54 protein-coding genes and 2 pseudogenes (2 of these 56 cut by a window edge) are annotated in these 57,037 nt (G+C 62.3%); 44 read left to right on the top strand and 12 right to left on the bottom strand.

Annotated elements, in window-relative coordinates:
- From VQ067_RS09520 to VQ067_RS09545, 6 genes are all read left to right on the top strand, one after another.
- On the top strand, positions 1-486 hold the 3' portion of the coding sequence (locus VQ067_RS09520) for a PHP domain-containing protein (RefSeq protein ID WP_003091487.1). It extends 402 nt beyond the left edge of the window; only the last 486 of its 888 coding nucleotides appear in the window; its start codon lies beyond the left edge, outside the window; it ends in the stop codon at positions 484-486.
- On the top strand, positions 483-1,112 hold the full coding sequence (locus tag VQ067_RS09525) for an L-threonylcarbamoyladenylate synthase (protein ID WP_003091486.1): 630 nt from the start codon (positions 483-485) through the stop codon (positions 1,110-1,112). Before VQ067_RS09520 ends, VQ067_RS09525 begins: the two co-directional genes overlap by 4 nt.
- A 172-nt stretch (positions 1,113-1,284) precedes the next feature.
- Positions 1,285-2,037, top strand: coding sequence for a segregation and condensation protein A (locus VQ067_RS09530; protein ID WP_074241337.1), 753 nt, complete (start codon positions 1,285-1,287; stop codon positions 2,035-2,037).
- Between the two features lie 145 nt (positions 2,038-2,182).
- Positions 2,183-3,181, top strand: coding sequence for an SMC-Scp complex subunit ScpB (scpB, locus tag VQ067_RS09535; RefSeq protein ID WP_033990920.1), 999 nt, complete (start codon positions 2,183-2,185; stop codon positions 3,179-3,181).
- A gap of 61 nt (positions 3,182-3,242) precedes the next feature.
- On the top strand, positions 3,243-3,773 hold the full coding sequence (locus tag VQ067_RS09540; RefSeq protein ID WP_003114836.1) for a hypothetical protein: 531 nt from the start codon (positions 3,243-3,245) through the stop codon (positions 3,771-3,773).
- A gap of 114 nt (positions 3,774-3,887) precedes the next feature.
- Positions 3,888-4,070, top strand: a complete 183-nt coding sequence (locus VQ067_RS09545) for a DUF1289 domain-containing protein (protein ID WP_003091481.1) — start codon at positions 3,888-3,890, stop codon at positions 4,068-4,070.
- Positions 4,071-4,076: 6 nt separating this feature from the next.
- Here the strand turns inward: VQ067_RS09545 and gap are convergent, their stop codons facing one another.
- Complete coding sequence (gene gap / locus VQ067_RS09550) at positions 4,077-5,081, bottom strand: type I glyceraldehyde-3-phosphate dehydrogenase (RefSeq protein WP_003111068.1); 1,005 nt, start codon at positions 5,079-5,081, stop codon at positions 4,077-4,079.
- Positions 5,082-5,210: 129 nt separating this feature from the next.
- On the opposite strand from gap, the gene edd reads away from it, so the two are divergent.
- The 11 genes from edd (at position 5,211) to VQ067_RS09605 (ending at position 17,667) form a co-directional block, all read left to right on the top strand.
- Positions 5,211-7,037 (top strand): phosphogluconate dehydratase, encoded by a 1,827-nt coding sequence (gene edd, locus VQ067_RS09555; protein WP_023111536.1) that lies wholly within the window; start codon positions 5,211-5,213, stop codon positions 7,035-7,037.
- Between the two features lie 102 nt (positions 7,038-7,139).
- A complete protein-coding gene (locus VQ067_RS09560) occupies positions 7,140-8,135 on the top strand; it encodes a glucokinase (RefSeq protein ID WP_003091477.1) in 996 nt (331 codons plus the stop codon).
- Between the two features lie 34 nt (positions 8,136-8,169).
- Positions 8,170-8,898: a two-component system response regulator GltR gene (gltR, locus tag VQ067_RS09565; protein WP_003091475.1), complete on the top strand. Its 729-nt coding sequence runs from the start codon at positions 8,170-8,172 to the stop codon at positions 8,896-8,898.
- Positions 8,899-8,921: 23 nt separating this feature from the next.
- On the top strand, positions 8,922-10,343 hold the full coding sequence (gene gtrS, locus VQ067_RS09570; protein ID WP_003130488.1) for a two-component system sensor histidine kinase GtrS: 1,422 nt from the start codon (positions 8,922-8,924) through the stop codon (positions 10,341-10,343).
- 72 nt (positions 10,344-10,415) lie between these two features.
- Complete coding sequence (locus VQ067_RS09575; protein WP_308462930.1) at positions 10,416-10,754, top strand: endonuclease domain-containing protein; 339 nt, start codon at positions 10,416-10,418, stop codon at positions 10,752-10,754.
- 113 nt (positions 10,755-10,867) lie between these two features.
- Positions 10,868-12,130 carry an ABC transporter substrate-binding protein gene (locus VQ067_RS09580; protein WP_003091472.1) on the top strand — a complete coding sequence of 421 codons (1,263 nt, stop codon included), beginning with the start codon at positions 10,868-10,870 and terminating at the stop codon, positions 12,128-12,130.
- Between the two features lie 100 nt (positions 12,131-12,230).
- Positions 12,231-13,163: a carbohydrate ABC transporter permease gene (locus VQ067_RS09585; RefSeq protein ID WP_003091471.1), complete on the top strand. Its 933-nt coding sequence runs from the start codon at positions 12,231-12,233 to the stop codon at positions 13,161-13,163.
- On the top strand, positions 13,156-14,001 hold the full coding sequence (locus VQ067_RS09590; RefSeq protein ID WP_003091470.1) for a carbohydrate ABC transporter permease: 846 nt from the start codon (positions 13,156-13,158) through the stop codon (positions 13,999-14,001). Before VQ067_RS09585 ends, VQ067_RS09590 begins: the two co-directional genes overlap by 8 nt.
- A gap of 32 nt (positions 14,002-14,033) precedes the next feature.
- A complete protein-coding gene (locus VQ067_RS09595) occupies positions 14,034-15,194 on the top strand; it encodes an ABC transporter ATP-binding protein (RefSeq protein WP_003114840.1) in 1,161 nt (386 codons plus the stop codon).
- Positions 15,195-15,237: 43 nt separating this feature from the next.
- Positions 15,238-16,602, top strand: a complete 1,365-nt coding sequence (gene oprB, locus VQ067_RS09600; RefSeq protein ID WP_003116413.1) for a carbohydrate porin OprB — start codon at positions 15,238-15,240, stop codon at positions 16,600-16,602.
- Positions 16,603-16,815: 213 nt separating this feature from the next.
- Entirely contained in the window at positions 16,816-17,667 is an 852-nt protein-coding gene (locus tag VQ067_RS09605; RefSeq protein WP_340080822.1) for a D-hexose-6-phosphate mutarotase, read from the top strand.
- An 8-nt stretch (positions 17,668-17,675) separates the two neighbouring features.
- Here the strand turns inward: VQ067_RS09605 and VQ067_RS09610 are convergent, their stop codons facing one another.
- Complete coding sequence (locus tag VQ067_RS09610) at positions 17,676-18,533, bottom strand: MurR/RpiR family transcriptional regulator (protein WP_003091466.1); 858 nt, start codon at positions 18,531-18,533, stop codon at positions 17,676-17,678.
- A gap of 186 nt (positions 18,534-18,719) precedes the next feature.
- On the opposite strand from VQ067_RS09610, the gene zwf reads away from it, so the two are divergent.
- From zwf to VQ067_RS09625, 3 genes are read left to right on the top strand one after another with little or no spacing between them, the layout of a single operon-like run.
- Positions 18,720-20,189, top strand: coding sequence for a glucose-6-phosphate dehydrogenase (gene zwf, locus VQ067_RS09615; protein WP_003091465.1), 1,470 nt, complete (start codon positions 18,720-18,722; stop codon positions 20,187-20,189).
- Positions 20,176-20,892 (top strand): 6-phosphogluconolactonase, encoded by a 717-nt coding sequence (gene pgl, locus VQ067_RS09620; RefSeq protein WP_003130495.1) that lies wholly within the window; start codon positions 20,176-20,178, stop codon positions 20,890-20,892. Before zwf ends, pgl begins: the two co-directional genes overlap by 14 nt.
- Positions 20,893-20,909: 17 nt before the next feature.
- Positions 20,910-21,572: a bifunctional 4-hydroxy-2-oxoglutarate aldolase/2-dehydro-3-deoxy-phosphogluconate aldolase gene (locus tag VQ067_RS09625; protein ID WP_003138452.1), complete on the top strand. Its 663-nt coding sequence runs from the start codon at positions 20,910-20,912 to the stop codon at positions 21,570-21,572.
- 89 nt (positions 21,573-21,661) lie between these two features.
- Here the strand turns inward: VQ067_RS09625 and VQ067_RS09630 are convergent, their stop codons facing one another.
- Positions 21,662-22,099, bottom strand: a complete 438-nt coding sequence (locus VQ067_RS09630) for an NUDIX hydrolase (protein ID WP_003107683.1) — start codon at positions 22,097-22,099, stop codon at positions 21,662-21,664.
- A 147-nt stretch (positions 22,100-22,246) separates the two neighbouring features.
- On the opposite strand from VQ067_RS09630, the gene rluB reads away from it, so the two are divergent.
- On the top strand, positions 22,247-23,407 hold the full coding sequence (gene rluB / locus VQ067_RS09635; RefSeq protein ID WP_003113439.1) for a 23S rRNA pseudouridine(2605) synthase RluB: 1,161 nt from the start codon (positions 22,247-22,249) through the stop codon (positions 23,405-23,407).
- A gap of 92 nt (positions 23,408-23,499) precedes the next feature.
- Positions 23,500-23,877, top strand: coding sequence for a hypothetical protein (locus VQ067_RS09640; RefSeq protein WP_003138455.1), 378 nt, complete (start codon positions 23,500-23,502; stop codon positions 23,875-23,877).
- 106 nt (positions 23,878-23,983) lie between these two features.
- Here VQ067_RS09640 and VQ067_RS09645 read toward each other — a convergent pair whose 3' ends face one another.
- The 8 genes from VQ067_RS09645 to VQ067_RS09680 all read right to left on the bottom strand — a co-directional run bounded on the left by VQ067_RS09645 (position 23,984) and on the right by VQ067_RS09680 (position 31,892).
- A complete protein-coding gene (locus VQ067_RS09645; RefSeq protein WP_003105929.1) occupies positions 23,984-24,907 on the bottom strand; it encodes a GGDEF domain-containing protein in 924 nt (307 codons plus the stop codon).
- A 228-nt stretch (positions 24,908-25,135) separates the two neighbouring features.
- Positions 25,136-26,350, bottom strand: a complete 1,215-nt coding sequence (gene gltS, locus VQ067_RS09650) for a sodium/glutamate symporter (protein WP_003105930.1) — start codon at positions 26,348-26,350, stop codon at positions 25,136-25,138.
- Positions 26,351-26,388: 38 nt separating this feature from the next.
- A complete protein-coding gene (gene hutG, locus VQ067_RS09655) occupies positions 26,389-27,324 on the bottom strand; it encodes a formimidoylglutamase (protein ID WP_003113438.1) in 936 nt (311 codons plus the stop codon).
- 15 nt (positions 27,325-27,339) lie between these two features.
- Positions 27,340-28,068 (bottom strand): IclR family transcriptional regulator, encoded by a 729-nt coding sequence (locus VQ067_RS09660; RefSeq protein ID WP_003113437.1) that lies wholly within the window; start codon positions 28,066-28,068, stop codon positions 27,340-27,342.
- A gap of 158 nt (positions 28,069-28,226) precedes the next feature.
- Positions 28,227-28,967, bottom strand: coding sequence for a YciK family oxidoreductase (locus tag VQ067_RS09665; protein WP_003113436.1), 741 nt, complete (start codon positions 28,965-28,967; stop codon positions 28,227-28,229).
- Between the two features lie 64 nt (positions 28,968-29,031).
- Positions 29,032-29,712: an N-acetylmuramic acid 6-phosphate phosphatase MupP gene (gene mupP, locus VQ067_RS09670; RefSeq protein ID WP_010895650.1), complete on the bottom strand. Its 681-nt coding sequence runs from the start codon at positions 29,710-29,712 to the stop codon at positions 29,032-29,034.
- A complete protein-coding gene (gene ubiG / locus VQ067_RS09675; RefSeq protein ID WP_003113434.1) occupies positions 29,709-30,407 on the bottom strand; it encodes a bifunctional 2-polyprenyl-6-hydroxyphenol methylase/3-demethylubiquinol 3-O-methyltransferase UbiG in 699 nt (232 codons plus the stop codon). The genes mupP and ubiG overlap by 4 nt, the downstream gene beginning before the upstream one ends.
- Before the next feature lie 150 nt (positions 30,408-30,557).
- On the bottom strand, positions 30,558-31,892 hold the full coding sequence (locus tag VQ067_RS09680) for a TRZ/ATZ family hydrolase (RefSeq protein ID WP_019395867.1): 1,335 nt from the start codon (positions 31,890-31,892) through the stop codon (positions 30,558-30,560).
- Positions 31,893-32,001: 109 nt separating this feature from the next.
- Between VQ067_RS09680 and mtnA the strand changes: the two genes are divergently transcribed.
- The 16 genes and pseudogenes from mtnA to VQ067_RS09760 form a co-directional block, all read left to right on the top strand.
- Positions 32,002-33,078, top strand: a complete 1,077-nt coding sequence (gene mtnA, locus VQ067_RS09685; RefSeq protein ID WP_003091449.1) for an S-methyl-5-thioribose-1-phosphate isomerase — start codon at positions 32,002-32,004, stop codon at positions 33,076-33,078.
- Positions 33,079-33,314: 236 nt separating this feature from the next.
- A complete protein-coding gene (gene gyrA / locus VQ067_RS09690) occupies positions 33,315-36,086 on the top strand; it encodes a DNA gyrase subunit A (protein WP_012613862.1) in 2,772 nt (923 codons plus the stop codon).
- Between the two features lie 87 nt (positions 36,087-36,173).
- On the top strand, positions 36,174-37,259 hold the full coding sequence (serC, locus tag VQ067_RS09695; protein WP_003111764.1) for a 3-phosphoserine/phosphohydroxythreonine transaminase: 1,086 nt from the start codon (positions 36,174-36,176) through the stop codon (positions 37,257-37,259).
- The gene (pheA, locus tag VQ067_RS09700; RefSeq protein WP_003091446.1) at positions 37,259-38,356 is read left to right on the top strand and encodes a prephenate dehydratase; all 1,098 of its coding nucleotides are present in this window, start codon (positions 37,259-37,261) and stop codon (positions 38,354-38,356) included. The genes serC and pheA overlap by 1 nt, the downstream gene beginning before the upstream one ends.
- Positions 38,357-38,424: 68 nt before the next feature.
- Entirely contained in the window at positions 38,425-39,534 is a 1,110-nt protein-coding gene (gene hisC, locus VQ067_RS09705; RefSeq protein ID WP_003130520.1) for a histidinol-phosphate transaminase, read from the top strand.
- Positions 39,527-41,767 (top strand): bifunctional prephenate dehydrogenase/3-phosphoshikimate 1-carboxyvinyltransferase, encoded by a 2,241-nt coding sequence (locus tag VQ067_RS09710; RefSeq protein WP_023091538.1) that lies wholly within the window; start codon positions 39,527-39,529, stop codon positions 41,765-41,767. Before hisC ends, VQ067_RS09710 begins: the two co-directional genes overlap by 8 nt.
- Positions 41,767-42,456 (top strand): (d)CMP kinase, encoded by a 690-nt coding sequence (cmk, locus tag VQ067_RS09715; protein WP_003091443.1) that lies wholly within the window; start codon positions 41,767-41,769, stop codon positions 42,454-42,456. Before VQ067_RS09710 ends, cmk begins: the two co-directional genes overlap by 1 nt.
- A gap of 267 nt (positions 42,457-42,723) precedes the next feature.
- Positions 42,724-44,403, top strand: coding sequence for a 30S ribosomal protein S1 (gene rpsA, locus VQ067_RS09720; RefSeq protein WP_033990450.1), 1,680 nt, complete (start codon positions 42,724-42,726; stop codon positions 44,401-44,403).
- A 136-nt stretch (positions 44,404-44,539) separates the two neighbouring features.
- Positions 44,540-44,824: an integration host factor subunit beta gene (gene ihfB / locus VQ067_RS09725; RefSeq protein ID WP_003091441.1), complete on the top strand. Its 285-nt coding sequence runs from the start codon at positions 44,540-44,542 to the stop codon at positions 44,822-44,824.
- Between the two features lie 40 nt (positions 44,825-44,864).
- Positions 44,865-45,107 carry a lipopolysaccharide assembly protein LapA domain-containing protein gene (locus VQ067_RS09730; protein ID WP_071534085.1) on the top strand — a complete coding sequence of 81 codons (243 nt, stop codon included), beginning with the start codon at positions 44,865-44,867 and terminating at the stop codon, positions 45,105-45,107.
- Between the two features lie 86 nt (positions 45,108-45,193).
- Positions 45,194-45,520: a Wzz/FepE/Etk N-terminal domain-containing protein gene (locus tag VQ067_RS09735; RefSeq protein WP_340080823.1), complete on the top strand. Its 327-nt coding sequence runs from the start codon at positions 45,194-45,196 to the stop codon at positions 45,518-45,520.
- A gap of 9 nt (positions 45,521-45,529) precedes the next feature.
- Positions 45,530-46,255 (top strand): hypothetical protein, encoded by a 726-nt coding sequence (locus tag VQ067_RS09740; RefSeq protein ID WP_232536769.1) that lies wholly within the window; start codon positions 45,530-45,532, stop codon positions 46,253-46,255.
- An 86-nt stretch (positions 46,256-46,341) separates the two neighbouring features.
- Positions 46,342-47,577, top strand: a complete 1,236-nt coding sequence (locus tag VQ067_RS09745; RefSeq protein WP_015502630.1) for an oligosaccharide flippase family protein — start codon at positions 46,342-46,344, stop codon at positions 47,575-47,577.
- Complete coding sequence (locus VQ067_RS09750) at positions 47,577-48,584, top strand: glycosyltransferase family 2 protein (RefSeq protein ID WP_340080824.1); 1,008 nt, start codon at positions 47,577-47,579, stop codon at positions 48,582-48,584. Before VQ067_RS09745 ends, VQ067_RS09750 begins: the two co-directional genes overlap by 1 nt.
- The gene (locus tag VQ067_RS09755; protein ID WP_023100414.1) at positions 48,581-49,816 is read left to right on the top strand and encodes a hypothetical protein; all 1,236 of its coding nucleotides are present in this window, start codon (positions 48,581-48,583) and stop codon (positions 49,814-49,816) included. The genes VQ067_RS09750 and VQ067_RS09755 overlap by 4 nt, the downstream gene beginning before the upstream one ends.
- Positions 49,809-49,952: pseudogene (locus tag VQ067_RS09760) on the top strand (polysaccharide biosynthesis protein); the annotation flags it as partial. The gene VQ067_RS09755 and the pseudogene VQ067_RS09760, both read left to right, overlap by 8 nt.
- Before the next feature lie 14 nt (positions 49,953-49,966).
- On the opposite strand, the gene VQ067_RS09765 reads toward VQ067_RS09760, so the two are convergent.
- Positions 49,967-51,123, bottom strand: a protein-coding gene (locus VQ067_RS09765) for an IS3 family transposase (protein ID WP_105446839.1) whose coding sequence is annotated in 2 segments (ribosomal slippage) — positions 49,967-50,865 and positions 50,865-51,123 — 1,158 coding nt in all. Because the reading frame shifts where the segments join, the coding sequence is not laid out codon by codon here.
- A gap of 57 nt (positions 51,124-51,180) precedes the next feature.
- Between VQ067_RS09765 and VQ067_RS09770 the strand changes: the two are divergent.
- From VQ067_RS09770 to VQ067_RS09795, 6 genes and pseudogenes are all read left to right on the top strand, one after another.
- Positions 51,181-52,092: pseudogene (locus tag VQ067_RS09770) on the top strand (polysaccharide biosynthesis protein); the annotation flags it as partial.
- A gap of 3 nt (positions 52,093-52,095) precedes the next feature.
- Positions 52,096-53,214: a UDP-2-acetamido-2,6-beta-L-arabino-hexul-4-ose reductase gene (gene wbjC / locus VQ067_RS09775; RefSeq protein ID WP_015502634.1), complete on the top strand. Its 1,119-nt coding sequence runs from the start codon at positions 52,096-52,098 to the stop codon at positions 53,212-53,214.
- A 17-nt stretch (positions 53,215-53,231) separates the two neighbouring features.
- Positions 53,232-54,362, top strand: coding sequence for a non-hydrolyzing UDP-N-acetylglucosamine 2-epimerase (wecB, locus tag VQ067_RS09780; RefSeq protein ID WP_023094582.1), 1,131 nt, complete (start codon positions 53,232-53,234; stop codon positions 54,360-54,362).
- Between the two features lie 17 nt (positions 54,363-54,379).
- Positions 54,380-55,582: a glycosyltransferase family 4 protein gene (locus VQ067_RS09785; protein WP_071534865.1), complete on the top strand. Its 1,203-nt coding sequence runs from the start codon at positions 54,380-54,382 to the stop codon at positions 55,580-55,582.
- On the top strand, positions 55,579-56,523 hold the full coding sequence (locus tag VQ067_RS09790) for an NAD-dependent epimerase/dehydratase family protein (protein ID WP_015502635.1): 945 nt from the start codon (positions 55,579-55,581) through the stop codon (positions 56,521-56,523). Before VQ067_RS09785 ends, VQ067_RS09790 begins: the two co-directional genes overlap by 4 nt.
- Before the next feature lie 100 nt (positions 56,524-56,623).
- Positions 56,624-57,037, top strand: the start of a protein-coding gene (locus VQ067_RS09795) for an MraY family glycosyltransferase (protein WP_023093916.1). 612 nt of this gene lie beyond the right edge of the window; only the first 414 of its 1,026 coding nucleotides appear in the window; it begins with the start codon at positions 56,624-56,626; its stop codon lies beyond the right edge, outside the window.

Consider the following 57,037-nt stretch of genomic DNA (forward strand, 5'->3'; position numbering starts at 1 on the left):
CCGGCGCGGCCGCATTTCGCCGAGTTCCTGGTCCAGGGCGGCTGGGTCAAGGATCGCGCCGACGCGTTCCGCAAGTGGCTGGGGGCCGGCAAGCTGGGAGACGTCAAGCAGCACTGGCCGACCCTGGAGGAAGTGGTCGGCTGCCTGCGCGAGGCGCGCGCCTGGATCAGCCTGGCGCACCCGTACCATTATGATTTCACCCGGACCAAGCGCCGGCGCCTGGTCGCCGACTTTCTCCAGGCCGGCGGACACGCCATCGAGGTGGTCAATGGCGTGCAGCCGGCCGAACAGGTCGGTACCCTGTCGATCCTGGCCCGCGAGTTCGGCCTGATGGTCACCGCCGGCAGCGATTTCCACGCGCCGGGCGACTGGTCCGAACTGGGCATGTACCGTGCGGTTCCAGAGGACCTGCCGGCCATGTGGCCGCGTTTCGCCAGGCATTTTCGCGATACCGAACGTCATTCCGAAGCCAAGGGGGCCGAATGAGCCAGTTCTTCCAGATCCATCCGGAAAATCCCCAGCCACGGCTGGTCAAGCAGGCGGTGGAAATCGTCCGCCAGGGTGGGGTGATCGTCTATCCCACCGACTCGTCCTATGCCCTGGGCTGCCGCATCGGCGAAAAGACCGCGGTGGATCGCATCCGCCGCATCCGCCAACTGGACGACAAGCACAACTTCACCCTGGTCTGCCGCGACCTTTCCGAGCTGGGGGTCTATGCCAAGGTCGACACCGGCCTGTTCCGCCTGCTCAAGGCGCACACCCCCGGTCCCTACACCTTCATCCTCAGCGCCACCCGCGAGGTGCCGCGCATGCTCCTGCACCCCAAGCGCCGCACCATCGGCCTGCGCGTGCCGAACTGTCCGATCGCCCGGGCGCTGCTGGAGGAACTGGGCGAACCGCTGATGAGCGTGAGCCTGATCATGCCCGGCAGCGGCGAGCCGCTGAACGATCCCTATGAAATGCGCCAGGTACTGGAACACCAGGTCGACCTGATCGTGGACGGGGGCTATGGCGGCGGCGAGGCCTCCACCGTGATCAGCCTGACCGACACCGATCCCGAAGTGATCCGCGTGGGTTGCGGCGATCCGGCGCCGTTCATGCAGCCGGCCTGAGCGCCGCCCGAATCCGCCCACCACGAGCCTACCGATGCAGGACGATAACCCGGTCAACGCCGCCCCCCCTCCAGCCGAACCCGCCGCCGAGCGGGTGCCGCTGCAACTGGCGCTGGTCTACGGCGAGGCGGTCACCGAGCTGCCGCAGGACCTCTATATCCCGCCGGACGCGCTGGAGGTCTTCCTCGAGGCCTTCGAGGGCCCGCTCGACCTGCTGCTGTACCTGATCCGCAAGCAGAACATCGATATCCTGGATATCCCGGTGGCGGAAATCACCCGCCAGTACATGGGCTATGTCGAGCTGATGAAGGCGGTGCGCCTGGAGCTGGCCGCCGAGTACCTGGTGATGGCGGCGATGCTGGCGGAGATCAAGTCGCGCATGTTGCTGCCGCGCTCGGCGGAAGCCGAGGAGGAAGAGGAAGATCCGCGGGCCGAGCTGATCCGCCGCCTGCAGGAGTACGAACGGTTCAAGAAGGCCGCCGAAGACCTCGACGAACTGCCCCGGGTCGGCCGCGACGTGCTGGTGCCGGCGGTGGCTGCTCCCGAGGCGCGGGCGCGCAAGCTGCTGCCGGAGCTGGCGCTGCAGGAGCTGATGCTGGTGATGGGCGAGATGCTGCGCCGCGCCGACCTGTTCGAGAGCCACCAGGTGACCCGCGAGGTACTGTCCACCCGCGAACGCATGAGCGAAGTGCTGGAGCGCCTGAAAGGCGGCGCCTTCGTGCCGTTCATCCAGTTGTTCACCCTGGAGGAGGGCAAGCTCGGCGTGGTGGTCACCTTCATGGCGATCCTCGAACTGGTCAAGGAGCAAATGGTGGAACTGGTGCAGAACGAGGCTTTCGGCGCCATCCATGTGCGCCTGCGGATAGCCCGCGAAGCGGAGGAAGGCGAAACCCTGGAGGAAGCCCTGGAAGGCGATTTCGAGTGATCGCGCCGCGCCGCTGGCCGTTCGTCCCCCCTGCGGACGGTCAGCTTTTCCGAGCTTCCGGCTTCGCTCCCTGCCGTGGCCTGTTAAGCTGCATGCCCGATTCCGCTATCTTTCCCTCTTCCTGGCTCCGGTATCCGTTGCGACGATGAACCTGTCCGATCCCCACGAACTCGCCACCCTGCTCGAAGGCATCCTCCTCGCGGCCGGCAAGCCGCTGTCGCTGGAGCGCCTGGCCGAGCTGTTCGACGAGGCCGAGCGGCCGGAACCGGGGCAGTTCCGCGACGCCCTGGCGATCCTGGCGCTGTCCTGCGCGGGGCGTTCTTTCGAGCTGAAGGAAGTCGCGTCCGGGTATCGCCTGCAGATTCGCGAGCGTTTCTCGCCGTGGGTCGGTCGCCTCTGGGAGGAGCGTCCGCAGCGCTATTCGCGCGCGCTGCTGGAAACCCTGGTGCTGATCGCCTACCGCCAGCCGATCACCCGTGGCGAGATCGAGGAGATCCGCGGCGTGGCGGTGAACACCCAGATCGTCAAGACGCTGATGGAGCGGGAGTGGATCCGCATCGTTGGCTACCGCGAGGTGCCGGGGCGCCCGGCGATGCTGGCGACCACCAAGGCGTTCCTCGATTATTTCAACCTGAAGAGCCTCGACGAGCTGCCGCCGCTGTCGGCGCTGCGCGAGATGGAGCCCGAGCCGGAACCGCCGGTCGAAGTGGCGTCCGCGGCGCAGCCACCGCGCGACGATCTCGACGAGGATGCGATTCCCGCCTCGATCCAGGCCCTGGCCGATCGCGCCATCGCCGAGGCCGGGGAAAGCCTCGAGGAGATCGAGGGCGAGGCCGGCGAGCCGGAGAAACCGCGCGAGGAAACCAGCTTCCGCAGCCTGCTGCTGGAACTGGACGAGATGGAGCAGGGCCTGAAGACCGACTTCGACGACCTGCTCGACCCTCCGGAGCCCTCGGAGCAGGGCGACGAGTCCGCCGAGCCAGCGGCTGGGCCGATTCCCGTGGTCGCGGAGCAAGCCGTCGAGCCTGCCGTCGCGGAGGCTGTCGCGGACGCCGATCCCGATGACGAAGAGCGCGCCCTGGCGGAGGCCATGCGCGAGGAGCGCGAGGCACTGGACGCCGACGACGACTGGCCGCGCCGCTGACCGTCGTTCCACCCTGTAGAATTCATCCGGCCGCTCCGTTTCATCGACCCTGGAACTCCCCATGAAAGAGACCCTGAACGAACTGATCACCCTCATCAGCACCGGCTGCATGGGCGCCGAGGAGATCCGGCGGATCGCCGACGAGGCGGCCCAGGCCTACGCCGATCCGGCAGGGTTCCTCGCCGCCAACCCGGACATCAACTACGACGACAGCTTCCCGATCCCGCTCGGCGAGTGGGTGGTGGTCGGTAGCCTGCCGGATATCGTGCTGTTCCAGGCCGATACCTATGCCGAGCTGTTCGCCCGGATCGTCGCCTCCTTCGGCAAGGACGTGGCGTTCAACATCAAGCCGAAGCAGTTGCTCAAGACCGAGCCGCTGGTCGCCCTCAACCGTATCCAGGTGCAACTGAGCAGCATGTATCCGGAAAAGGGCGGCTACGTGCTGGTGGATTTCAGCGAGCCGCTGGACGACGAGTTGCAGGCGGTGCTGGTCTATACCCAGGACCTGCCGCGGGTCATGGCGCTCTGCGTCGAGGCCGGCATCTATGCCGCGCCTGCCTACGAAAGCCTGCGCGACGCCGAGGCCGAGTGACCGCGGGCCGCTCGATCGGCCCGATAGTCATTCCCTCCTGGACGCCGGCCCACCGCCTGTCGTGAAGTGACGGGCGAGGACCGGTTGCGGTCCGCGCCGAAAAAGGGGGAACGCTTGAAAAGTCCTTGCATCAATATCTGTGAGTTCGATGCCGACGTGTGCCGCGGCTGCGGGCGTACGCGCCAGGAAATCCGTGCCTGGAAGCGCGCGGACAAGGCCGAGCAGCGACTGATCCTCGCCGAGGCCGACCTGCGCCTGCTGGCGTTGCAGGCGCGCGGTCGGCGCAAGTTCCGCTGAGGCGCGTCAGTCGCGGGCGGCGGCCAGCGCCAGGGCGCTGTCCAGCATGCGGTTGGAGAAGCCCCACTCGTTGTCGTACCAGGCCATCGCCTTGACCAGCCGGCCGCTGACCTTGGTGTGGTTGGCGTCGAAGATCGACGAGCGCGGGTCGTGGTTGAAATCCACCGACACCAGCGGCTGGGTGTTGTAACCGAGCACCGGAGAGCCCTCGCTGGCTTCGCGCAGCAGGCGGTTGACCTCGTCTACGCTGGTATCCCGGGCCACCTGCACGGTGAGATCGACCAGCGACACGTTGATCACCGGCACCCGCACCGCCAGCCCGGTAAGCTTGCCGGCGAGTTCCGGCAGGACCTGGCCGACCGCCTCGGCGGCGCCGGTCTTGGTGGGGATCATCGACTGGGTCGCCGAACGTGCGCGGTACAGGTCCGGGTGGTACACGTCGGAGAGGTTCTGGTCGTTGGTGTAGGCATGGATGGTGGTCATCAGGCCGTGCTCGATGCCCAGCTCGCGATGCAGCACCTGGGCCACCGGTGCCAGGCAGTTGGTGGTGCAGGAGGCGTTCGAGACGATCCGATGGGAGGCGCGCAGCACCTCGTGGTTGACGCCGTAGACCACGGTGGCGTCGACGTCCTTGCCGGGCGCCGAGATCAGCACCTTGCCGGCGCCGGCCTGCAGGTGGGCGGCGGCTTTGTCGCGGCTGGTGAAGAGCCCCGTGCACTCGAGCACGATGTCCACGCCGAGGCTCTTCCAGGGCAGTTCCGCCGGGTTGCGGATGGCGCTGACGGCGATGCGGTCGCCCATCACCCGCAGGCTTTCGGCATCGTGCTCGACCTCGCCGGGAAAGCGTCCATGGACGCTGTCGTACTGGAACAGGTGGGCGTTGACCGCGGCGTCGCCGAGGTCATTGATCGCCACTACCTGCAACTGTTCGCGGTAGTGGCCGGTATACAGGGCGCGAAGAACGTTTCGGCCGATGCGACCGAAGCCGTTGATGGCCAGGCGGATAGTCATAATGAGGTCGTCTCTTTTCTATTGTTGTGGTAAAAACCATTACATTTCGTCCAGAAAGAAAAGTAAACATCCTTCAACCGATGATTATGTTGTAAAAACAACAATTGATAGTCTGTAGGAGAATCTGCCATGCACCCTCGTGTGCTCGAAGTCACCCGCCGCATTCAGGCCCGTAGCGTGGCCACTCGCCAGCGCTACCTCGAGATGGTCAGGGCGGCGGCCAGCAAGGGGCCGCACCGCGGCACCCTGCCGTGCGGCAACCTCGCCCACGGGGTCGCGGCCTGTGGCGAAAGCGACAAGCAGACCCTGCGGCTGATGAACCAGGCCAACGTGGCCATCGTTTCCGCCTACAACGACATGCTCTCGGCGCACCAGCCGTTCGAGCGCTTTCCGGGGCTTATAAAACAGGCGCTGCACGAGATCGGTTCGGTCGGCCAGTTCGCCGGCGGCGTGCCGGCCATGTGCGATGGGGTGACCCAGGGCGAGCCGGGCATGGAACTGTCGCTGGCCAGCCGCGACGTGATCGCCATGTCCACCGCCATCGCGCTGTCTCACAACATGTTCGATGCGGCGCTGTGCCTGGGCGTCTGCGACAAGATCGTGCCGGGCCTGCTGATCGGCTCGCTGCGCTTCGGCCACCTGCCCACCGTGTTCGTCCCGGCCGGGCCGATGCCGACCGGCATCTCCAACAAGGAAAAGGCCGCGGTGCGCCAACTGTTCGCCGAGGGCAAGGCCACTCGCGAAGAGCTGCTGGCCTCGGAAATGGCCTCCTACCATGCACCCGGCACCTGCACCTTCTATGGCACCGCCAATACCAACCAGTTGCTGGTGGAGGTGATGGGCCTGCACTTGCCCGGTGCCTCCTTCGTCAACCCGAACACCCCGCTGCGCGACGAACTCACCCGCGAAGCGGCGCGCCAGGCCAGCCGGCTGACCCCTGAGAACGGCAACTACGTGCCGATGGCGGAGATCGTCGACGAGAAGGCCATCGTCAACTCGGTGGTGGCGCTGCTCGCCACCGGCGGCTCGACCAACCATACCCTGCACCTGCTGGCGATCGCCCAGGCGGCGGGCATCCAGTTGACCTGGCAGGACATGTCCGAGCTGTCCCATGTGGTGCCGACCCTGGCGCGCATCTATCCGAACGGCCAGGCCGACATCAACCACTTCCAGGCGGCCGGCGGCATGTCCTTCCTGATCCGCCAACTGCTCGACGGCGGGCTGCTTCACGAGGACGTACAGACCGTCGCCGGCCCCGGCCTGCGCCGCTACACCCGCGAGCCGTTCCTCGAGGATGGCCGGCTGGTCTGGCGCGAAGGGCCAGAACGGAGTCTCGACGAAGCCATCCTGCGTCCGCTGGACAAGCCGTTCTCCGCCGAAGGCGGCTTGCGCCTGATGGAGGGCAACCTCGGTCGCGGCGTGATGAAGGTCTCGGCGGTGGCGCCGGAACACCAGGTGGTCGAGGCGCCGGTACGGATCTTCCACGACCAGGCCAGCCTGGCCGCGGCCTTCAAGGCCGGCGAGCTGGAGCGCGACCTGGTCGCCGTGGTGCGTTTCCAGGGCCCGCGGGCGAACGGCATGCCGGAGCTGCACAAGCTCACGCCGTTCCTCGGGGTCTTGCAGGATCGTGGCTTCAAGGTGGCGCTGGTCACCGACGGGCGCATGTCCGGGGCGTCGGGCAAGGTGCCCGCGGCCATCCATGTGAGTCCGGAAGCCATCGCCGGCGGTCCCCTGGCGCGCCTGCGCGACGGCGACCGGGTACGGGTGGATGGGGTGAACGGCGAGTTGCGGGTGCTGGTCGACGACGCCGAATGGCAGGCGCGCAGCCTGGAGCCGGCGCCGCAGGACGGCAATCTCGGTTGCGGCCGCGAGCTGTTCGCCTTCATGCGCAACGCCATGAGCAGCGCGGAAGAGGGCGCCTGCAGCTTTACCGAGAGCCTCAACGGCTGGCGCTGATTCTGATAGGTCGATGTCCGCCGGCGCTTGGCTGGCGGCTGTCTCTCCGGCAACATCTGCCGACCGTCCCGCCCTGGCGCGGGGCATTGCGGTTCAATGACGATGAATAACGACAACAAGAGAAGCGCCGGCGGCCTCGGCCTGGTCGGCGATATCGGCGGCACCAATGCGCGTTTCGCGCTCTGGCGCGGGCAGCGCCTGGAATCCATCGAGGTGCTCGCCTGCGCCGACTACCCGCGGCCTGAACTGGCCGTGCGCGACTACCTGGCGCGGATCGGCGAATCGGTGGCGAACATCGACTCGGTCTGCCTGGCCTGCGCCGGTCCGGTCGGGGCGGCCGATTTCCGTTTCACCAACAACCACTGGGTGATCAATCGCGCCGCGTTCCGCGAGGAGCTGGGGCTGGATCACCTGCTGCTGGTCAACGACTTCAGCACCATGGCCTGGGCCGCCTCGCGGCTGGGCGCGGACGAGCTGGTGCAGGTCCGGGCCGGCAGCGCCCAGGCGGATCGCGCCCGGCTGATCATCGGTCCCGGCACCGGCCTTGGCGTCGGCAGCCTGCTGCCGCTGGGCGGGGGACGTTGGGAAGTGCTGCCCTGCGAGGGCGGGCATGTCGACCTGCCGGTCACTTCGCCGCGCGACTTCGCGCTCTGGCAGGGCCTGCAGGCGCGCTACGGACATGTCTCAGCCGAGCGCGCACTGTCCGGCAACGGCCTGCTCGCCCTCTATGAAATCAGCTGTGCCCTGGACGGGGTTGCCGTACGCGCGAGCAGTGCGGCGGAAGTCGGTGCCCTGGCCATGGCCGGCGACGCCCAGGCGGACGCCGTGCTGGAGCACTTCTTCCTGTGGCTGGCGCGGGTCGCCGGCAACGCGGTGCTCACCGTCGGCGCGCTCGGTGGCGTCTACATTACCGGCGGCATCGTCCCGCGTTTCCTCGAGCGTTTCATCGCCAGCGGCTTCGCCGAGGCCTTCGCCAGGCGTGGCAAGACCAGCGGCGCTTACCTGCAGGACGTACCGGTGTGGGTCATGACCGCCGAACATCCGGGCCTGCTCGGCGCCGGGGTCGCCCTGCAGCAGGCCCTGGACGCCGAGGGCTGAGTCGGCGTCGAGCAACCGCATAAGGAGGAGCCTCGTGAGCGCGAACGGACGATCGATCCTGCTGGTGGACGATGACCAGGAGATCCGCGAATTGCTGGAGACCTACCTGAGCCGCGCTGGCTTCCAGGTCCGCAGCGTTTCGCGGGGCGCCGACTTCCGCCAGGCGCTGTGCGAGGAGGAGGCGAGCCTGGCGATCCTCGACGTGATGCTGCCGGACGAGGACGGCTTCAGCCTCTGTCGCTGGATTCGCTCCCACCAGCGCCTGGCCTGCATGCCGATCATCATGCTCACCGCCAGTTCCGACGAGGCCGACCGGGTGATCGGCCTGGAACTGGGCGCCGACGACTACCTGGGCAAGCCGTTCAGCCCGCGCGAGCTGCTGGCGCGGATCAAGGCCCTGCTGCGCCGCGCGCAGTTCACCCAGGTGCGCGGTGGCGACGTACTGGCCTTCGAGGACTGGCGACTGGATACGGTCAGCCACCGGCTGTTCCACGAGGACGGCGAGGAGTTCTTCCTCAGCGGCGCGGATTTCGCCCTGCTCAAGCTGTTCCTCGACCATCCGCAGCAGATCCTCGACCGCGACACCATCGCCAACGCCACCCGCGGCCGCGAGGTGCTGCCGCTGGAGCGCATCGTCGACATGGCGGTCAGCCGCCTGCGCCAGCGCCTGCGCGACACCGGCAAGGCGCCGCGGCTGATCCAGACCGTGCGCGGCAGTGGCTACCTGCTGGCGGCGCAGGTGCGGCCGCACCTGCAGCCATGAGCGAACGGCGGCGCTGGTCGCCGGTGCCGCGCTCGCTGCTCGGGCGCATGCTGCTCCTGACCCTGCTCGCGGTGCTGGTCGCGCAAGGGCTTTCCAGCCTGTTCTGGCTGTCGCACCTGCGCTCCAGCCAGCGCGAGGGCCTGCTCACCAGCTCGCGCAGCCTGGCCTACTCGATGGCGGCCAGCGTCAGCTACTTCCGTTCCCTGCCGCTCGGCTACCGTCCGCTGGTGCTCGACCAGTTGCGCAGCATGGGCGGTACGCGCTTCTTCGTCTCGCTGAACGACCGGCCGCTGGAGATGCGTGCCCTGCCGGACACGCCGAACAAGCAGGCGGTGCTGGAGATCGTCCAGGATGTGTTGCACCAACGCCTGGGCAAGGAGGTCGAGCTGCAGGTCGAATTCGTCAGTCCCGACGAGCTGCGCCTGTTCAACGGCGCGCTGAAGCTCGACGAGCTGCCGCGTTCCTGGGCGCACTACGCGCTGACCCTGGAGCCGGTGAACCCGCCGGTGCTGGTGACCCAGATCCGCATCGGCGACAGCGAGTGGCTGTACATCGCCAGCCTGATGCCGGCGCCGTACGTCAGCCTGGAACCCGAGGGACTGCAACCGCAGCAGGTGCTCTCGATCGTTTTCACCAGCCTGTTGCTGCTGCTTTTCACCGGCTTGCTGATGCATTGGCAGAGCCGTCCGCTCAAGCGCCTGGCGCGCGCCGCACGCGACCTGGCCCTGGGCAGTCCGTCGGCAGCGCTGGAGGAACGCGGCGCCAGCGAACTGGTGGAGGTGGCGCGCGCCTTCAACACCATGCACGAGCGCATCGACCGCTACCTGAACGAGCGCGGACAGTTGTTCAGCGCCATCTCCCATGACTTGCGCACGCCGATCACCCGCCTGCGCCTGCGGGTAGAACTCCTCGAGGACGAGCGCTTGCAGGAGAAGTTCGGGCGCGACCTGGACGAGCTGGAACTGCTGGTGAAGGGCGCGCTGCAATGCGTGAAGGACACCGATATCCACGAGAACGTCGAGCCGGTCGACCTCAACCTGTTGCTCCAGCACATCGCCGAGCCCTACCTGGCCGATGGCCGGGTGGAGGTCGTCGGTCGCGCCGCGGAGCCTTATCCGGGCAAGCCCCTGGCGCTCAAGCGCTGTATCGGCAACCTGCTGGACAATGCGCTGAAATACGGCGAACGCGCCCGCCTGAGCCTGGAGGACGGGCCGGAAGCGGTGGTGCTGCACGTCGACGACGACGGCCCCGGCGTGCCCGAGCAGCGCCTGGAACAGATCTTCGAGCCGCGCTTCCGCCTGTCTCCGCGAGGGCAGGGCTACGGGCTGGGCCTGGGCATCGCGCGCAACATCGCGCACACCCATGGCGGTGAAGTCAGTTTGCAGAACCGTCGCGAGGGCGGCCTGCGGGTCAGCCTGCGCTTGCCGCGCCTGGGGCTGGAGTGATGGGCTGGCTTGGCGGGCCCTTGAACGAGGCAGGTAGGCACGAGGTTCTCCCGCGTTCTGTGGCAGCGGCAGATAGAGGCGGAGCGGGCGCTATGGCAGTGTTTGCGCGGGCATCGATTGCTCGGGCTGAAGTTTCGTCGGCAGAAGATACTCGGGCCGTACATCGTCGATTTCGTCTGTCATGAGCGGATGCTGGTGATCGAACTGGATGGCGGGCAGCATGTGGGTTCGCCGGCCGATGCCTGGCTGGAGAGCCGGGGTCCAGGGTACTGCGGTTCTGGAACGACAACGTGCTGGCTCGCAGGGAGGTGGTGCTGGAGGTCATTCTCGTGTTGTAGGAGGTTTCTGTCGCGAAACCGCCTTGCCGAGTTCAAGTCCAGATTTTCCTGCTCTGCCTCAATTCCAATGTAACCACTCCGTGACAAACCCGGATCGCTTCGTTACCCGCGACGCGGAACGCTTGAATAGACTCGAAGCATTGCAAGCGCAGACTTGCTCCGAATAACAAGAAGAAGGTTTTCCTCATGAATGCGATCCGTCGCCTCTCTGCCGTCATCTGTCTTTCCTCCCTCTGTCTCTCCCCGCTGCTGGCTCAGGCCGGCGAAGTCGAAGTGCTGCACTGGTGGACCTCCGCCGGCGAGAAGCGCGCCGCCGAAACCCTGAAGAAGCTGGTCGAAGCCAAGGGCCACACCTGGAAGGACTTCGCCGTGGCCGGCGGTGGCGGCGAGGCGGCGATGACCGTGCTGAAGACCCGCGCGGTGTCCGGCAATCCGCCGGCCGCGGCGCAGATCAAGGGGCCGGATATCCAGGAGTGGGGCGAACTGGGCCTGCTCGCCGACCTCAACGCGGTGGCCGCCGAAGGCAAGTGGGACAGCCTGCTGCCGAAGCAGGTGGCGCAGATCATGAAGTACGACGGCGACTACGTAGCAGTGCCGATCAACGTACACCGGGTCAACTGGCTCTACATCAACCCGGAAGTGTTCAAGAAGGCCGGCGCCACCCCGCCGACCACCCTCGACGAACTGTTCGTCGCCGCCGACAAGCTCAAGGCCGCCGGTTTCACGCCGCTGGCCCATGGCAGCCAACCGTGGCAGGACGGCACCGTGTTCGAGAACCTGGTGCTGAGCAAGATGGGCCCGGAAGGCTATCGCAAGGCCTTCGTCGAACAGGACAAGGCGACCCTCACCGGAGCGCAGATGGTCGAGGTGTTCGCCGCGCTGAAGAAGCTCCGCGGCTACGTCGATGCCGACGCCGCCGGTCGCGAATGGAGCGCCGCCACGGCGATGGTGATCAACGGCAAGGCCGGGATGCAGATCATGGGCGACTGGGCGAAGAGCGAATTCACCGCCGCCGGCAAGGTGCCGGGCAAGGACTACCAGTGCCTGCCGTTCCCCGGCACGCAGAAGGCCTTCGACTACAACATCGACTCGCTGGTGATGTTCAAGCTGAGCAACGCGGAGAACCGCAAGGCCCAGGAAGACCTGGCGCGCAGCGTGCTCGATCCGTCCTTCCAGAAGGACTTCAACCTCAACAAGGGCTCCATCCCGGTTCGCCTGGACGCCGACATGGCGCCGTTCGACAGTTGCGCCCAGCAGTCGATGAAGGACTTCAAGCAGGCTTCCCAGGACGGCAACCTGGTGCCGAGCATGGCCCACAGCATGGCCGCTTCCAGCTACGTGCAGGGGGCGATCTTCGACGTGGTGACCAACTTCTTCAACGACCCCGCCGCGGACCCGCAGAAGGCCGCCCAGCAACTGGCGGCCGCCATCGAGGCGGCGGCGCAGTAAGTCCCTGGCGCGGAGCCCGGCCTGGGCTCCGCTCGATCCTCCCGACTGGCTCCGTGCCGCCGAGCGGCACGGGTGGGTTCCTTCGCACGCGAGAAAACGCATGGCGACCAATTCCCCTGTCTATCCCACGGCTCCGGTAGCGCCTCGTCGCGTCTCGCCGCTCGATCGCCTGCAAGGCTGGCTGCCGAAGCTGGTGCTGGCGCCAAGCGTGGTCGTGGTGCTGTTCTGCATGTATGGCTACATCGGCTGGACGCTGCTGCTGTCCTTCACCAACTCGCGCTTCATGCCCAGCTACAAGTGGGCCGGGCTGAGCCAGTACCAGCGCCTGTGGGACAACGACCGCTGGTGGGTGGCGAGCAAGAACCTGCTGCTCTTCGGCGGCTCGTTCATCGCCATCTGCCTGGTGCTCGGAGTGTTCCTCGCAGTGCTGCTGGACCAGCGCATCCGCCGCGAAGGCTTCATCCGTACCCTCTACCTGTATCCCATGGCGTTGTCGATGATCGTCACCGGCACCGCCTGGAAGTGGCTGCTCAATCCGGGCCTGGGCCTGGACAAGCTGCTCCGCGACTGGGGCTGGGAAGGTTTCCGCTTCGACTGGCTGGTGGACCCGGAGCGGGTCGTCTACTGCCTGGTGATCGCCGCCGTGTGGCAGGCCTCCGGCTTCGTCATGGCGCTGTTCCTCGCCGGCCTGCGCGGGGTCGACCCGGCCATCGTGCGCGCCGCCCAGGTCGACGGTGCGAGCCTGCCGACCATCTACCTGCGCATCGTCCTGCCGAGCCTGCGCCCGGTGTTCTTCAGCGCGCTGATGATCCTCGCCCATATCGCGATCAAGAGCTTCGACCTGGTGGCGGCGATGACCGCCGGCGGGCCGGGTTATTCCTCCGACCTGCCGGCGATGTTCATGTATGCGCATACCTTCACCCGTGGCCAGATGGGGCTCGGCGCGGCGAGCGCGATGCTGATGCTCGGCGCGGTGCTGGCGATCGTGGTGCCTTACCTGTATTCCGAACTGCGAGGCAAGCGCCATGCGTGACGCGTCCCTGAACCCGAGCTTCAGCGTCAGCCGCCTGGCCGTGCACCTGACCCTCTGGGGCGCCTGCGCGCTTTACCTGGTGCCGCTGCTGGTGATGCTGCTGACCAGCTTCAAGACGCCGGACGACATCCGCACCGGCAACCTGCTGTCGCTGCCCGACACCTTCACCGTCATCGGCTGGCTCAAGGCCTGGGACAGCGTCGGCGCGTTCTTCTGGAACTCGGTGCTGATCACCGTGCCCGGCGTGCTGATCTCCACCTTCATCGGCGCGTTGAACGGCTACGTGCTGTCGATGTGGCGCTTCCGCGGTTCCCAGCTGTTCTTCGGCGCGCTGTTGTTCGGCTGCTTTCTACCGTTCCAGGTGATCCTCCTGCCGATGTCCTTCACCCTCGGCAAGCTCGGCCTGGCCAATACCACCAGTGGCCTGGTGCTGGTCCACGTGATCTACGGCCTGGCCTTCACCACGCTGTTCTTCCGCAACTATTTCGTGGCGATCCCGGATGCCCTGGTCAAGGCCGCGCGCCTGGACGGCGCCGGTTTCTTCACCATCTTCCTGCGCATCCTGCTGCCGATGTCCACGCCCATCGTGATGGTCTGCCTGATCTGGCAGTTCACCCAGATCTGGAACGACTTCCTGTTCGGCGTGGTGTTCGCCAGCGGCGATTCGCAACCGATCACCGTGGCCCTGAACAACCTGGTGAACATCACCACCGGGGTCAAGGAATACAACGTCGACATGGCCGCGGCGATGATCGCCGCGCTGCCCACGCTGGTGGTCTACGTACTGGCCGGCAAGTACTTCGTGCGCGGCCTCACCGCCGGCGCCGTGAAAGGCTGAGACGGGTCGCTGACCCCGGAGACGAACGAAACATGGCAACCCTCGAACTGCGCAACCTGCACAAGAGCTACGGCAGCGGCCTGGCCGATACCCTCAGGGACATCCGGCTGAAGATCGACTCCGGCGAATTCCTGATCCTCGTCGGGCCCTCGGGTTGCGGCAAGTCGACCCTGATGAACTGCATCGCCGGGCTGGAGAGCATCACCGGCGGTGCGATCCTGGTGGACGGCCAGGACATCAGCGGCATGAGCCCCAAGGACCGCGACATCGCCATGGTCTTCCAGTCCTACGCCCTGTACCCGACCATGAGCGTGCGCGAGAACATCGCCTTCGGCCTGAAGATCCGCAAGATGCCCCAGGCCGCCATCGACGAGGAGGTGGCGCGGGTGGCCAGGCTGTTGCAGATCGAGCACCTGCTCGAACGCAAGCCCTCGCAGCTCTCCGGCGGCCAGCAGCAGCGGGTGGCCATGGGCCGGGCGCTGGCGCGGCGGCCCAAGGTCTACCTGTTCGACGAGCCGCTGTCCAACCTCGATGCCAAGCTGCGGGTGGAAATGCGCACCGAGCTGAAGCTGATGCACCAGCGGCTGAAGACCACGACCGTGTATGTCACCCACGACCAGATCGAGGCCATGACCCTCGGCGACAAGGTGGCGGTGATGAAGGACGGCGTCATCCAGCAGTTCGGCACGCCGCAGCAGATCTACAACGACCCGGCCAACCTGTTCGTCGCCAGCTTCATCGGTTCGCCGCCGATGAATTTCATTCCGTTGCGCCTGCAGCGCCGGGACGGACGCTGGACCGGCCTGCTCGATAGCGGCCAGGACCGTATCGAACTGCCGCTGAGCCTGGAGCCCGGCCTGGAGGAGGGGCGCGAGCTGATCCTCGGCGTACGACCGGAGCAGATCGCCCTGGGCGATGGCAGCGCTGCCCATGACCTGCGTACCGAGGTCGAGGTGCTCGAACCGACCGGGCCGGACACCCTGGTCTTCGTCACCGTCAACCAGGTCAAGGTCTGTTGCCGCCTGGCGCCGGACGTCGCGCCGGCCGCGGGCAGCGGCATGAGCCTGCGCTTCGATCCCGCGCGGGTCCTGCTGTTCGACGCGCAGAGCGGCGAGCGCGTGGCCGTGCGCACGGCGGGCGTGGCGGCGGAGAAGGTCACCGCCTTGAACGGCAATCGCCAGAAGAACTCCTGAATCCTTTCGTACTGCCTAGACCACAACCACGAGGACGCTGGAAATGTACAAGAACAAGAAAACCAGACCGGCCGCCAGGACCGTTGGCTGCCTGTTTGCCCTTGGAGCGCTGGGCTTGGGGAGCGCGGCGCACGCCGCCGAGGCGTTCTCCCCGAACTCGAAATGGATGCTCGGCGACTGGGGCGGCAAGCGCACCGAGCTGCTGGAGAAGGGCTACGACTTCAAGCTGGAGTACGTCGGCGAGGCGGCGGCCAACCTCGACGGCGGCTATGACGACGACAAGACAGGACGCTACACCGACCAGTTCGCCCTGGGCGTGCACATGGACCTGGAGAAGATCCTCGGCTGGAAGGCTACCGAGTTCCAGTTCACCGTCACCGAGCGCAACGGCAAGAACCTTTCCAACGACCGCATCGGCGACCCGCGTGCCGGGCACATCAGCTCGGTGCAGGAGGTCTGGGGCCGCGGGCAGACCTGGCGGCTGACCCAGCTGTGGCTCAAGCAGCAGTACTTCGACGGCGCGCTGGACGTGAAATTCGGCCGTTTCGGCGAGGGCGAGGACTTCAACAGCTTCCCCTGCGATTTCCAGAACCTGGCCTTCTGCGGCTCGCAGGTGGGCAACTGGGCGGGGAGCATCTGGTACAACTGGCCGGTCAGCCAGTGGGCGTTGCGGGTGAAGTACAACTTCGCGCCGGACTGGTACGTGCAGGTCGGCGCCTACGAGCAGAACCCGTCGAACCTGGAGACCGGCAACGGCTTCAAGATGAGCGGCAGCGGGACCAAGGGCGCGCTGCTGCCGGTGGAGCTGATCTGGCAGCCGAAGGTCGGCGCCGAGCAACTGCCGGGCGAGTACCGGCTGGGCTACTACTACAGCACGGCGAAGGCCGATGACGTCTACGACGACGTCGACGGCCAGCCGCAGGGGCTGACCGGCAACGACTTCAAGTCGCGCGGCAGCAAGCATGGCTGGTGGGTGGTGGCGCAGCAGCAGGTCACTTCGCACAACGGCGATGCTTCGCGCGGGTTGAGCCTGTTCGCCAACCTGACGGTCCACGACAAGGCGACCAACGTGGTGGACAACTACCAGCAGCTCGGGGTGGTCTACAAGGGTCCGTTCGATGCGCGGCCGAAGGACGACATCGGCCTGGGCATCGCGCGCATCCACGTCAACGACGATGTGAAGAAGCGCCAGCGCCTGGTGAACCAGGTGAACGGCATCGACGATTACGACAACCCGCTGTACCAGCCGCTGCAGGACACCGAGTACAACGCCGAGCTGTACTACGGGGTGCATGTGACCGACTGGCTGACGGTGCGGCCGAACCTGCAGTACATCAAGCAGCCGGGCGGGGTCGACGAGGTCGACAACGCGCTGGTGGCGGGGATCAAGATCCAGACGGTGTTCTGACCGTCGCGTTGCCTGCTCCGGTGTTGTGCCTGGGCCCGCCCGAGCGTTTCGGGCGGGCCGTTTTTTCCGGCGACCGCTCTTCCCGGCTGCCTGTTACAAACCGACTACGCTTTTCCTGTGCCGATCATTTGGGGCTTGCGTGCGAAATGTAGTAAAACTACACGGATGCACGCCCGGGCTTTCCGGGAAGGGGAGAGGGTAGGACAATCGGACATGCTTGAGCATCCGCTGCAGCGTTTCTTTCATTCCATGCGGGCCAAGCGACCGTTCGACTGGGTACGCTTCCAACGTCGCGATCTGCTGTTGATCGACCATCCGCTGTGCCAGGCCGTATTCAGTCGGCAAGGGGCGCAGCTCCTGCATTTCCAGCCGCAGGGCGAACGCCCGTTGCTGTGGTGCGCCAGCGAATGGCCGGCCCTCAGCAGTACGCCGGTGCGCGGCGGCATCCCGGTCTGCTGGCCGTGGTTCGGCAGCCATCCGAACGGCAGCGAATGGCCGCAGCAGGGCTGGGCGCGGCAACGCGAATGGCGCCTGCTGGATGCCTACGCCGACGAAAGCAAGGTGGTGGTGAGCTGGCAACTGGACCTGGAGGACTGGCACGTGCGCCTCGATGCGCGCCTTGGCCAGCGCCTGGAGCTGGAGCTGTGCAGCTACCATGAGGAAGACGACGATTGCCTGTTCAGCTTCGCCCTGCAGCCCTACTGGCGGGTCGGCGCGCTGAGCCGGGTGGTGGTGCACGGCATGGAGCTGGAGTCGGCTCGCGGCCAGCGCGGCGCTTCGCGGATTCCGGGAACCTGGATACCGCGCGGCGCGGTCAAGCAGGTGCTCTACCATCCCGGATCGCTGGTGCTGGAGGACGGCGGCTGGAACCGCCGCTTGCGGATCGACAAGAACGTCAGCGCCGGCAGCGTGATCTGGCACCCCGGCAGCCGCCCGGTGGAGCAGGTCGAGCCGGGCGAAGCGGAACGCTTCCTCTGTATCGGCGCCGCTGGCTACCGCCCGGGTGGGCTGATCCTGGCGCCCGGCGAACGCATGCGCCTGAGTCTCGCCGCCGGCCTGCAATAGGCGGGCGGTCAGTTGTCCTCGTCGAGGGGATAGCGGGTCGGCACCAGGCTTTCCTTGATCCGCCGCAGGTGCGGCTGGAAGTCCACGCCGCGGCGCAGGGTCACTCCGGTGGCCAGTACGTCGAGCACGGTGAGCTGGACGATCCGCGAAGTCATTGGCATGTAGATGTCGGTGTCTTCCGGCAGCGGGATGTCCAGGCACAGGGTGCTGGCCCTGGCCAGCGGCGAGCCGGCGGCGGTCAGGCCGAGCACCGAGGCGCCGTTCTCCCGCGCCAGGTGCGCCACCTCCACCAGCTCGCGGGTGCGTCCGGTATAGGAAATCACCACGAACAGGTCGCCGGTATGCGCCACCGAGGCGATCATCCGTTGCATCAGCACGTCGGCCTGGGCGCTCACCGCCAGGTTGAAGCGGAAGAACTTGTGCTGCGCGTCGAGCGCTACCGAGGCCGAGGCGCCGAGACCGAAGAAGTGGATCTGCCGGGCCTGGATCAACAGGTCCACGGCGCGGTCGATGACGCGTGGGTCGAGCAGCTTGTGGGCGCTGTCGAGGGAGGCGATGGTGTTGCTGAAGATCTTCCGTGTATAGGCTTCCGGCCCGTCGTCCTCGGCTACCGCCTGGGTCACGAAGGCAGCGCCGCTGGCCAGGCTCTGGGCCAGCTGGATCTTCAGTTCCGGATAGCCGCTCATGCCGAAGGAGCGACAGAAGCGGTTCACCGTCGGTTCGCTGACCGCTGCCGCCTGGGCCAGGGCGGCGATGCTGAAGCGGGTGGCCTGCTGCGGGTTCTGCAGGATGACCTCGGCGACTTTGCGCTCCGCCTTGTTCAGTTCGTCCAGGCGGCTCTGGATCTGCTCCAGCAGGTTTTTCATCCGGGTTCCTCGTGTTCTGTCGGCCCGGCGGGGAAGGGCCGGCGGCGGCGCCTATCCTAACGTCAGGCCGGCATGCGACCAACAGCGTGGCGGGCTGGGAAAAATATGTTGTTTAATTACTACATATTTGTCTTAATTGCGCAGTGGATGGCTCAATATCACTCAATATTTGGTTGGTAACAACAAATGCCTGATGTCCGCGTTCTGCCTTGCACGTTAGCGCTGTTCGGTGCGCTGGGCGATCTCGCCTTGCGCAAGCTGTTCCCGGCGCTCTACCAACTCGATCGCGAGAACCTGCTGCACCGCGATACCCGCGTCCTGGCCCTGGCCCGTGACGAAGGCGCTCCCGCCGAACACCTGGCGACGCTGGAGCAGCGCCTGCGCCTGGCGGTGCCGGCGAAGGAGTGGGACGACGCGGTCTGGCAGCGTTTCCGCGAACGCCTCGACTACCTGAGCATGGACTTCCTCGACCCGCAGGCCTATGTCGGCTTGCGCGAGGCGGTGGACGACGAACTGCCGCTGGTCGCCTACTTCGCCACGCCGGCCTCGGTGTTCGGCGGCATCTGCGAGAACCTCGCCGCCGCCGGTCTCGCCGAGCGCACCCGGGTGGTGCTGGAGAAGCCCATCGGTCATGACCTGGAGTCGTCCCGCGAGGTCAACGAGGCAGTCGCCCGGTTCTTCCCGGAAAGCCGCATCTACCGGATCGACCATTACCTGGGCAAGGAGACGGTGCAGAACCTGATCGCCCTGCGCTTCGCCAACAGCCTCTTCGAGACCCAGTGGAACCAGAACCACATCTCCCACGTGGAGATCACCGTGGCCGAGAAGGTCGGCATCGAAGGCCGCTGGGGCTACTTCGACCAGGCCGGGCAACTGCGCGACATGGTGCAGAACCACCTGCTGCAACTGCTCTGCCTGATCGCCATGGATCCGCCCAGCGACCTTTCGGCGGACAGCATTCGCGACGAGAAGGTCAAGGTGCTCCGCGCCCTCGAGCCGATTCCCGCCGAACAACTGGCTTCGCGCGTGGTGCGTGGGCAGTACACCGCCGGTTTCAGCGACGGCAAGGCAGTGCCGGGCTACCTGGAGGAGGAACATGCGAATCGCGACAGCGACGCGGAAACCTTCGTCGCCCTGCGCGTGGACATCCGCAACTGGCGCTGGTCGGGCGTGCCGTTCTACCTGCGCACCGGCAAGCGCATGCCGCAGAAGCTGTCGCAGATCGTCATCCACTTCAAGGAGCCGCCGCACTACATCTTCGCTCCCGAGCAGCGTTCGCTGATCAGCAACCGGCTGATCATCCGCCTGCAGCCGGACGAAGGTATCTCCCTGCAAGTGATGACCAAGGACCAGGGCCTGGGCAAGGGCATGCAATTGCGTACCGGCCCGCTGCAACTGAGTTTTTCCGAGACCTACCACGCGGCGCGGATTCCCGATGCCTACGAGCGTCTGCTGCTGGAGGTCACCCAGGGCAACCAGTACCTGTTCGTGCGCAAGGACGAGGTGGAGTTCGCCTGGAAGTGGTGCGACCAGCTGATCGCTGGCTGGGAACGCCTGAGCGAAGCGCCCAAGCCGTATCCGGCGGGGAGTTGGGGGCCGGTGGCCTCGGTGGCCCTGGTGGCCCGCGATGGGAGGAGTTGGTATGGCGATTTCTGAGTTGAAGCTGCCGGCCGGCGTCGGCCTGCAGGTCTGGGGCAGCGCCGCCGAGCAGGCCCGCGGCCTGGCCGCCGAGGTCGCCGGCCGGTTGCGCTCGGCGCTGGCCGAGCAGGGCCAGGCGCTGCTGGTGGTGTCCGGTGGGCGCAGTCCGGTGGCCTTCCTCGAAGCCTTGAGCGAGGAGCCGCTGGACTGGTCGCGGATCACCCTCAGCCTGGCCGACGAGCGCTGGGTGCCGGAGTCGCATGCCGATAGCAACGCCGGCCTGGTTCGCCGCCACCTGCTCCGTGGCGAGGCGGCGAAGGCGCGCTTCATCGGCCTCTACCAGCCGGCGGCGAGCCTGGAGGAAGCGGCCGAGCTGGCCGACCACCACCTGCACGAGCTGCCGTTGCCGATCGACGTGCTGGTCCTTGGCATGGGCGACGACGGCCATACCGCCTCGCTGTTCCCGAACAGCCCTGGCCTGGACCTGGCGATGGATCCCCAGGGCACGCGCCGTTGCCTGCCGATGTGGGCGCCGAGCGTGCCGCACCAGCGCCTGACCCTACCGCGCGCCGTGCTGGCGGCGGCGAAGGTGCAGCTGCTGGCGATCCAGGGCCAGTCCAAGCTGGCCACCCTGAACACCGCGCTGGCGGTCGAGGACGAACGGCGGATGCCGGTTCGCGCCTTCCTCCGCGCGCCGCTGACGATCCATTGGTACCCCTGAGTGGCGGAGCTGTAGCCATGCACAACCTTGAACAGAAGACCGCCCGCATCGACACGCTGTGCCGGGAGGCGCGCATCCTCCCGGTGATCACCATCGACCGCGAGGCGGACATCCTGCCGATGGCCGATGCCCTCGCCGCCGGCGGCCTGACCGCCCTGGAGATCACCCTGCGCACGGCACACGGGCTGACCGCCATCCGTCGCCTCAGCGAGGAGCGCCCGCACCTGCGCATCGGCGCCGGCACCGTGCTCGACCCGCAGACCTTCGCCGCCGCGGAAAAGGCCGGGGCGAGCTTCGTGGTCACCCCGGGATGCACTGACGAGTTGCTGCGCTTCGCCCTGGACAGCGAAGTCCCGCTGTTGCCCGGCGTGGCCAGCGCTTCCGAGATCATGCTCGCCTACCGCCATGGCTACCGCCGCTTCAAGCTGTTTCCCGCCGAGGTCAGCGGCGGCCCGGCGGCGCTGAAGGCGTTCTCGGGACCATTCCCCGATATCCGCTTCTGCCCCACCGGAGGCGTCAGCCTGAACAATCTCGCCGACTACCTGGCGGTACCCAACGTGATGTGCGTCGGCGGCACCTGGATGCTGCCCAAGGCCGTGGTCGACCGCGGCGACTGGGCCCAGGTCGAGCGCCTCAGCCGCGAAGCCCTGGAGCGCTTCGCCGAGCACCGCAGACACTGAGACTGCCCGCCTGGGCATGCCCGGCTTCGGCCGGGTTTTTTTATGCCGTCCGGATTATCCGGGGCATGGAACGGCTGACGTCATCGGCGTTATTCGCCGATGCGCCGGCGTTCCCGCAGATAGTCGCCGAGCCGGCTCTGCAGGTAGGGTACGGCCATGGCATGCGCGAGGTAGGCGTCCACCTCCATCAATCGCCAGTATTGTCCTTCGTCGCCGAAGCGGATGGCCTCGAATTCGCGGTCCTCCAGGCGCGCCACCAGGAAGTAGGCGAAGGGCGCGCTGCCGCTGGTGCTCGGATACTGTCGCTGCCATTCGATACGAGGTTCTTCCAGGCGGATGGAGAACTCTTCCTCGAGTTCGCGCAGGGCGCATTCGGCAGGCGTCTCCAGGCCCTCGCGGCCGCCGCCGGGAAAGTCCCAGTAGCCGGGGAAGGGAATGCCGGGTTTTTCGTCGCGTTTGTAGACGACCAAGTGGTCGCCATAGAACAGCGCCAGCTTGGCGCCGCTGAAGGGAGGGACATCGTGCACCGGGGCCTCCGGGTGGCGGGGTGGGTGAACCCGGCCTAGTGTAGCGGGATTGTCCGGGTTTCCGCCCGGGGACGGTGCTTTGTCCTGACGAAGCGCGTATGATGCGCGCCCTTCGATTCGTTGCCAGCCACACCGGGAGGTGCCCAGATGAACGATACCCCAGAGAATCCCCACGTACCGGTCGGGGAAAAACTGCAGAAAGTCCTCGCCCGTCTCGGCGTCGGTTCCCGGCGCGACGTAGAAGTGTGGATCGCCGAAGGTCGGGTCAACGTCAATGGCAGCGTGGCCAGCCTCGGCCAGCGGGTCGACAGCCACGATGCGATCACCGTCGATGGCCACCTGATCCGCCGCGAAGAGGCCGCCGAGAGTGTCCGTCGCGTGCTGATCTACAACAAGCCGGAAGGCGAGGTCTGCACCCGCGACGATCCGGAAGGCCGCCCGACCATCTTCGACCGCCTGCCGCGCCTGCGCACCGGTCGCTGGATCAATGTCGGTCGCCTGGACATCAATACCACCGGCCTGCTGCTGTTCACCACCGATGGCGAACTGGCCAACCGCCTGATGCATCCTTCCTATGAGATGGACCGTGAATACGCGGTACGGGTGCGCGGCGAGGTCACCGAAGAGATGATCGAGCGCCTGCTCAACGGCGTGATGCTCGAGGACGGCCCGGCCAAGTTCAGCGATATCCAGCAGGCGCCGGGCGGCGAAGGCTTCAACCACTGGTACCACTGCGTAGTGATGGAGGGCCGCAACCGCGAGGTGCGCCGGTTGTGGGAATCCCAGGGATTGGTGGTCAGCCGCCTGAAGCGAGTGCGTTTCGGCCCGGTGTTCCTGACCTCCGAGCTGACCATGGGCCGCTACCGCGAAATGGACCAGCGCGAAATCGACATCCTCAGCGAGGAAGTCGGCCTCAAGCCGGTGGCGCTGCCGGGCATGACCACCAAGGCGCGCGAGAAGGCCGAACGCCAGCAGCGCAAGCAGGCCCGTCCGCTGGCGCGCAGCGAGCGTCCGGAAGCCGGGCGCAAGCGTGCGCCAAGGCGCGAGGACGGCGAGAATGCCGCTCGTCGCGCGCCGGCTTCGCGTCCCGCGCGCGGTCCGCAGCCGAGCGCCGAGCGCAAGGGGCGCGAGCAGGGCACTCCGGTTGCCGAGCGGCCCCGCGAGAGCAACCGCAAGCCGCGCCCGAGCAAGCCGCGCGACGAGCGTCCGGCCAGCGCGCCGGGCGACAAGCCGGCGGCCCGCAAGCCGCAGGTCAAGCGGCGGCCGAAACCGGCCGGCGACGGTATGCGTCCGGGCTTCCGCCGCTGAGCGGAAAGCGCCCTGGAAAGGCCCCTTCGGGGGCCTTTTTCATGCCTGGGAATCGGTGTCTAATGGTCGCCCGCACACAAGGAGGTGGTGAAATGCACAGGATCCTGGCTATCGCGCTCTGCATGCTATGGAGCGTCGCCGGGCTGGCCGAGGATGCGGCGATGCCGGCGCAGAGCTGTGCAAGCCTTGGCGAGGCGACGGCCGGCCCCGAGGACAACTTCCGTCCGCCGCTGGAGGGCGAGGTGATCGACAAGGGGCGCGCCTATTTCCACAGCGCGCCGCGTGCCGACTGTGTCACCGGGGTCTTCGTGATTCCCGGCGACTTCGTTACTGTCTACAAGCCGAGCGGCGAGTGGCTGAACGTCATGTACCTGGCTCGAGGCGGCAAGGAAACCAGCGGCTGGCTGCTGGAGAAGCGCGTCCGCTTGCGCCAGGCCTATGGCGCCCCGGACGAGCCGGCGCAGCCATAAGAGGCAGGACCTTGGCGGAAACCGTGACTGCGCCGGTGAGAGCCGTTGCTACTGCCGTCGCCCGATGCGCCCGCTCCGCGCTTCGGGGTGTGCGAGTCGGCAAGCCTCAGGCGCAGCGCAGGCGGTTGCGGCCGTCGCGCTTGGCTTCGTAGAGCGCCTCGTCGACCCGTCGCAGCAGGTCGTCGCTGCCTTCGCCGGGCCGCAGGTCGGCGCAACCGAGGCTGATCGACAGCTTCAGCGGTTCGCCGGCGTGCCGGTAGTCCAGTTCCTCCACCGCCTGGCGCAGGCGTTCGCCGACCATGCAGGCAGCCTGCAGCGGCGTGCTGGACAGCAGGACGAGGAATTCCTCGCCGCCGAAGCGGAACACCATGTCGACATTGCGCAGGTGGTCCTTGATGGTTTCCGCCACGGCCTTGAGGGCTTCGTCGCCGACGGCGTGACCGTAGTGGTCGTTGACCCGCTTGAAGTGGTCGATATCGAGCATCAGCACCGAGAGCGGTTGCAGGTTGCGCCGGGCCAGTTCCAGTTCGCGGCCGAGCGCCTGGTCCATGGCGATGCGGTTGCCGGTGCCGGTCAGGGCGTCGCGCAGGGCGGTCTGGATCGCGGCGCGATAGAGCAGGGCGTTGCGCAGCGGGAACAGCAGGGTGCCGAGCAGGCTCTCCAGTTGCCGTTGTTCGTCTTCGCCGAGGCGCTGGCGGCGACGGAAGATCAGTTCGCCGAGGTAGTCGCTGTCATGGCTCAGGCGATAGCTCACCGAATGCTTGGCGCTGCTGCCGAACTCCAGGCGCAGGTCGGAGCCCGGATGGCGGTAGCCAAGGGCGTCCAGCGGGATCAGTTGGCGGACTTCCTCGAAGAACAGGCCGAGAATCCGCTCTGCCTCCAGGCTGCTCTGCAACTGTAGGGTCAGTTGCTGGCGCAACTCCGTCAGGTTGCTGGCGCGCGGCCCGCTGGCGTTGCCGCCGGGCTGGGGGCCGCGCTTCTGCTTGGCGGCGTCGAAATCGATGGTATTGGACTGCTTGGGAGGAGCCATGCGCGGAACCTCTGGCGCGAAAGACGGCGACAGTAGGGCTAAGGCGAGTTTCGTGCCAGCCAACTGAAGAACGGAGAAATCAGAGGCACAGACAGGTTTTCCTAGGAATGGTTTCCACATTCTGTAGGAATTTCGGAGAGATTTCGACGGAATAATGGCGTTTTGCTGGCGAGTGGCCGAGGCGCTCGTCGGAAAGCTGGCGCTCCGCTAGCGGAGCGCCGCCATGGTTCAACTGAAGGCGTTGATGAACCAGGTGATCGCCGGGATGGCGACGAGATCGATCAGTACCGCGCCGCACAGGGGCACGATGATGAAGGCCTTGTGCGAGAACACCCGATAGTGCTCGCAGACCGCGCCCATGTTGGCCACCGCGTTGGGCGTGGCGCCCAGGCCGTGGCCGAGGAAGCCGGCGCAGAGCACCGCGGCGTCGTAGTTGCGGCCGAGCAGGCGGAACAGCACGAAGATCGTCAGTAGCAACAGCACCGCGACCTGGATGAACAGTACGCCGAGCAGCGGCAGGCCGAGGTTCTCCAGCTCCCAGAACTTCAGGCTCATCATCGCCATGGTCAGGAAGATGCCCAGGCAGACGTCGCCCAGGGTACCGACGGCGTGGTCCGGAATGCGCAGCCAGCCGAGCCGGTCGTCGAGGTTGCGCAGGACGATGGCGATGAACATCGCCCCGACATAACTGGGCAGCACCAGGCCCAGGCGTTCCTCGAGCGCGTCGCCGAGCCAGAAGCCGAGCACCATCACCAGCAGCACGCAGGTCAGCAGGCGCAGCAGGAGATTGCCGTCCAGCGTGGCCGCCGCATGCTGGCGTCGCTCCTGCTGGCCGAGGGCTTCCAGCCGATTGTCGCTTTCCGCCTGCACCGGCAGGCGGTTGCGTTCGATCAGCCAGCGCGCCACCGGGCTGCCGAGCAGCCCGCCAGCGACCATGCCGAAGGTGGCCGAGGCCAGCGCCACGGTGGTCGCGCCCTGGGCGCCGAGCCCTTCCGCAACCGGGCCGAAGGCCGCCGCCGCGCCGAAGCCGCCTTCCAGCGAGACCGCGCCGGCCATGATCCCGAGCAACGGGTCGAGGCCGAGCAGTCCGGCGCTGCCGACGCCGATCAGGTTCTGCAGTATCGCCAGCGCCCAGCAGGCCGACAGGTAGACCAGCAGGGTCTTGCCGCCCTTGCGCAGCAGGCCGAGGCTGCCACCGAGGCCGACGGTGGTGAAGAACGCCACCATCAGGGGTGTCTGCAGGCTGGTGTCGAGGCCGATGTCGAGCCAGCCGCGATCCCTGAGCAGCCAGACCAGGAAGGCGAAGCCGAAGCCGGCGATCACCGGCGACGGTACGCACAGACGTGTCAGCCAGCGGCTGCGCTTCTTCAATTGGCTGCCGAGGGCGAGCAGGAGCAGGGCGAGGGCGGTGGTGGACAGGGCGTCCAGGTGCAATGTCGGCATGGCGTGGCTCTATTGTTGTTGTGTGGGCGAAAGGGCGATCAGTTGACCAGGCTGTCGACCAGGCGCGCGGCGATCCGGGCGGTGCGCTGGTCGCTATCGAGTTGCGGGTTGAGTTCGGCGATGTCAGCCAGGCGCAGCTTGCCGCTGGCCTTGGCGCGGCGGACCAGGTGCTCCACCACCGGCATCTCCACGCCGTGCGCCGAGGGCGCGCTGACGCCGGGCGCCTGGGCGGCCGGGAGTACGTCGAGGCAAACGGTCAGGTAGAGGTGGTCGACGGATTGCAGGAAGCCGTCGAGGAAGGCTTCGCTGCGTTCCAGGTTCCACGGCTGCAACTGACGGTCCAGCAGGTAGCGCACACCCAGGCGCTGGGCCTGGTCGAACAGCGCCGCGGTGTTGCTCAGGCGGCTGATGCCCAGGCAGCAGTAGGCGAACGGCCAGTCGCTGGCCTGGCAGAGTTCGGCGATCTGGCGGAACGGCGTGCCGGAGCTGGCCCGTTCGGCGTGGCGCAGGTCGAAATGCGCGTCGAAATTGAGGATACCGATGCGCGGCAGGCGCTCATGCCGACTCAAGTGGCGGGCGAGGCCGGCGAAGCTGGCGTAGGCGATTTCGTGGCCGCCGCCCAGTCCGACCACCCGGTGGCCGCACGCGAGCAGGTCGGCGACGCGTTGCGCGTAGCATTCCTGGGCGGCTTCCAGATCGTCGCCGGCGACGATGTCGCCGGCGTCGTAGATCGCTTGCTCGCCGTGCCAGGCCAGGTTGGCCAGCGCGCGACGCAAGGCTGGCGGTCCGTGGCGCGCGCCCTGGCGACCCTGGTTGCGGCGCACGCCTTCGTCGCTGGCGAACCCGAGCAGCACGCTGGCCGCTTCGGCGTCGTCTGCGTAGGGACGCATCCATTGGTGCCAGCGCCGCGCGTCGGCGCCTTCCTGGCTATCGATCCGGCCTTGCCAGAGGCTCATGTCGGGGGCGGGGTACATCGAAACTCCTGTCGGTCAGTCCAGCCGCGCGGAAAGTCGCGCGGCGGCGTCGAGGGTCCATTGCCGCAAGCATTCGCTGCGCGACTGGGCGCGCAAGGCGGGGGCCATCAGGCTGAGGGCGCCGTGCAGGCGCTGGCGGCTGTCCAGCAGCGGTACGCTGATGCCCCAGACGCCTTCGTCGATCTCGCCCTGGCTGACGGCGTAGCCCTGTTCGCGGATCAGCCGGAGTTCCTGCTCCAGCTTGTCGATACGCTCGGCGGAGAGTTCCTGGGCGAGGTACAGCTCCTCGCGCCGTTCGTCCTCCAGGTGCGCCAGCAGGGCTTTGGCCGAGGCGCCATGCAACAGCGGCTGCGCCAGCCCTTTCTGGTAGCAGCAGCGCAGCGGCTGCGGACTGTCGAACAGTTCCAGGCAGATCGCCTGCTGGTTGCTGGCCACCATCAGCGCCACGCTCTCCTGGCTCAGGTCGGCCAGGCGCTTGAGTTCCGGTTTGGCGAGACCGATCAGCGAGGCCTCGCGATCGAATTTCTTCGCCAGTTGCAGGCAGGCCGGGCCGGGCAGGTAGCGGCCCTGGCCGGCCTGTTCTTCGGCCAGGCCCCAGCGCAACAGGGTCTTCAGGTGCCGGTAGGTGCTGCTCAGCGGCTGCCCCAGGGTCAGCGACAGCTCCTTGGCAGACAGGGCTTCGGGAGCCTGGCCGAGGGCAATGAGGATCTGCAGCAGGCGATCGGTGGGGGAATGCTTCGACATGGGAACTCCTTGACCCACAGGGTGAAGGCGATTTCCCGGAAAATGAAACCACTTTCCCACTCAGTGGGAAAAATATGCAAAAAGAATGGGAAGTTCCGGACGGGAAGAGGGAAGGGAAGGACAGGGCAGCCTCGCCGGGCGGCGAGGCTGCCGGGGAATCACTGGGCGTCGAAGGCCTGGCCGTTGACGCCGGCGCTGTCCGGCCCCATGAGGTACAGGTAGACCGGCATGATCTCCTCGCCGGTGGGGTTGTTCAGCGGGTTTTCCCCAGGGTAGGCGAGGGCGCGCATACTGGTGCGGGTGGCGCCGGGGTTGACGCTGTTGGCGCGGATCGCGCTGGTACCGTCGAGTTCGTCGGCAAGGGTCTGCATCAGGCCCTCGGTGGCGAACTTCGATACCGAATAGGCGCCCCAGTAGGCGCGGCCCTTCCGGCCCACGCTGCTCGAGGTAAAGATGATTGAGGCGTCGCTGGAGAGCTTCATCAGCGGCAGCATGGCGGTGGTCAGCATGAACATGGCATTGACGTTCACCTGCATCACGCGCATGAAGTTCTCCCCGGAAATCTGCTGCATCGGTGAGCGCGGACCGAGGATCGAAGCGTTGTGCAGCAGGCCGTCGATGTGGCCGAACTCGTTCTCCAGGGTTGCCGCCAGTTCCTCGAACTGGTGCGGCTGGGCGGTCTCCAGGTTGAACGGGATCACGGCGGCCTGCGGATGGCCGGCGGCCTCGATGGCGTCGTAGACCTCGTTCAGGTACTCCTCGGTCTTGCCCAGCAGCAGCACGGTGGCGCCGTGGGCGGCGAAGGTCTTGGCGGCGGCGGCGCCGATGCCGCGGCCGGCGCCGGTGACCAGGATCACGCGGTCTTTCAGCAGGTCGGGGCGGGCGGAGTACTGGAACATGTCGAATCCTTTGAATGCATGACCCGCCTGGCGGCGGGTCGTTGTCTGTCGGCGGCGCTGCGGATCAGCAGTCGCAGAGCGCGCGGTCGAGAACGTCGATGAGTTCGCGCGGGTGGTCGACGATCACGTCGGCGCCCCAGTGCGCGGGGTTGTCTTCGGGGTGGATGTAGCCGTAGCGCACCGCCGCGGTCTTGGTCCCGGCGTCGCGGCCGGATTCGATGTCGCGCAGGTCGTCGCCGATGAACAGCACCCTCGACGGATCGATGCCGAGCTGGCTACAGGCCAGTAGCAGCGGCTCGGGATCGGGCTTGCTGCGGGTCACGTGGTCCGGACAGACCAGCACCCTGGAACGCTCGGCGTAGCCCAGGCGCTGCATGATCGGTTCGGCGAAGCGCACCGGCTTGTTGGTCACCACGCCCCAGATCAACCCGGCTTTCTCGATCGCCGCGAGCAGTTCGGGGATGCCGTCGTAGGGCCGGCTGAGAACCGCGCAATGCTCCTGGTAGCGGTCGAGGAACTCCTGGCGCAGGGGTTCCACTTCCGGGCTGTCCAGCGACAGGCCGAAGGCCGCGGCAACCATCGCGCGCGCGCCGCCGGAGACCACGTCGCGCACCCGTTGCTCGTCCACCGGCGGCAGGCCGTGGGCGGCACGCATGGCCTGGGTGATGGCGATGAAGTCCGGCGCCGTGTCGAGCAGGGTGCCATCCATGTCGAACAGTACCGCTTTGAGCCGCATGCGCTTCACGCCTCCCGCTTGGTCTGGACCATGTAGTTGACGTCGACGTCGTTGGCCAGCTTGTAGTGCTTGGTCAGCGGGTTGTAGGTCAGGCCGATGATGTCCTTGACCTCGAGACCGGCCTCGCGCGACCAGGCGCCGAGTTCCGACGGACGAATGAACTTGCGGAAATCGTGGGTCCCGCGCGGCAGCAACTGGAGGATGTATTCCGCGCCGATCACCGCGAACAGGTAGGCCTTGGGATTGCGGTTGATGGTCGAGAGGAATACCTGTCCGCCCGGCTTGACCAGGCGGTGGCAGGCGCGGATCACCGAGGCCGGGTCCGGCACGTGTTCGAGCATCTCCAGGCAGGTGACCACGTCGAATTGCCCGGGCATTTCCTCGGCCATCTGCTCGGCGGTGATCTGCCGGTAGTCGACGGCGACGCCGGATTCCAGCTGGTGCAGGCGCGCCACCGCGAGCGGCGCTTCGCCCATGTCGATGCCGGTGACGCTGGCGCCGCGCTGGGCCATGGCTTCGCTGAGGATGCCGCCGCCGCAACCGATGTCGAGCACCTTCTTGCCGGCCAGGCCGGCGCGCTCGTCGATCCAGTTGACGCGCAGCGGGTTGATGTCGTGGAGCGGCTTGAACTCGCTCTCGCGGTCCCACCAGCGATGGGCCAGTGCCTCGAATTTGGCGATCTCGGCGTGGTCGACGTTGCTCATAATCGTTCCCGTTGAAGAGTGAAGCCTTTGGGGGAAGGGCCGCGGCGGCGGAATCCAATCCTTCATGTTGCCAGCTTTGGCGGAGGGATGGGGCCGGCGGCGGTTCGCCTTCCTATGTCAGTTTGTCGCAGCGGGGCGGCCCGCCGCGGTTCAGGACCTGTCGCTGGCGGCGATCTTCGCCCCCCATTCGCGGGCCCTGGCGATCAGGCGCTGTTCGTCGTGACGGAGCAGGCGGCCGTCGTCGAGGAGTTGCCTGCCGCCGACCCAGACGTGCCGCACGCAGTCGCGGCCGCTGGCATAGATAAGTTGCGAAACCGGGTCGTAGACCGGTTGCTGGGCCAGGCCGGACAGGTCGAAGGCCACCAGGTCGGCGGCCTTGCCGGCTTCCAGGGAGCCGATCAGGCGCTCCAGGCCAAGCGCGCGGGCGCCGTTCAGGGTGGCCATGCGCAGCGCGCGGTGGGCGTCGAGGGCGGTGGCCTGGCCGTACACGGCCTTGGCCAGCAGCGCCGCGGTGCGGGTCTCGCCGAGCAGGTCGAGATCGTTGTTGCTCGCCGCGCCGTCGGTGCCGATGGCCACGTTGACCCCGACCTGCCAGAGCTTTTCCACCGGGCAGAAGCCGCTGGCCAGCTTGAGGTTGGATTCCGGGCAGTGGATCACCGAGCTGTTGGTTTCCACCAGCATCGCCAGGTCGTCGTTGTCTACCTGGGTCATGTGCACCGCCTGGAAGCGTGGGCCGAGCAGGCCGAGGCGGTGCAGGCGGGCCAGCGGGCGCTCGCCGTTGCGCTCCATGGCCTGCTCCACCTCGAAGGCGGTCTCGTGGACATGCATCTGGATGCTGGCGTCGAGTTCCTCGGTGAGCACCAGGATCTGCTCCAGCTTGTCGTCGCTCACCGTATAAGGTGCGTGCGGGCCGAAGGCGATGCGGATGCGCGGGTGGTGCTTGAGGTCGTCGAACAGCGCCATGCCCTGGCGGATCGCCTCGGCGCTGTCGCGGGCGCCGGGGATCGGGAAGTCCAGTACCGGGATCGCCACCTGGGCGCGGACCCCGCTGTCATGGACCACGCCGCAGATGGCCTGTGGATAGAAGTACATGTCGGAGAAACAGGTGATGCCGCCCTTTACCTGTTCGGCGATGGCCAGCTCCGTGCCGTCGCGGATGAAATCCTCGCTGACCCATTGGCCTTCGGCCGGCCAGATGTGGTCCTGCAGCCAGGTCATCAGCGGCAGGTCGTCGGCGAGACCGCGGAACAGACTCATCGCCGAATGGCCGTGGGCGTTGACCAGACCGGGGGCGAGCAGCATGCCCGGCAATTCGCGGATTTCCGTGGCGCCATGGCGCATGGCCTGCTCGCGCGGCGCGACCAGGGCGATCTGGCCGTCGCGGATGCCCAGCGCGTGGTCGCGCAGCACCACCCCGGCGGGCTCCACGGGGACGATCCAGGTCGGCAGCAGGAGGAGGTCGAAGGGGTTACGGACGTTGGGCATGGCGGCGCATCCTGGGCGCAGAGCGGGAAGCCGGAAGTATACCCGAGCGTCCGCGGCTGGGGCTCGTTATAATCCGCAGCTTTTCCGTGATTCAGCGAGAGGTGTGTGCATGCGAGAGCGACTGCTGGCGGCCGAGCGGGTCAAGGCGATCGAGTGGCGGGACGGTACGCTGCGGTTGCTGGATCAGCGCCTGCTGCCCCAGGAGGAGGTCTGGCTCGAACACGAGTCGGCGGCCGAGGTGGCCAAGGCCATTCGCGATATGGTCGTGCGCGGCGCGCCGGCCATCGGCATCAGCGCCGCCTACGGCATCGTCCTTGGCGCCCGCGCGCGCCTGGCGCAGGGCGGCGACTGGCGCGCCGCGCTGGAGGAGGACTTCCGCCTGCTGGCCGACTCGCGACCCACGGCGGTCAACCTGTTCTGGGCGCTGAACCGCATGCGCGACCGTCTGGAGCGAATGAAAGAGGGCGACCAGCCGCTGGCGGTGCTGGAAGCCGAGGCGATCTCCATCCATGAAAGCGACCGCGAGGCCAACCTGACCATGGCCCAGTTGGGCATGGAGCTGATCCGCAAGCAGCAGGGCAGCCCGCAGAACATCCTCACCCACTGCAATACCGGCGCCCTGGCGACCGGCGGGTTCGGCACCGCGCTGGGGGTGATCCGCGCCGCGCACCTGGAAGGCCTGGTCAATCGCATCTACGCCGACGAAACCCGGCCCTGGCTCCAGGGCTCGCGACTGACCGCCTGGGAGCTGGCCAACGAAGGCATCCCGGTCAGCCTGAACGTGGATTCGGCCGCCGCGCACCTGATGAAGACCGAAAACATCACCTGGGTCATCGTCGGCGCCGACCGCATCACCGCCAATGGCGATGTCGCCAACAAGATCGGCACCTACCAGCTGGCGGTCAACGCCATGCACCACGGCGTGCGCTTCATGGTGGTGGCGCCGAGTTCGACCATCGACATGAACCTGGAGAGCGGCGAGGACATCCCGATCGAAGAGCGCGACGGTCGCGAACTGCTGGAAATCGGCGGGCGACGGGTGGCGGCCGAGGTCGATGCCTATAATCCGGTATTCGACGTGACCCCGGCGGACCTTATCGATGCCATCGTGACCGAGCGTGGCGTCGTCGAGCGTCCTGACGCCGAGCGCATGGCCGCCCTGATGAGCCGCAAGCGCCTGCATTGAACGAGGCGACTGGAGGTCGTCCCCGCCAGGGCCTTTGCCTTGGGCTGGGGCGTGGGCTGTGGTAAGCTCCGACGGTTATTCGAGCGCCCCGCGGAGGGGCCTCGAGAGTGCGCGAATCCTTGACTCAAGTCGTTGATTTGTAGTGAGTTGGCGCTGCTCGGGCATGCGCCGACCTACTTCGTTTGCCTCAGGATCGAGGCGGCGAAGTTCCACCAGAAAAAGGAACCAGGCTTCTCATGGGCGAACTGGCCAAAGAAATTCTCCCGGTCAATATCGAAGACGAGCTGAAACAGTCCTATCTCGACTACGCGATGAGCGTGATCGTCGGGCGGGCCCTGCCGGATGCACGTGACGGCCTGAAGCCGGTGCACCGCCGTGTGCTTTATGCCATGAGCGAGCTGGGCAACGACTGGAACAAGCCCTACAAGAAATCCGCCCGTGTGGTCGGCGACGTGATCGGTAAGTACCACCCGCACGGCGACATCGCGGTCTACGACACCATCGTGCGCATGGCGCAGCCGTTCTCGCTGCGCTACATGCTGGTAGACGGCCAGGGCAACTTCGGTTCGGTGGACGGCGACAACGCCGCAGCCATGCGATACACCGAAGTGCGCATGGCCAAGCTGGCCCACGAACTGCTGGCGGACCTGGAAAAGGAAACCGTCGACTGGGTGCCCAACTACGATGGCACCGAGCAGATCCCGGCGGTCATGCCGACCAAGATTCCCAACCTGCTGGTCAACGGTTCCAGCGGTATCGCCGTGGGCATGGCGACCAACATCCCGCCGCACAACCTCGGCGAAGTGATCGACGGCTGCCTGGCGCTGATGGACAACCCCGACCTGACCGTCGATGAGCTGATGCAGTACATCCCCGGTCCGGACTTCCCCACCGCCGGCATCATCAACGGCCGCGCCGGGATCATCGAGGCCTACCGCACCGGTCGCGGGCGCATCTACATCCGTGCCCGCGCCGTCGTCGAGGAGATGGAGAAGGGCGGCGGTCGCGAGCAGATTATCATCACCGAGCTGCCGTACCAGTTGAACAAGGCGCGGTTGATCGAGAAGATCGCCGAGCTGGTGAAAGAGAAGAAGATCGAGGGTATTTCCGAGCTGCGCGACGAGTCTGACAAGGACGGCATGCGCGTGGTCATCGAGCTGCGTCGCGGCGAGGTGGGCGAGGTGGTCCTCAACAACCTCTATGCCCAGACCCAGCTGCAGAGCGTGTTCGGCATCAACGTGGTGGCCCTGGTCGACGGCCAGCCGCGCACGCTGAACCTGAAGGACATGCTCGAGGTGTTCGTCCGCCACCGCCGCGAAGTGGTGACCCGGCGTACCGTCTACGAGCTGCGCAAGGCCCGCGAGCGCGGGCACATCCTGGAAGGCCAGGCGGTCGCCCTGTCGAACATCGATCCGGTGATCGAGCTGATCAAGAGTTCGCCGACCCCGGCCGAGGCCAAGGAACGCCTGATCGCCACTGCCTGGGAGTCCAGCGCGGTGGAAGCGATGGTCGAGCGTGCCGGCGCCGACGCCTGTCGTCCGGAAGACCTGGATCCGCAGTACGGCCTGCGCGACGGCAAGTACTACCTGTCGCCGGAACAGGCCCAGGCGATCCTCGAGCTGCGCCTGCATCGCCTGACCGGCCTGGAGCACGAGAAGCTGCTCTCCGAATACCAGGAAATCCTCAACCTGATCGGCGAGCTGATCCGCATCCTGACCAACCCGGCGCGCCTGATGGAGGTGATCCGTGAGGAACTGGAAGCGGTCAAGGCCGAATTCGGCGATGCTCGCCGCACCGAGATCGTGGCTTCCCAGGTCGACCTGACCATCGCCGACCTGATCACCGAGGAAGACCGCGTGGTGACCATCTCCCACGGCGGCTACGCCAAGTCCCAGCCGCTGGCCGCCTACCAGGCGCAGCGTCGCGGCGGCAAAGGCAAGTCCGCCACCGGGATGAAGGACGAGGACTACATCGAACACCTGCTGGTGGCCAACAGCCATGCGACCCTCCTGCTGTTCTCCAGCAAGGGCAAGGTCTACTGGCTGCGTACCTTCGAGATTCCGGAAGCCTCGCGTACCGCGCGTGGCCGGCCGCTGGTGAACCTGCTGCCGCTGGATGAGGGCGAGCGGATCACCGCGATGTTGCAGATCGACCTGGAGGCGCTGCAGCAGAACGGTGGCGCCGATGACGACCTCGACGAAGCCGAAGGCGCGGTGCTCGAGGGCGAGGTGGTTGAGGCCGCCGAGGTCGAGGAAGTCGAGGGCGAGACCGCCGAGCTGGTGGCCGAGCCGACCGGCGCCTACATCTTCATGGCCACCGCCTTCGGTACCGTGAAGAAGACCCCGCTGGTGCAGTTCAGCCGTCCGCGCAGCAGCGGCCTGATCGCGCTCAAGCTGGAAGAGGGCGACACCCTGATCGCCGCCGCGATCACCGATGGCGCCAAGGAAGTCATGCTGTTCTCCAGCGCCGGCAAGGTGATCCGCTTCGCCGAGAGCGTGGTGCGCATCATGGGCCGCAACGCCCGCGGCGTACGTGGCATGCGCCTGGGCAAGGGGCAGCAGCTGATCTCCATGCTGATTCCGGAGTCCGGGGCGCAGATCCTCACCGCCTCCGAGCGCGGCTTCGGCAAGCGTACCCCGCTGAGCAAGTTCCCGCGTCGCGGCCGCGGCGGCCAGGGGGTGATCGCCATGGTCACCAACGAGCGCAACGGCGCGCTGATCGCCGCGGTACAGGTCCAGGAAGGCGAGGAGATCATGCTGATTTCCGACCAGGGCACCCTGGTGCGGACGCGTGTCGACGAAGTCTCCCTGTCCGGCCGCAATACCCAGGGCGTAACCCTGATCAAGCTCGCCAGCGACGAGGTACTGGTCGGTCTGGAGCGTGTCCAGGAGCCGTCGGGCGGAGATGACGAGGACCTGCCCGAGGGCGAGGAAGCTGCCGAATCTCTGGGCGAGTCGGCCGAGTCCGAGTCCGAGCCCGCGGCGGAAGCGGAAGGCAACGAAGAGTAAGGCTCGGGGCGGGCGCCTGCGCCCGCCCGGCCGATGACCTCGGCGGATAACTCACGGCTATCCGCCCTACCTATAGCGAGAGTGGATGTGAGCAAGCGAGCCTTCAATTTCTGCGCCGGTCCCGCGGCGCTTCCCGACGCAGTTCTGCAACGTGCCCAGGCCGAGCTTCTCGACTGGCGGGGCAAGGGCCTTTCGGTCATGGAAATGAGCCACCGTAGTGATGACTACGTGGCCATCGCCAGCAAGGCCGAGCAGGACCTGCGCGACCTGCTCGACATTCCCTCGGACTACAAGGTGCTGTTCCTGCAGGGCGGCGCCAGCCAGCAGTTCGCCGAGATTCCGCTGAACCTGCTGCCCGAAGATGGCGTCGCCGACTATATCGATACCGGTATCTGGTCGAAGAAGGCCATCGAGGAGGCTCGTCGCTATGGCACAGTGAATGTCGCGGCCAGCGCCAAGGAGTACGATTACTTCGCCATTCCGGGTCAGAACGAGTGGACGCTGACCAAGGACGCGGCCTATGTGCACTACGCCTCCAACGAGACCATCGGCGGCCTCGAGTTCGACTGGATTCCCGAGACCGGCGACGTGCCGCTGGTCACCGACATGTCCTCCGATATCCTCTCGCGCCCGCTCGACGTGTCCCGCTTCGGCCTGATCTATGCCGGGGCGCAGAAGAACATCGGCCCGTCCGGCCTGGTGGTGGTGATCGTTCGCGAAGACCTGCTCGGCCGCGCCCGCAGCGTCTGCCCGACCATGCTCAACTACAAGATCGCCGCGGACAACGGTTCCATGTACAACACCCCGGCGACCTACTCCTGGTACCTGTCCGGCCTGGTCTTCGAATGGCTGAAGGAGCAGGGCGGGGTGACCGCGATGGAGCAGCGCAACCGCGCCAAGAAGGACCTGCTGTACAAGACCATCGATGCCAGCGACTTTTACACCAACCCGATCCAGCCGAGCGCCCGCTCCTGGATGAACGTGCCGTTCCGCCTGGCCGACGAGCGTCTCGACAAGCCGTTCCTGGAAGGCGCCGAGGCGCGCGGGCTGCTCAACCTGAAAGGCCACCGCTCGGTCGGCGGCATGCGCGCTTCCATCTACAACGCCCTTGGCCTGGACGCGGTCGAGGCGCTGGTCGCATACATGGCGGAGTTCGAGAAGGAGCACGGCTGATGGCGGACCAGGACCAGCTCAAGGCCTTGCGCCTGCGCATCGACAGCCTCGACGAGAAGTTGCTCGAGCTGATCAGCGAGCGTGCCCGTTGCGCCCAGGACGTGGCGCGAGTGAAGACCCAAACCCTGGGCGAGGGCGAGGCGCCGGTGTTCTACCGTCCCGAGCGCGAAGCCTGGGTGCTCAAGCACATCATGCAATTGAACAAGGGGCCGCTGGACAACGAAGAGGTCGCGCGGCTGTTCCGCGAGATCATGTCGTCCTGCCTGGCGCTTGAGCAGCCGCTGAAAGTGGCCTATCTCGGACCCGAGGGCACCTTTACCCAGGCCGCGGCACTCAAGCATTTCGGCAACGCGGTGATCAGCACGCCGATGGCGGCGATCGACGAGGTGTTCCGCGAGGTCGCCGCCGGCGCGGTGAACTTCGGCGTGGTGCCTGTGGAAAACTCCACCGAGGGGGCGGTCAACCATACCCTCGACAGCTTCCTCGAGCACGACATGGTGATCTGCGGCGAAGTCGAGTTGCGTATCCACCATCACCTGCTGGTCGGCGAAACCACCAAGACCGACAACATCACCCGGATCTATTCCCATGCCCAATCCCTCGCGCAATGTCGCAAGTGGCTGGACTCGCACTACCCGAGCGTCGAGCGGGTGGCGGTGTCGAGCAACGCCGACGCGGCCAAGCGGGTGAAGAGCGAGTGGAATTCGGCGGCGATCGCCGGCGACATGGCGGCCAGCCTGTACGACCTGAGCAAGCTGCACGAGAAGATCGAGGACCGCCCGGACAACTCCACGCGCTTCCTGATCATCGGCAACCAGGAGGTTCCGCCGACCGGCGACGACAAGACCTCGATCATCGTTTCCATGCGCAACAAGCCGGGAGCCCTGCACGAGCTGCTGGTACCGTTCCACAACAACGGTATCGACCTGACCCGCATCGAAACCCGCCCGTCGCGCAGCGGCAAATGGACCTACGTGTTCTTCATCGATTTCGTCGGCCACCATAAAGAACCGCTGATCAAGGACGTCCTGGAGAAGATCGGCCAGGAAGCCGTCGCCCTGAAGGTCCTGGGCTCCTATCCGAAAGCGGTGCTCTGAGCGCGCTGTCATTCCGAAGAGACGGGTCATCGATGAATGCCCCGTCCCGCGTCGAGGCTGAACTATCCATGTCCGATTTCCTTGCCCTGGCCCAGCCGGGGGTGCAAAAGCTGTCGCCCTACGTCCCTGGCAAGCCGGTGGACGAACTGGCCCGCGAGCTGGGCATCGACCCTGCGGCGATCGTCAAGCTCGCCAGCAACGAGAACCCGCTGGGTGCGAGCCCAAAGGCGCTGGAGGCTATCCGCGCCGAACTGGCGGAACTGACCCGTTATCCTGACGGCAACGGTTTCGAACTCAAGCGCAAGCTGGCCGAGCGTTGCGCGGTGGATGCGGCGCAGGTGACCCTGGGCAACGGCTCCAACGACATTCTCGACCTGGTCGCCCGTGCCTACCTCGCGCCTGGTCTGAACGCCGTGTTCAGCGAACATGCCTTCGCCGTCTACCCGATCGCCACCCAGGCCGTGGGCGCCGAGGGGCGGGCGGTCAAGGCGCGCGCCTGGGGGCATGACCTGGAAGCGATGCTCGCCGCCATCGATAGGCAAACTCGCGTGGTGTTCGTCGCCAACCCGAACAACCCGACCGGGACCTGGTTCGGTGCGGACGCCCTGGAGCGGTTCCTCGCCCAGGTGCCGGCGGAGGTGCTGGTGGTGCTGGACGAGGCCTATATCGAATACGCCGAGGGCGACGAGCTGCCCGATGGCCTGGACTACCTGGCGCACCATCCCAACCTGCTGGTCTCGCGGACCTTCTCCAAGGCCTATGGCTTGGCTTCGCTGCGGGTCGGCTACGCGCTTTCGAGCAAGGCGGTGGCCGATGTGCTCAACCGCGTGCGCCAGCCGTTCAATGTCAATAGCCTGGCCCTGGCGGCTGCCTGCGCGGCGCTGGATGACCATGACTACCTGGCGCAGAGTCGCCGCCTAAACGATTCCGGCATGGCGCAGCTGGAGGATGGCTTTCACGCGTTGGGCCTGTCCTGGATTCCCTCGAAGGGCAACTTCATCGCCGTGGATCTGGCTCGTGATGCCGGTCCGGTTTACCAGGCGCTGCTGCGCGAAGGCGTGATCGTGCGTCCGGTGGCTGGCTACGGGATGCCGACCTTCCTGCGCGTCTCCATCGGGCTGCCGGAAGAGAACGATCGTTTCCTCCAGGCGCTGGGCAAGGTGCTGGCGCATGACTGAGGTCACGCCGCTGCAACAGTCGACCCCTAAGCTGGGCCGCCTGGTGGTGGTGGGGCTGGGCCTGATCGGCGGCTCCTTCGCCAAGGGGTTGCGGAGCAAAGGGTTGTTCCGCGAAGTGGTCGGCGTGGATCGGGATGCCGAGTCTTGCCGCCTGGCGGTGGAACTCGGCGTGGTCGACCGTTGCGAGGAGGATCTTGGCCGCGCCTGCGTCGGCGCCGACGTGATCCAGCTGGCGGTGCCGATCCTGGCGATGGAACGGGTGCTGGCCGACCTGGCGAAACTCGATCTGGGCAAGGCTGTATTGACCGACGTTGGCAGCGCCAAGGGCAATATCGTGCGTGCCGCGCGTGCCGCGTTCGGCGGGATGCCGCGGTACCTGGTACCGGGGCATCCGATCGCGGGTTCCGAGCAGAGCGGAGTGACCGCGGCGAAGGCGACCCTGTTCCGCCGGCACAAGGTGATTCTCACGCCCTCCGCGGAGACCGATGCCGACGCGCTGGCGCTGGTCGACAGCCTGTGGCGCGCGCTGGGCGCGGACGTCGAGCACATGGAGGTCGAGCATCACGACGAGGTTCTGGCGGCCACCAGCCACCTGCCTCACCTGCTGGCCTTCACCCTGGTCGACTCCCTGGCCAAGCGCAGCGAGAACCTGGAGATCTTCCGCTATGCCGCCGGCGGTTTCCGTGATTTCACACGGATCGCCGGCAGCGACCCGGTGATGTGGCACGACATCTTTCTCGCCAATCGCGAGGCGGTGCTGCGTACACTGGATGTTTTTCGTGACGACCTCGACGCGCTGCGCGAGGCCGTCGACACTGGGGACGGGCACCAGTTGTTGGGCGTTTTCACGCGCGCCCGGGTAGCCCGTGAGCATTTCAGCAAAATCCTGGCCCGTCGGGCCTATGTGGACGCCATGCACAACAACGACCTGATTTATCTGGCCCAGCCGGGCGGCAGCCTGTCCGGAACCATCCGGGTACCGGGCGACAAGTCGATCTCCCATCGCTCGATCATGCTCGGCTCCCTGGCCGAAGGCACCACCGAAGTGGAGGGCTTCCTCGAGGGCGAGGACGCACTGGCAACCATCCAGGCGTTCCGCGACATGGGAGTGGTGATCGAGGGGCCGCAGAACGGCCGCGTCACCGTCCATGGCGTTGGCCTGCACGGCCTCAAGGCGCCGCCTGGGCCGATCTACCTGGGTAACTCCGGTACTTCCATGCGTCTGCTCAGCGGTCTGCTGGCGGCCCAGCCGTTCGACAGCACCCTGACCGGCGACGCTTCCCTTTCCAAGCGGCCGATGAATCGCGTAGCCAAGCCGCTGCGCGAGATGGGCGCGGTAATCGAGACGGGGCCGGAAGGCCGTCCGCCGATGACCATTCGCGGCGGCCAGCGCCTCACCGGTATGCATTACGACATGCCGATGGCCAGCGCCCAGGTGAAGTCCTGCCTGTTGCTCGCCGGGCTCTACGCCGCGGGTGAGACCTCGGTCACCGAGCCGGCGCCGACCCGCGACCACACCGAGCGCATGCTGCGCGGCTTCGGCTATCCGGTGGAAGTCGAGGGCAGCACCGCCAAGGTCGAATCCGGGCATAAGTTGAGCGCCACCCATATCGAGGTCCCGGCCGACATTTCCTCGGCAGCCTTCTTCCTGGTTGCCGCCAGTATCGCCGAAGGTTCGGAACTGGTCCTGCAGCACGTCGGCATCAACCCGACGCGCGTCGGCGTCATCGAGATCCTGCGCCTGATGGGTGGTGACCTGAGCCTGGAAAACCAGCGCGAGGTCGGCGGCGAGCCGGTCGCCGACATCCGCGTGCGCTCCGCGCGGCTCAAGGGCATCGACATTCCCGAGGACCTGGTGCCACTGGCTATCGACGAGTTCCCGGTACTCTTCGTGGCTGCCGCCTGCGCCGAGGGGCGCACGGTCCTGCGTGGCGCCGAAGAGCTGCGGGTCAAGGAGTCGGACCGTATCCAGGTCATGGCCGACGGCCTGAAGGCCCTGGGCGTGAAGGCCGAGCCGACCCCGGATGGTATCGTCATCGAGGGTGGTGCGTTCGGTGGCGGCGAAGTCTGGGCGCACGGCGACCACCGTATCGCCATGTCCTTCAGCGTCGCTTCGCTGCGCGCCAGCGGGCCGATCCGCATCCACGATTGCGCCAACGTCGCCACCTCCTTCCCCAACTTCCTCGCCCTGTGTGCCCAGACCGGTATCCGGGTCGCCGTGGAGAACAATTGATGAACGGCGCTGTACCGATGCTCGCCATCGATGGCCCCAGTGGCGCCGGCAAGGGCACGGTCGCCGGGCTGCTCGCCCGGCGCCTGGGCTGGAACCTGCTGGATTCCGGGGCGCTTTATCGGCTGTTGGCGTTCGCCGCGGTCAACCATGGTGTCGACCTGACCAATGAAGAGGCGCTGAAGGTCCTGGCTGCGCACCTCGATGTGCAGTTCGTCGCCGCCGATGGCAGCCATGGGCAGCGCATCATTCTCGAAGGCGAGGAAGTGACCGATGTGATCCGTACCGAGCAGGTCGGTGCCGGCGCCTCACAGGTCGCCGCCTTACCGGCCGTGCGCGATGCGTTGCTGCAGCGCCAGCGGGCGTTCCTCGAAGCGCCGGGGTTGGTGGCCGACGGCCGCGACATGGGCACCGTGGTGTTTCCCGATGCGCCTCTGAAGATCTTCCTCACCGCCTCGGCGGAGGAGCGTGCGCGTCGACGCTACCTGCAGTTGAAGGCGAAGGGCGCGGATGTTGACCAGTCTGCCTTGCTGGAAGAAATCCGCGAGCGCGACGAGCGCGACAGCCAGCGCGCGGTCGCGCCGCTGAAACCGGCCGATGACGCGATCCTGCTGGACTCCACCGAAATGAGCATCGAGGCGGTGGTCGAGACGATCATCCGGCACTGCGAGCGGCAGGGCTGGGACGTCTGAGGTTTCGGCGCGGGAATTGACGATACAGGGCCTGGTTGCTAATATTCCAGACCTTATGTTGTGGCGTTTTGCAGGTGCGGTGAGGGTTGCCTCTCGACTTGGATGGCGCCATCGCAGAACAACCCAACTGGGCATTCCCATTCGGGAGTGCAATCAGAAGCTAGCAGGAAACCAGCAAATTGTCCTGCGGCTTCATTTAATGACTTGACCGCATTGGCTGGTGATGCGGAATCGGGCCCTTCCGGGCCTTTGACTACAGGTATGAACATGAGCGAAAGCTTCGCAGAACTCTTTGAAGAAAGTCTGAAATCCCTCGACATGCAGCCGGGTGCCATCATCACCGGCATCGTGGTCGACATCGATGGTGACTGGGTCACCGTCCATGCCGGTCTGAAATCCGAGGGCGTCATCCCGGTCGAGCAGTTCTACAACGAACAGGGCGAACTGACCATCAAGGTGGGTGACGAAGTCCACGTCGCATTGGACGCGGTAGAAGACGGCTTTGGCGAGACCAAGCTGTCCCGCGAGAAAGCCAAGCGCGCCGAGAGCTGGATTGTTCTGGAAGCGGCTTTCGCTGCCGACGAAGTGGTCAAGGGCGTCATCAACGGCAAGGTCAAGGGCGGTTTCACCGTCGACGTCAACGGCATCCGCGCGTTCCTGCCGGGTTCGCTGGTCGACGTGCGTCCGGTTCGCGACACCACCCACCTGGAAGGCAAAGAGCTCGAGTTCAAGGTCATCAAGCTCGACCAGAAGCGCAACAACGTTGTCGTTTCCCGCCGCAGCGTCCTGGAAGCCGAGAACAGCGCCGAGCGTGAAGCTCTGCTGGAATCGCTGCAGGAAGGCCAGCAGGTCAAGGGTATCGTCAAGAACCTCACCGACTACGGCGCATTCGTGGACCTGGGCGGCGTAGACGGCCTGCTGCACATCACCGACATGGCCTGGAAGCGCATCAAGCATCCGTCCGAGATCGTCAACGTTGGCGACGAGATCGACGTCAAGGTCCTGAAGTTCGACCGCGAGCGCAACCGTGTATCCCTGGGCCTGAAGCAACTGGGCGAAGACCCGTGGGTTGCCATCAAGGCGCGTTACCCGGAAGGCACCCGCGTCATGGCCCGCGTCACCAACCTCACCGACTACGGCTGCTTCGCCGAGCTGGAAGAGGGCGTGGAAGGCCTGGTACACGTCTCCGAAATGGACTGGACCAACAAGAACATCCATCCGTCGAAAGTCGTCCAGGTTGGCGACGAAGTGGAAGTTCAGGTTCTGGACATCGACGAAGAGCGTCGTCGTATCTCCCTGGGTATCAAGCAGTGCAAATCCAACCCGTGGGAAGACTTCTCCAGCCAGTTCAACAAGGGTGACCGTATCTCCGGTACCATCAAGTCGATCACCGACTTCGGTATCTTCATCGGTCTGGACGGCGGTATCGACGGCCTGGTCCACCTGTCCGACATCTCCTGGAACGAAGTCGGCGAAGAAGCCGTACGTCGCTTCAAGAAGGGCGACGAGCTGGAAACCGTCATCCTGTCGGTCGACCCGGAGCGCGAGCGCATCTCCCTGGGCATCAAGCAGCTGGAAGACGATCCGTTCTCCAACTACGCGTCCCTGCACGAGAAAGGCAGCATCGTCCGCGGTACCGTGAAGGAAGTCGACGCCAAAGGCGCTGTCATCAGCCTGGGCGACGACATCGAAGGTATCCTGAAGGCTTCCGAAATCAGCCGTGACCGCGTCGAAGACGCGCGCAACGTCCTGAAGGAAGGCGAGGAAGTCGAAGCCAAGATCATCAGCATCGACCGCAAGAGCCGCGTCATCAGCCTCTCCGTCAAGTCCAAGGACGTCGACGACGAGAAGGACGCAATGAAAGAACTGCGTAAGCAGGAAGTAGAAAGCGCTGGTCCGACCACCATCGGTGATCTGATCCGTGCTCAGATGGGGAATCAGGGCTAAGTCTCTGATCCATCATGAAAAAGGGCGGTCTAGGCCGCCCTTTTTCGTTTTCCCCTTCTTGGACCTGTTCAAAGACTGATCAGCATGCTAAAAGAGACCTGAGCTGATCTAGCCGCTTGAAAAAGAAGGGAAAACCATGACCAAGTCGGAGTTGATCGAACGGATCGTTACCCATCAGGGGCAACTGTCCGCGAAGGATGTCGAGTTGGCAATCAAGACCATGCTGGAGCAAATGTCCCAGGCCCTGGCGACCGGGGACCGGATCGAGATCCGTGGTTTCGGCAGCTTTTCCTTGCACTACCGCGCCCCGCGCGTCGGTCGCAACCCCAAGACCGGGGAGTCGGTACGCCTCGACGGCAAGTTCGTGCCGCACTTCAAGCCGGGCAAGGAGTTGCGGGATCGGGTCAACGAGCCGGAATAAGGCTGTTTAGAGGCTTGACCTGCTTGGTATGGAGGTATTCATGCGCACGCTTAAAAGAATGCTTGTTGGGCTACTGATAGTGGTTGTGGCCTTGTCGGCAATTATTTTTACTTTGGAAAATCGTGCTCTTATCCAATTTTCCTTCTTGGGGTGGGAGACGCCTGCGATTCCGAGTGCATTGTTATTTTCATTGGTGTTTGTTGCGGGCGGTCTGCTCGGTTGGTTTTTTGGAGTTTTTGCAGGCTTTGCGCATCATAAGTCGTCAAGACAACCTTCCGTGTAGAACTTGTCGGGGATCGTGGTGTCCAATATATCTTGTTGGGCTTTTCCCCTGATAGAGTTTCCGATTGGACTGATGATGGACTGAATGTGAATAAGCAGAATTCTTCTTTGATGACGGCTGATGGTGAGGTTGACCTGGTGAAGCTGGTCAAGGAGCTTTGGGTTAACAAGGTTCTGATTCTTCTGACTACTCTTCTTGCATTAATCGGGTCTTTTACCTATGCGTATCTGAGTAAGCCTGTATATGAATATAGGGTTGCAGTAGTGCCTCCTGCTCTTGGGTCTATCGAAGGTTTCAATGTTGGTAGAAGGGAGAATGGCCTAGATGCATATACTGTTAGAAGTATCTATGCGATCTTTTCGCGCAATCTGCTTTCGGATGAGAATAAAAAAGAGTTCTTCTATAAGATATAACTTCCCCAGGTGGGTGAGGGAGCGGAAAGCGAAGATGAGCAGGAGGAGTTTTATAAGAAGTTCTCCAAAGAGGTAAAGATTGATCCTGCTAACAAGCCAGATGCAGACCGTTATACGGTAATTGTGGAGGGCACGAAGCGAGAGGTTCTTGCTACATGGGCACAAGCTTTCGTGCGTTTGGCTGCGGATCGGGCCGTGCATGAGGTTATTGATAGTGCAGGTAGAGATTTCCAGGTAAGAAATGCTGCAATGCAGAGCCGCATAACCGTGCTGCAGAATATGGCGAAGGGCCGCCGTGATGATAGAATTGCACGTTTGAAGGAGGCATTGCTGATTGCGGAGTCGCTCAAGATAGATGGCCCGCCATTAATAGAAGGGGCGTCCGAGCAACAACTCTCCTCGATCATGGATGGTGACTTGATGTACATGCGAGGAGCTAAGGCGCTGCGCGCTGAAATCAACAATCTTGAGTCGCGTAGTGTAGATGCTCCATTCATTCCTGAGTTGAGAACTCTCCAAGAGAAACTATCTTGGAACTCCAGTTTGTCTGTGGATTCTGATGCGGTGGCTGTCTACAAGGAAGACGAGGGACTCTCTTTTTCAAATCAACCCATTAAGCCGAAGAAGATTCTTATAGTTACTATAGGTACTTTGGCAGGATTGATAATTGGAATTCTACTCGCAGTGCTCGCTGGTTTTATAAGGAAGCTTCGTAGCGATGGCTCTCTTCGCTAAGTTTTGATCTAAACCCTGATGCCACTTACTGGCATCAGGGTTTACTTGTTGTAGTTGTTGAATTGTATTAGGGGGTATCGAGTAGAATGTCAATAAGGCGGGGCGTTTTCTACTCCGGTATATCCATGGGCAGCAACTATCTTTTGCCTCTTGCTGCGATTCCTTTTCTCACGAGAACATTGTCAAGCGAAGCGTTTGGCCAATTGGTGATTGCCCAGGCCGTGGCTGTCATTCTATGTCAACTGGTAGACTTTGGATTTATTCTGGCAGGATCAAGAAAGGCTGCCATTATCGATAACAAAGTTGAACTGTCTAGTTTCTTTTCTGTTGTACAGAGTGCTAGATTCTTATTGTTGCTGCTTTCACTTTTAGTGCTGGCCATTTTGGCTGTATCTTCTATTTTACCAATCCCCTTGCTTGTATTGGTTGCGGCTGCTCTTCCGGCAGTAGTTGGAAATTATCTTCAAGCAGTATGGTTCTTTCAGGGAAGAGCGCTGTTTGGATGGTTGGCGCTTACCAATTTTTTGTCTAAGGTATTTTATTTCCTATTGGTCGTTTTTTTTGTCACGAAGGATTCTGACCTTGTGCTGGCTTCGTTGGGGTTTGGTTTTTCCTATGTCATAGGTGGAAGTGCTCTCTGTTGTATTTTATTTTCTATGGGAATACGGTGGCGCCCGGTTCTCGAGAAAGACAGAATTCTCGATATATTGCGTGACGGTGCTCGATCTTTTCTTTCTCTGGCTTTTCTTAGCTTGCACATGCAAGTGCTCGTTGCGGCGGTTGGTGTTGTTGGTGGAGCCTCCGCGGCCGGAGTGCTTTCTACTGCGGATAAATTCCTTCGCGGGATCGCGGCTGCTACTTCACCCATAGCTAGCGCTCTATTTCCGACTTTTAGCAGGATGTATGCGAGTGCCGACCCGGCAGTCGGCAGTTTAAGAAGGAAAGCGCTAGGTCTGATGTTACTAATAGCTATTCCTAGTTGTTTATTTCTTTTCTTATTTTCTGAATACATTTCATATCTCCTATTCCCGGAACAGTCCAGAGGTCTAACTGTTGTAATAAGAATGTTTTCGATAGTGCCAGTGTTTGCTTGTATTGGTGTTCTGTATGGAGGGTTGACTCTTGTTCCTTCTGGGTATGATGGTGTATATTTGCGAGCAATTTTTTTTGCGGAATTGGGCGGGGTATTAACATTTATCCTCTTGGCGCTTTGGGGGGATGAGCTTTTTGGAGCGTGGACGCTGGTCGTTACAGAGGTCTCTTTGGGGATGGGAATGTTTTTCCTGGCCACGGTTAAGTTGAGAGAGAAAAGGGGACTTTGATGTTGTTGAGTGTCGTCGTTAGTACTTGGCGTCGTCCCAAGGAACTAAAATTGGTCCTGGCCGGCCTTGTAGCGCAGTCTCTGGCTTTTAAGGATTTTGAAGTTATTGTTGTCGACAGTAATAGTGGTGATGAAACACCCGATGTGGTCCGCGAGTTCGAAGCGGTTCAGGGCTTCAACGTCCGTCTTGAGCAGGCTGAGCTGAATTCGGCTAGTGCAAAACGAAATAAAGGCGTTCGTTTAGCGAAGGGGCGCTACGTAGTGCTTCTTGATGATGATTGTGTGCCAGATCCTGCTCATCTCTCGAATTTTCTGAACGCTGCTAACTCTCGAAGGGGGGAACGCGTTATCTGGTGCGGTGGTGTCAGATTTTCTTGCTCATTGGTGTCGACGAGTAATTACTATCGCTATAGGGATAGTTGTCACTTCTCTGCTGACAAGCCGCTGCCCAACTCCTTGGGGTATAAAACTATTGTTACCATGAATATGCTTGCTGAGAGGGATATTCTGCTCCAAGATAATGCTCTTTTTGATGAGCGATTTGTTGGATACGGCTTTGAAGATACGGAGTTTGGGTTAAGGGTTGGCAAGCTTGGTTATTCTGTTCTTCCTTGTCGGGCTGAAATCGAGCATGTCGAACCGGAAGGCAGTATTTCGAAGTTCTGTCGCAAGTACTATCATGCCGCCCGTGACGGAATGCCGGAATTCATGAAAGTTGCAACAACTGATGACCTTGAGACTCTTGGTCCTATACGATGGATGGAGCCGGGCTTTGCTTTGTCAAGCAAGTTTCAGAGTCTATTCAGAGCAGTGCTGTGTCTTGCGCTGGAGTCAAAGTTTTCAAATATTCTTATTCATTCTCTAGAGAAAACGGACTCTATTATTCGATGGCTCTACTCTAGAGCTGCTTATAGGCTCGTTTTGGCCTCATCCTATCGGAAGGGGGTTCTCGATAGAAAGTCGAAACTTTCCAAAGAGAAAGCAAACAAAGATGGGTGGTACTCGTGAAGCAGAGAAGCGTTGCTCTGGTTCTCCTTTTTGTGTTTCTCTTTCATATTCTCCGAAATCTATCCGGTGCGTATTATTTAGTTCTTGCTGGGTTTTGTGGGCTGTTTTTTCTCTTATTTATTAATAACTGGAGGGATATTAAATATAGCGCATTAGGAATATTTGTTATTTTCTTCTGGACGTATGCCTCGCTCGTTTCGGTGTTATGGTTCGATCTATATGGAGACTATTCCATAGGGATTTTCAGGTTGTGGGCATCATTACCTCTTCTCTTTGTTGCTATGGTTCTTGCCAGAGATAATCTAAAAGTGCCCATGCAACTTATTTCATTTTTCTTCAGTCTGGCGGCTCTTTCTTTTCTCTGGCAGTATGTATTTGGACCTATAGAATGGTTCGCTGAAGCCAGTGAGCGTGCTGGGGGCGCCCGTTTTGCATCATTGGTAGGAAGTTTGACCGCATATGGTGTTATGGTGGGAGTTCCCGCACTTGCTTCACTCTTTTATCTAAAGGGTTGGGCGCGCGTGGTATGTTTCTTTCTTCTTTGCTTGGGGGCGATGCTGTCGCTGCAGAAAGCTGCTCTGGCCAATATCGTCATTGTCTTATTCTTTGCCTATTGGCTAAAACTGATCAAAAAGACATACTTGTTTTTCACCTTCCTTCTTGCAGGGCTGGGTTTATCTGTATTTTTCCTTGCAGACTTCGGGGCTGGCAGTCTGGAAACCGTGCATCGACTGATTGTCGGGCTCCTCACCTCCGATTCCTCAGTCTCGCAAGATGTTCCATTCTTCGAATCCATATTCGATCGGGTAACTGCACTGCCTTTGGAAACATTGTCTTTCTACGGTAGCGAGATACTTGTTTTGGGCGCGGGCGTTTTTGGGGGAGGGGGGGTTCTAGGGTATGCGCAATATCCAATGGCGCACAATGGTATTGTCGAGCTGCTTTGCATCTATGGTTTCATTTTTGGTGGCTTGGCTGTTCTTTTGCTATTGTTGCTTTTTGTCTACTCTGTATTTTTGCTTGTCTTCCGGCGAAGAAAAACAGCTTGTACAGAGTTAGGCTTCTTATGCTCTGCATTTATAATCTGGTTCGTTAATTATGTCTTTAGCGGCGGTGGGCTTTTCCATCCGGTAGGGGCTGCATTGTTCTGGCTCGTTGTTTTTCGCTTTCTTTATATTTTGAGGCGGAAAAGGGACGTTGAACACATTAGTAAAGAGGTGGTGTATGGATAAGAACTCTGTTCTGTTAATTACCGGTGGAACTGGTTCCTTTGGAAATGCCGTTTTGAAGCGTTTTCTGGATACAGATATTGGTGAAATACGTGTATTCAGTCGGGATGAGAAGAAGCAAGATGATCTTGCCCAGCAGCCGTGGACACGGGTTTAAGCACACATCCTGGCCTCGAAGGCCTCTGGGCTGATGTGCCCCAGCGTGCTGTGTCGCCGCTGGCGGTTGTAATCGGTTTCGACGTATTCAAACACGGTTTCACGCATCTGGGCGCGGCTCGTGAAGCGCTCGCCGTGGATGCACTCGACCTTCAGGCTGTGGAAGAAGCTCTCTGCACAGGCATTGTCGTAGCAGTTGCCTTTGGCGCTCATGCTGCATCGCAAGTGATGGGCGCGGATCAGCTCCTGGTAAGCCGCTGAGCAGTACTGGCTGCCGCGGTCGCTATGCACGATCACGTCATTAGGCTGCCTACGTCGCCACAGCGCCATGTGCAAGGCATCGCAAACCAAGTCGGCCGTCATGCGTTCGTTCATGGCCCAGCCGATCACCATCCGTGAATACAGATCGATGACCACTGCCAGATACAGCCAGCCTTCCTCCGTATACAGGTAGGTGATGTCACCCACCCATTTCTGATTTGGCGCAGATGCCTTGAAATCCTGCTTGAGCAAGTTCTCTGCCACTGGCAGGGAGTGCTGAGAATTGGTCGTGGCCTTGAACTTCTTGGCGGCCTTGGCACGCAGTCCTTGCCGTTGCATCGAGGCGGCTACCGTCTTGCGATTGCAGGGTAGGCCGGCTTCCCGCAGGTCGTGGCAAAGCCGTGGAGCCCCGCTGCGGCCCTTGCGTGCGCTGTATGCCTGAGCGACCTGCCGATCCAGTTCGGCTCTTCGCCGCTGGCGCATTGACGGCCTGCGAGAGCACCAAGCGTAGTAACCGCTGCGGGCAACGCCCAACACGCGACACATGGCCTGGATCGAGAAATGCGCGGTATGAGTCCTCATGAAGGCGTACTTCACTTGAGGCTCTTGGCAAAGTACGCGGCGGCCTTTTTTACGATGGCCAGCTCCTCGGCGTGCTCGGCCAACAGCCGCTTGAGTCGGGCATTCTCGTCGGCCAGCGACTGCTCGCGCTCGCTGCCGGACTGAGTCTGGTGCTTCTTGCTCCGCCAGCCGTAGAGCTGGGAAGCATGCAGGCCGAGCTGTTCGGCAGCCTTGCTGACGCCAATGCGCTCGGCCAAAGCCAGCGCTTCGTCCTTGTAGGCTTGGGAATGGCGGGTGCGGGTCTGTTTCATTGGGGTTGCTTGTCTTGCCATGATTCACCTCGTTGCAGTTTATCGCTTAACGGGGTGTCCACTGGGACTGGGCAAGATCAAGATGATATGCGTAAGTGCTATGCTCACCCCAAGTTGAGGTTTTATATTGGAGATGTCCGCGACTATCAAAGCACTCTGAATGCTACTCGCGGTGTGGACTACATTTTCCATGCGGCTGCATTGAAACAGGTTCCCTCTTGTGAGTTCTACCCGATGGAGGCTGTGAAGACCAATGTCATCGGAACGGAAAATGTCCTCGAATCTGCTATCCAGAATGGCGTCAAAAAAGTCGTTTGTCTGAGTACGGATAAGGCAGTTTACCCAATCAATGCCATGGGTATTTCAAAGGCCATGATGGAAAAGGTCATGGTCGCCAAGTCTCGAAACCTGGAACGCACTCCTACCGTAATTTGTGGCACCCGTTATGGTAACGTCATGGCTTCAAGGGGCTCGGTCATTCCTCTCTTTATCGAGCAAATGCGATCAGGCCAGCCTCTCACAATCACTGATCCAAACATGACACGTTTCATGATGACGCTTACGGATGCCGTAGACCTTGTGCTTTATGCTTTCGAGCATGGTACCAATGGAGATCTTTTTGTACAGAAAGCACCGGCTGCAACCATCGAGGTGCTGGCTCATGCGCTTACTCAATTGCTTGGCAAGAATGGTTATCCTATCAATGTAATAGGTACGCGTCATGGAGAGAAGCTTTATGAGGCGCTTCTTAGTCGAGAGGAAATGGCCTGTGCTGAAGACATGGGTGACTATTATCGTATCCCCCCAGATTTGCGTGATCTGAACTATAGTAAGTTTGTGGAGCAAGGCGAGGAAAAAATTACTCATACAGAGGACTATAATTCTCATAATACCAAACGTCTGGATGTCGAAGGAATGAAAAAGCTGTTGCTGAAGTTGGATTTCATTCGTGCTATTCAGCGTGGCGAGAGTGCCAGTCCAGAGGAATAAACGATGAAAGTTCTTGTAACTGGCGCGAATGGATTTGTTGGAAGGAATCTGTGCGCTCATCTTGCAGAGCGGGGTGGTATCGAGGTGGTGCCATTCACCCGCGAGAGTAGTGTTGGTAATTTGCCTGAGCTAATTCGTTCCGTCGATTTTATTTTTCATCTTGCCGGGGTCAATCGTCCGGAAAAACCAGAAGAGTTTAAGATCGGGAATTCCGAACTCACGTATGCTCTGTGTGAGGCGGTAAGGTCCAATGGACGAGCCATACCACTTCTTTATACTTCATCCATTCAGGCTGAGGTGGATAATGAGTACGGTTTAAGCAAGCGAGCCGCAGAAGAGCATCTCCAAGTGCTAGGTGAGGATATTGGTTGTCCTGTCTACATATTTCGCCTTCCTAATGTATTCGGTAAATGGTCGCGTCCGAATTATAATTCAGCGGTTGCGACTTTTTGTCATAATATTATTCGAGATATTCCGATTCAAATTAACGATTCCTCGGCAGAGATCACTCTTGTATACATAGATGATGTGGTTCGCACCTTCATGAAAGTCATGGATGGGAAGCTATCCAATGCAGTTTCACTACAGGTCGAGCCCCAGTATCAGATTTCTGTTGGTGAGCTCGCAGAACAATTGTATGAGTTTCGTGATAGTCGAAAGTCACTGACTACCGCAAGGGTTGGCTCGGGATTGACGCGCGCCTTGTACTCGACTTATCTAAGTTTCTTGCCAGAAGATAGTTTTAGTTACGACGTGCCAATGCATTCGGATCCGCGTGGCACATTCGTCGAGATGCTGAAGACCGCGGACTCTGGCCAGTTCTCGTTTTTTACGGCTCATCCAGGTGTTACCAGGGGCGGGCATTACCATCACTCGAAAACCGAAAAGTTTCTGGTTATCAAAGGGATGGCACGTTTCAAGTTTAGAAACATCCTGACCGGGGCATTTTACGAAATTTGCACTAATGGTGAAAAGGCAGAAATTGTCGAAACAGTACCTGGATGGACTCATGACATTACTAATGTCGGAACTGACGATATGGTAGTCATGTTGTGGGCTAACGAAGTATTTGATCGGGAAAATCCGGATACCTACGCTTGTTCAGTAGGCGAAGGTGCGTAAGGTATAGTGAGATAACAATGCAGAAGCTAAAAGTCGTTACGGTTGTTGGAACTCGTCCTGAGATTATTCGCTTGTCTAGGGTCATGGCGAAGCTTGATCAGTACTGCGATCATGTACTTGTCCATACTGGACAGAATTATGATTACGAACTTAATGAAATATTTTTTCAGGACCTCGGTATAAGAAAGCCGGATTATTTTCTAAACGCCGCCGGGTCTTCCGGGGCTGAAACGATAGGGAATGTAATAATCGCAGTCGATCGTGTTCTGGGCGAAATAGATCCCGATGCGCTGCTCGTGCTGGGTGATACCAATAGTTGTATGGCGGTACTGCCTGCAAAACGGCGTAAGATACCGACCTTTCATATGGAAGCAGGCAATCGCTGTTTCGATATGCGTGTGCCTGAAGAGATAAATCGGCGCATTGTCGATCATACAGCTGATGTAAATTTGACCTATAGTACAATTGCGCGTGATTATCTCTTGCGTGAAGGACTTTCTCCAGACATGGTTATCAAGACTGGTAGCCCTATGTTCGAAGTTCTCGAGCACTATCGTGACGGGATCGAGTCCTCCGATATTCTTGAAAGGCTCGGGTTGAAAACAGAGCGGTTCTTTGTCGTGAGTGCGCACCGAGAGGAAAACATAGATTCGGATAAGAATTTCTTGAAGTTGGTTTCTATGCTCAACGCTGTGGCAGAAAAGTACTCGCTGCCCGTCATCGTATCAACTCACCCTAGAACAAAAAAGAGAATTGAGGCGACGGGGGCAAAGTTTCACGAGGGTATTAAACTGCTGAAACCCCTCGGCTTTAAGGATTACAATAAACTGCAAATTACAGCCAAGGCAGTTATTTCTGACAGTGGGACCATCAGTGAGGAGTCTTCAATACTGAATTTTCCCGCTTTGAATATTCGTGAGGCTCATGAACGCCCAGAAGGCATGGAAGAGGCTGTGGTGATGATGGTCGGACTGGATTCGGATCGAGTACTACAAGCACTCGAGGTGTTGGAGGGACAGAGGCGCGACGCAGAGCGCATGTTACGCTTGGTCGCTGACTATAGCATGCCCAACGTTTCTGAAAAGATTGTTCGCATAGTTCATAGCTATCGGGACTATGTCATGCGAACTGTCTGGAAAAAATATTAACTTGAGGCGTGGAGTTGATGGCAAGGATATTTGTGGTTTCTGAGTATGTCGGTGCCAATCAGAACTCCACGGGATACTATTGGGAGAAGATAATAGGAAAGATGCAGCGGGAGTTTGGTGGGCTAACCGTAATTTTCCCGCTGACCGCAGGTGAAACCCCGCCTGTGGTTTCACCTTCCGTTGAGCAAGAATGCTTTAAGTTTCCGAGGAGCAATAAGAATAGGCTCCTTTCTAGAGGATTAGCGCAGATTTTTCAGGCGTTTCTGTTCTCAGTAAAATTGACTTCTCGTGCCAGACGAGGAGATGTGGTATTGAGTGGAACCAACCCTGCTCTTCTACTGATGACGTTTCCCTTGCTAAGGTATGCCCTCGGTTTCAAGTGGGTGCTGCTGGTGCATGATGTGTTTCCCGAGAACTTGGTGCCGGCGGGCGTTCTGAAGAAAGATAGTATTGCCTACCGGCTTCTACGTCGTCTCTTTTCTTTCATTTACTCATCCGCTGATCGTCTAGTCGTAATAGGGCGCGATATGGAAGCTCTTATGAAAGAGAAGGTGAATGACCCGCGATCTTTGGTCTTTATTTCGAATTGGGCCTGTGAGAAAGAGGTTTTCCCAGTACCGAGAGAGGATGCTCCTTTTATCAATATTCCTGAATGGAAAGGTAAAAGGGTTTTCCAATTTTTTGGTAATGTCGGTCGATTACAAGGTATAGAAAACATACTTTCTGCTATTCAGTTGGTTAAAAACGAGAAGGCGGTTTTTGCTTTTATTGGAGATGGTGCCTTGGTCGACAGTGTAAAAAAACACGCGCTGGAAGATCAGTGTGCTCGGTTGAGGTATTTTGGAAGGCTGCCATTAGCCGAAAAGAATTTTGGTTTGGCTGCCTGTGACGTTGCCTTAGTTACCTTAGAAGAAGGAATGTTCGGGCTTGGGGTTCCCAGCAAGGCATATTTCTCCATGGCAGCAGACAAACCGATTCTAGCTGTCATGGAAAAAGGGGCTGAAATCTCCCGTATAATAGATGAGACCGGAATCGGTTGGAACTGTCCGCCGAATGATCCGGTTGCTTTGGCAAGATTGATCGATGAGATTTGTGAACTCGACTTGTCTAGTTTAGGCGGAGTCCCGCGGAGTGTCCTTCAGCAAAATTATTCTGAATATATTTCATTGGAAAAATTCGCTGCCTGTGTTCGACCGCTTCTGTCTGAGTCGAAAATATGATGAAGGTGCTGGTAACCGGGGCTAGCGGTTTTGTCGGGAGTGCGCTTTGCAGGTCGCTTGCTGCCGGCCCCTTTCAGGTTGTCGGACAAGTACGATCCCTGTGCAATCCTGTTACGGGGGTTGAGTATGTTCGAGCGGAGCTGAAAGAGAGCACTAAGCTTGATGCTGCGCTGCGGGGTGTTGAATGTGTAGTTCATCTAGCTGGACGAGCCCATATCTTTGGAAGGCAGCGTGATTCACTAGATATTTTTCGGAAGGTGAATCGCGATGCTACTCTGGCGCTTGCTCGGCAGGCGATCGAAGCATCTGTAAAGCGTTTCATTTTTGTTAGTTCTATTGGTGTAAATGGCGCTTTAACCAAAGAAAAGCCCTTCGATGAGAACTCCAAGCCGGCTCCTCATGCAGAATATGCGATTTCAAAGTTTGAGGCTGAAGTAGCGCTTCGGGAGCTTTTCAAGCAGTCCTCAACAGAACTTGTTATCGTCAGGCCTCCACTCGTTTACGACTGGAATGCTCCTGGAAATTTCTCGCGATTGTTGAAGCTGGTTGCTTCGGGACTTCCTCTTCCATTTGGTTGCATAGATAACCGACGAAGTTTTGTTTCTCTGGATAATTTAGTTGACTTTCTAGCTTGCTGTATGACGCACCCTTCTGCTGCCGGCGAACTGTTTTTGGTATCCGATGGTCAGGAGATTTCTACCAAGCAACTGGTGACTGCGCTTGCTGCGGGAATGGGGCGTCGCCCCATCATGTGGCCTGTTCCTAGGTTTATTCTGAGGTTTCTTAAATTAGTAGGAAAGGGTGGGTTATACACTCAGTTATGCTGCTCACTAGAGGTCGACTCGTCGAAAGGCAGGCTTTTGCTTGGTTGGGAACCCCGCAAGAGCACCCTTTCCGCGTTGGAAGATGTTGGTAGAATATATGTCAAACGTACTGAATGATTATCTGCAGGCGCTTTGCTACTAGCATGGCGTACCACGCAGAACAATCGAATAGAACCCTGTTGAAGGGGTGAGAGTATTTTTGGGGATAAATTTATAAATGGAAGAATGGTATTTGTTACTCGCTGCAGCTGGGGTTTCGGGACTGCTTACAGGCCTCTTGCGTCGTTATGCCTTAGCGAGGAGCTTACTTGACACCCCTAACTCTCGAAGTTCCCATGTCGTTCCCACTCCACGCGGAGGAGGGGTCGCCATTGTAGTTACTTTTTGTCTCATGCTGCCTATTTGGGCTGTACTGGGAAATATCTCATGGGCCGTGTCCTGGGCTTTACTTCTCGCTGGCGGCGGGGTTGCCATTATTGGATTCATGGATGATCACGGTCATATCGCCGCACGCTGGCGTCTGCTGGGACATTTTAGTGCAGCCTTGGTCTCATTGTACTTTTTGAATGGCATACCACCATTTCAGATTGTTGGTGTCAGTTGGGACCTGGGGTGGTTCGGAGGACTTCTC

Source organism: Pseudomonas sp. KBN12P06040 (genome assembly GCF_037574965.1).
Taxonomy (GTDB): Bacteria; Pseudomonadota; Gammaproteobacteria; order Pseudomonadales; family Pseudomonadaceae; genus Pseudomonas; species Pseudomonas aeruginosa.

Bases quoted from the DNA above. Each gene is read 5' to 3' on its own strand.
- VQ067_RS09730 (WP_071534085.1), top strand. From the start codon at position 44,865: ATGCGCACGCTTAAAAGAATGCTTGTTGGGCTACTGATAGTGGTTGTG.
- VQ067_RS09525 (WP_003091486.1), top strand. From the start codon at position 483: ATGAGCCAGTTCTTCCAGATCCATCCGGAAAATCCCCAGCCACGGCTG.
- VQ067_RS09660 (WP_003113437.1), bottom strand. From the start codon at position 28,068: ATGTCGAAGCATTCCCCCACCGATCGCCTGCTGCAGATCCTCATTGCC.
- pheA (WP_003091446.1), top strand. From the start codon at position 37,259: ATGGCGGACCAGGACCAGCTCAAGGCCTTGCGCCTGCGCATCGACAGC.
- scpB (WP_033990920.1), top strand. From the start codon at position 2,183: ATGAACCTGTCCGATCCCCACGAACTCGCCACCCTGCTCGAAGGCATC.
- cmk (WP_003091443.1), top strand. From the start codon at position 41,767: ATGAACGGCGCTGTACCGATGCTCGCCATCGATGGCCCCAGTGGCGCC.
- VQ067_RS09605 (WP_340080822.1), top strand. From the start codon at position 16,816: ATGCTTGAGCATCCGCTGCAGCGTTTCTTTCATTCCATGCGGGCCAAG.
- wecB (WP_023094582.1), top strand. From the start codon at position 53,232: ATGCAGAAGCTAAAAGTCGTTACGGTTGTTGGAACTCGTCCTGAGATT.
- VQ067_RS09640 (WP_003138455.1), top strand. From the start codon at position 23,500: ATGCACAGGATCCTGGCTATCGCGCTCTGCATGCTATGGAGCGTCGCC.
- zwf (WP_003091465.1), top strand. From the start codon at position 18,720: ATGCCTGATGTCCGCGTTCTGCCTTGCACGTTAGCGCTGTTCGGTGCG.
- VQ067_RS09560 (WP_003091477.1), top strand. From the start codon at position 7,140: ATGAATAACGACAACAAGAGAAGCGCCGGCGGCCTCGGCCTGGTCGGC.
- VQ067_RS09645 (WP_003105929.1), bottom strand. From the start codon at position 24,907: ATGGCTCCTCCCAAGCAGTCCAATACCATCGATTTCGACGCCGCCAAG.
- rluB (WP_003113439.1), top strand. From the start codon at position 22,247: ATGAACGATACCCCAGAGAATCCCCACGTACCGGTCGGGGAAAAACTG.
- pgl (WP_003130495.1), top strand. From the start codon at position 20,176: ATGGCGATTTCTGAGTTGAAGCTGCCGGCCGGCGTCGGCCTGCAGGTC.
- VQ067_RS09610 (WP_003091466.1), bottom strand. From the start codon at position 18,533: ATGAAAAACCTGCTGGAGCAGATCCAGAGCCGCCTGGACGAACTGAAC.
- VQ067_RS09625 (WP_003138452.1), top strand. From the start codon at position 20,910: ATGCACAACCTTGAACAGAAGACCGCCCGCATCGACACGCTGTGCCGG.
- VQ067_RS09750 (WP_340080824.1), top strand. From the start codon at position 47,577: ATGTTGTTGAGTGTCGTCGTTAGTACTTGGCGTCGTCCCAAGGAACTA.
- VQ067_RS09710 (WP_023091538.1), top strand. From the start codon at position 39,527: ATGACTGAGGTCACGCCGCTGCAACAGTCGACCCCTAAGCTGGGCCGC.
- gap (WP_003111068.1), bottom strand. From the start codon at position 5,081: ATGACTATCCGCCTGGCCATCAACGGCTTCGGTCGCATCGGCCGAAAC.
- rpsA (WP_033990450.1), top strand. From the start codon at position 42,724: ATGAGCGAAAGCTTCGCAGAACTCTTTGAAGAAAGTCTGAAATCCCTC.
- gyrA (WP_012613862.1), top strand. From the start codon at position 33,315: ATGGGCGAACTGGCCAAAGAAATTCTCCCGGTCAATATCGAAGACGAG.
- VQ067_RS09590 (WP_003091470.1), top strand. From the start codon at position 13,156: ATGCGTGACGCGTCCCTGAACCCGAGCTTCAGCGTCAGCCGCCTGGCC.
- VQ067_RS09745 (WP_015502630.1), top strand. From the start codon at position 46,342: ATGTCAATAAGGCGGGGCGTTTTCTACTCCGGTATATCCATGGGCAGC.
- wbjC (WP_015502634.1), top strand. From the start codon at position 52,096: ATGAAAGTTCTTGTAACTGGCGCGAATGGATTTGTTGGAAGGAATCTG.
- hisC (WP_003130520.1), top strand. From the start codon at position 38,425: ATGTCCGATTTCCTTGCCCTGGCCCAGCCGGGGGTGCAAAAGCTGTCG.
- VQ067_RS09595 (WP_003114840.1), top strand. From the start codon at position 14,034: ATGGCAACCCTCGAACTGCGCAACCTGCACAAGAGCTACGGCAGCGGC.
- VQ067_RS09665 (WP_003113436.1), bottom strand. From the start codon at position 28,967: ATGTTCCAGTACTCCGCCCGCCCCGACCTGCTGAAAGACCGCGTGATC.
- VQ067_RS09580 (WP_003091472.1), top strand. From the start codon at position 10,868: ATGAATGCGATCCGTCGCCTCTCTGCCGTCATCTGTCTTTCCTCCCTC.
- mtnA (WP_003091449.1), top strand. From the start codon at position 32,002: ATGCGAGAGCGACTGCTGGCGGCCGAGCGGGTCAAGGCGATCGAGTGG.
- VQ067_RS09680 (WP_019395867.1), bottom strand. From the start codon at position 31,892: ATGCCCAACGTCCGTAACCCCTTCGACCTCCTCCTGCTGCCGACCTGG.
- ihfB (WP_003091441.1), top strand. From the start codon at position 44,540: ATGACCAAGTCGGAGTTGATCGAACGGATCGTTACCCATCAGGGGCAA.
- VQ067_RS09585 (WP_003091471.1), top strand. From the start codon at position 12,231: ATGGCGACCAATTCCCCTGTCTATCCCACGGCTCCGGTAGCGCCTCGT.
- gltS (WP_003105930.1), bottom strand. From the start codon at position 26,350: ATGCCGACATTGCACCTGGACGCCCTGTCCACCACCGCCCTCGCCCTG.
- VQ067_RS09540 (WP_003114836.1), top strand. From the start codon at position 3,243: ATGAAAGAGACCCTGAACGAACTGATCACCCTCATCAGCACCGGCTGC.
- ubiG (WP_003113434.1), bottom strand. From the start codon at position 30,407: ATGAGCAACGTCGACCACGCCGAGATCGCCAAATTCGAGGCACTGGCC.
- VQ067_RS09790 (WP_015502635.1), top strand. From the start codon at position 55,579: ATGATGAAGGTGCTGGTAACCGGGGCTAGCGGTTTTGTCGGGAGTGCG.
- edd (WP_023111536.1), top strand. From the start codon at position 5,211: ATGCACCCTCGTGTGCTCGAAGTCACCCGCCGCATTCAGGCCCGTAGC.
- VQ067_RS09785 (WP_071534865.1), top strand. From the start codon at position 54,380: ATGGCAAGGATATTTGTGGTTTCTGAGTATGTCGGTGCCAATCAGAAC.
- oprB (WP_003116413.1), top strand. From the start codon at position 15,238: ATGTACAAGAACAAGAAAACCAGACCGGCCGCCAGGACCGTTGGCTGC.
- hutG (WP_003113438.1), bottom strand. From the start codon at position 27,324: ATGTACCCCGCCCCCGACATGAGCCTCTGGCAAGGCCGGATCGATAGC.